Origin of the sequence: Citrobacter sp. MGH 55 (assembly GCF_016906145.1) — a bacterium.
Taxonomy (GTDB): Bacteria; Pseudomonadota; Gammaproteobacteria; order Enterobacterales; family Enterobacteriaceae; genus Citrobacter_A; species Citrobacter_A amalonaticus.
On sequence record NZ_CP070239.1, the window covers coordinates 4,361,590 to 4,419,260 of the forward strand.

Genomic DNA, 57,671 nt, shown 5'->3' on the forward strand with positions numbered 1-57,671 from the left:
AGTGGTCGCTCAGTACCAGTTCGATTTCGGCCTGCGTCCGTCCATCTCCTACAACAAATCTAAAGCGAAAGACGTAGAAGGTGTCGGTAGCGAAGATCTGGTGAACTACATTGAAGTGGGTGCCACCTACTACTTCAACAAAAACATGTCCACCTATGTTGACTACCAGATCAACCAGATTGATTCTGACAACAAACTGGGCGTGAACTCTGACGACACCGTTGCTCTGGGTATCGTATACCAGTTCTAATAGCAGACCCCTTTGCTAAATGCCTAAAAAACAGGACTTCGGTCCTGTTTTTTTATGCCTGTCAGCAAAATCTTGCGACTTCAAAAAACCTTCAGGCTTTTCATCACTAACGGTTGGCATTTTGTAAATCTACCGTTAACCTGATAACGGATTTCCCTTCTGTAACCACAATGGAACCTCGTCATGTTTGAGAACATTACTGCCGCCCCTGCCGACCCCATTCTGGGTCTGGCCGATCTGTTTCGTGCTGATGACCGTCCTTCGAAAATTAACCTTGGGATCGGTGTCTATAAAGATGAAACTGGCAAAACGCCAGTGCTGACCAGCGTTAAAAAAGCCGAGCAATACTTACTCGAAAATGAAACAACAAAAAACTACCTCGGCATTGACGGTATTCCGGAATTTGGCCGTTGCACGCAGGAGCTGCTGTTCGGCAAAGGTAGTCATCTTATCAATGACAAACGCGCACGCACGGCGCAAACGCCGGGCGGCACCGGCGCGCTACGCGTTGCTGCCGACTTCCTGGCAAAAAATACGGCAGTAAAACGCGTCTGGGTGAGCAACCCAAGCTGGCCGAACCATAAGAGCGTGTTTAACTCCGCCGGGCTGGAAGTACGCGAGTACGCTTATTACGACGCAGAAAACCATTCACTCGACTTCGATGCGCTGCGAAACAGCCTGAGCGAAGCACAGGCGGGCGATGTGGTGCTATTCCACGGTTGTTGCCATAACCCAACCGGTATCGATCCTACGCTTGAGCAGTGGCAAACCCTGGCACAGCTTTCCGTCGAGAAAGGCTGGTTGCCGCTATTTGACTTCGCGTATCAGGGCTTCGCCCGTGGTCTGGAAGAAGACGCGGAAGGACTGCGCGCGTTCGCCGCGCTGCACAAAGAGCTGATTGTCGCGAGCTCCTACTCCAAGAACTTTGGCCTGTACAACGAACGTGTGGGTGCCTGTACGTTGGTTGCGGCAGATGCGGAAACCGTTGACCGTGCCTTCAGCCAGATGAAATCCGCCATTCGTGCGAACTACTCTAACCCGCCAGCCCACGGCGCATCAGTGGTTGCCACAATCCTCAGCAACGATGCGCTGCGCGCAATCTGGGAACAGGAACTGACCGACATGCGCCAGCGCATCCAGCGTATGCGTCTGCTGTTTGTGAACACCCTGCAAGAGAAAGGGGCTGAACGCGATTTCAGCTTCATCATCAAACAAAACGGCATGTTCTCATTCAGCGGCCTGACCAAAGAGCAGGTTCTGCGTCTGCGTGAAGAGTTTGGCGTTTATGCGGTGGCTTCTGGTCGCGTCAACGTTGCCGGAATGACGCCGGATAACATGGCGCCGCTGTGCGAAGCCATTGTTGCCGTGCTGTAAGACGTGCGATAAAAGCAAAGCCCGCGATAAGCGGGCTTTTTAATGGGGATTACCAGACAGGCATTTCATCCTGCAGGAACGGGTTGTGCAACCGTTCATAGCCCAGCGTCGACAGCGGGCCATGACCCGGAATAAACGTCACGTCATCGCCTAATGGCAACAGCTTACGTTTGATCGAGTCAATCAACTGGCTGTGATCGCCGCGCGGGAAATCACTGCGCCCTACTCCACCTTTAAAAATCACGTCGCCTGAGATAAGAAGTTGCGACTGCTCGTCGAAGAAAACGACGTGTCCAGGCGTATGGCCCGGGCAATGCAACACCTGTAAAGTCACATTCCCTACGCTGACACGATCTCCTTCGTTAAGCCAACGGTCGGGCGTCAGTGGCTGACATTCGCCGAGGCCAAACATGCGACTTTGCGCAGGCAAACCCTGCAGCCAGAACTCATCTTCTTTTTCCGGACCGATAACCGGTACACCGTAATGTTGCGCCAGTTCCGCCGCGGCACCCACATGATCGAGGTGTCCGTGAGTGAGCAGGATCTGCGTCAACGTGATGCCGCTGGCATCCACTTCCTGTTTGATTTTTTCAGCATCGCCGCCGGGATCGACAAGCGCTGCCAGACGCGTTTGCTCACACCAGATCAAAGAACAGTTCTGGGAGAACGCGGTGACCGGAATAATACGATAGTTCATACTGCTCCTGTTTCGTTAATCACCAGTGCCGCGCCGGCCCGGTGTCAATATGCACAAAGTTACTGCGTGGGTAGTATCCTACACCACCTGCGCGCATAGATAACGCAGCTTTGCGAATATTACTTAACGAAATGCCTTCAATATGAAAATCCATGGCCTGGCCTTTGGTGTGATAGCTTTGTTTCGCTACCCCACGGCTGTGCGCACGCAATTCATTGTTGGTATCCAGTGAACGATAACCGGAAATCAGTTGAACGGGCTTACGTGTTCCCAACAGCCCTTGCAGGCGGAAAAGCTGATCGAAGAGTCTGGGGTCGATGGACTTCACCTTATTCGCGCGATAGTCACGGAAAAAATGGTTAAGTTTGGCTAATTCATCCTGAATATAAGCTCTGCCATCAAAAAATTCCGCTTTAATTGACTCTCCGGTGTTGAGGTTGCTCAGAGTCAAAATACGCGGACGCGGGGTAGAGAGTGTGGCAAACGCAGGCACAGGCAAGATGGCAGCTCCGAGGGCAGCGCCACCTAACGCCAGCAGTTTGCGGCGATTAGCGTCAAATTTGTCCATGGTTTAAGGTCTACAGGTCAATGTTATCGTCTATATGCTTTAGCGCACGATAGGCACCTTAACTGGCATCAAAGCCGCCGTCAAGTTGGCCCAACCCCAGCAATGACGGGGCTTCTGGGCCGATGCCCCTGTCACTGCCAATTATTACGACAACAGATTAACCAGAACTTCTTCATTTACCTGATTAATTGTTCTGCTTTTGCCACAATTTGTGCGCTGGATCGCGCTGTCAGATCATAATTGTAAATATCTGTACGATACTGGGTACGCCCGTCCGCGCCAACAAACGCCGTCAGGTAATACAGGTTGACCGGGATAGTCTGACGAATATTGACGTAGCGCGTGTCGCCCTGCTTCAGCGCATCGGAAATTCGCGTATCGTTCCAGCCCGCATCCTGTAACAGCATGTTTGCCAGTTCAGAAGCCTTGTTCACACGCACGCAACCGGAACTAAGCGCCCGGGAATCCTTCTGGAACAAATTATGGTTAGGCGTGTCGTGCAGATAAATTGCATCGGAACTTGGCATATTGAACTTGTAGCGGCCCAACGAGTTACGCGCTCCCGGCGCCTGCTGGAAACGGAACGGTAAATTTGACGGCGTGATGGTTGACCAGTCAACCTGCCACGGATCAATCGCTTCTCTGCTGTTCCAGCCCCGCATCACGGTATAGCCGTGACGTTCAAGGTAGCCAGGATCGTTCCACAGCTTGGGCAGAATGTCCTTACGCGCCAGCGTCGGCGGGACGTTCCATGGCGGATTGACCACCACGTTATTCAGAGCGCTGCTCATCATCGGCGTTTTACGATCGGGACGACCGACAATTACCCTGGACGCCAGCACCTGATTACCATTCTGATAATAAACTAGCGAATACGCCGGAATATTCACCATAATACCCGTCGACAGTTCAGATGGAAGCAAACGCAGACGCTGGATATTGAGCGCCAGTACCCCTGCACGCTGCGCGGGGGTCACGTTCAGCCAGTCGCGGGTAGCCGGGCCAATAGCGCCATCTGCGCCCAACCCTTGCCACGTCTGGAAGCGTTTTACCGCTTCAACCAGCTCTTTATCATACGCAGCACGGACAGCTGGTGCTGGCTTACTGCGCGGCGCAGTCTGTTTTGCCGTGTCAGCGCTCGGGGTTTCAACGGCAACGGCTGACGGGCTAACCACCGCTTCTGATGGGGTCTCATCACCCGGCAGTGCAATTTTCGGTCCGCCTTCCAGCATCCCGGTACGTTGCAGTATTTCCCGCAGCGCAGGCACGTCGTTGCTCCACTGACCCGGTCGTAGCGTTGCTTTGCCGGTCAGCTGCGGCCATGGACGTGAATCGCCCACCAGCGCTAATAACGACGCGTGCATTGACGCATACTGAGGGTGCTGGGGTGCCAGCCCGGCAATAAACGTCGGAAGTTGTCCATTATCCAGCGCAACCTGCCACTGATTGATGACCGACAGCGGTGGCGTCGCCAGTGCATACGGTTTACTGCTGTACAGCCAGCGGTTGCCTTTGACCGGAATATTGGCGATCAGATGGAGATACCCCATCATCGCATCAGACAACACCAGATCGCGCGCGATGCCGTTAACGGCAGGATCGGTCAGTAACGCCACCCAGGTGGTGAATTGAGGCTGGAAGCCCGCAATGGCAACCTCTGCCAGCTGTTGCTGGAACGCTTTGACGGCTTCGCGATTTTCCCACATGGGTTTCATATCTCGCGCCGCATAAAGCAGTTCAAGCTGATTCATATAGACAGGCGTATAGCCTGAAGGAAGTTGCGACTGAAGCTCAGCTCGCGCCTTTTCCGCCGCCCCCTCAGGGAGTGGCTGCAGACCCGCCATCACCGCCGTTGCGCCAGATTGCGCCTGCGGCTGAGCGAGACTCTGTTCACTGACAACGACAGGGCTGTCGCCAGGTATCACTTCAGGCTCATCAGCCTGAACACTGGACAGTGGAGCGAATACTACGGCCAGGCATAAACTTATTGCCGAGAACCGACGACCACCAATTTTATTAAGCAACATCCCTTGCCCTCTGGTTACATTACGACATGCTCACATCTACCGGAGCTTTCCTTCATTATAGAAAGGCTGATATGCGATTGCCTAACCTAATGTAAAGAAGTTTAAAGAAAATGCACCTGAAATCCATAGTTTAAGAAATGAAAAAGACGGCTTTTCAGCCGTCTTTAAGGTTTTAGCTGGCCTCTGACGGGGCATCAGCCTCGCCGGGGAGAGGATCCGGTAACTGCGGCGCAAATCCTCGCAGCCCGACCACATGAACGTGTTCCGTATTCTGGAAGACTTTACGCACCAGCTTATAGGTGGTGCCCTTCTCCGGACTGATGTTTTCCGGCGCCGCGATGATGAGCTGCATCTGCAGACGCTCACACAGCTCAAACAACGTCGCGATGGAGCGCGCATCCAGACGGGCGGCTTCATCGAGGAACAGCAGACGGCAAGGGGAGATATCTTTCCCGCGCAGACGGCGCGCTTCATCTTCCCAGCTTTGAACCACCATCACCAGGATCGACATTCCGGTCCCGATCGCTTCACCGGTCGATAGCGCACCGGACTCTGCACGCAGCCAGCCGTCAGAACCACGGTTAACTTCCACTTCCATTTCGAGATAGTTACGGTAATCCAGTAACTCCTCGCCAATGGTTTGCGGCGTACGCTGTCCCATGTCGATTTGCGGGTTCAGGCGTTGATAAAGCTTCGCCAGCGCTTCTGAGAAGGTCAAGCGGTTGCTGTTGAACAGATCCTGATGCTGCTCATGCTGTTCAGACAGCACTTCCAACAGCGTGGCATGGGTTTCACGCACATTCACGTTCAGACGCACGCTGTGAACCTGACCGAACGACACGCTCTGCAACCCCTGGTTGAGCTGACGAATACGGTTCTGCTCGCGCTGGATGGTCTTGCGAATAATGTTCGCCACGCTACGTGAGCTGATTGCCAGTTTCTGTTCACGGGAGGTCAGTTCTTCGGTCAGGCGGCCCAGCTCGATTTCCATCTGTTCGATGGCTTCCACTGGATCGTCGGTACGAATGATATCCTGACGGATACGCTCGCGCAGATGCTGATACACTGCGACAAAGAACTGGATCTTACGTTCCGGACGTTTCGGATCTTCCGACAGACGCAGGACATCACGCAGATGTTCGTTATCAGCGACCGCCAGACGCAGCGCACCCAGCGCCTTATCCGACATGGAGCGCAGATCATCACCGGAAAGATAGGCCAGCTCGCGACGATGCAAACGACGCTCGACGCCGCTGTCTTTCACCAGTCGCATCACGGCGCACCAGCCTGCTTTCGCGGTTACCACCTGCTCACGCATTTCGTGGTAATCGCGTTCCAGTTTGCGCAGTTTGCGGGTCAGGTTATCCATCTCCGCTTCACAGAAGGTAAGCGCTTTTTCGAGCTGGTTACGCCGCGCACGGTTGTTGCTGAGCTGCGAATGCAGTTCATCGCGACGAATGCGCGCACGCTCTTCCGCTCCGCTGTCGGCACGCACGCCAATATCCTGCAATTCACGCTGCAAATCGTTAAGCAGCTCTTTCTTGGTATCGTAAGAGCTTTTCAGCGAAGCCAGAACCTGATTGTACTGACTCAGTTGCGCCGCATGACCACGCAGGGCTTCACGGGCGCGGGTACGTTCAGCTTCCGCATGTTCCAGGCGCTCACGCAGTTTTTCGTTCAGATCGCTGTTGCCGCTGAGCATTTCCGCTGAGTCGGAATAGCCGAAGTGTGCACGACGCTGGACCACTTCGGTCAGCGCAAACGCCTGCTGACGCGCATCGCGCTGCGTCTGCTGGGAGTACGCGTAATCTTCTTTCAGTTGTTCAAACTGTTCCGGGTCGCTCTGCAACACCGACACCATCGGTTCCAGTTTCGCCAGTTGGTTGCCGTGCTGCTGTACAAAGCGCGCGGCTTCTTGCGCTTCATCCAGACGCTCGCGGATCTCTTCGACGCGATCCGCCAGACTGTCGTCAGCCAGCAAATTCAGACGCGGCAGCAGGCGGTTAAGCGCGGCAACGCCCTCTTTCGCCTGTTCGTACTGCAGACGCTGCTGCTGGTTTTCGTTTTCGTGGGCGGTCAACGCACGTTCCAGCTCAACGCGACGGCTGTTGAGCTGGCGAATTTCGGCTTCCGGATCGGATTCAAAAGCCACCGAAAGATGGCTGCCAATGAAGCGGCTGAACGCCTGATGCAGACGCTGCGTTTTCTGAACGTCAAAAGAGAGCGTGGCAAAACGCTCGGATAATCCTTCACGCTCGGCATGCAGCGTTTCGATACGGTTTTCTCGCGCCGCACGGCCAAACAGCGGTACGGACGGGAAGCGCGAGTAGCGCCACTGGCGATCGGCAATCTTCACCACCACCGCTTTTTCCAGTTCGTCGACGCTGAAGACGCTGTCATCAAATGACTGCGGATCCCCTTCGATCAGATACAAATCTTCCGGGCAATCCGTCAACCCTTCCAGTTGTTCAGCGATCAGCGACAGATCCGGCACCACAATGGCGTGACGCGACGGACCATACAACGCGGAGAAGTACGGCGCATCTTCAAGACTGACGTCGTCATAGATTTCTGACAGCAGCACGCCGCCAAAGCGTTCCGCCAGCGCGTTCAGACGCTGATCTTCCGAGCCACCAGGCTGGCTTAAGCGTTCGATCTCTTCATCGACGGCATTCTTGCGCGCGCCGACTTCGTCGCGTTCCACAATCGCTTCACGCTCTCGTTCGAGCAATTGCTGCAGATATTCGGTCACTTCCTGGCTGGACGTAAACTCTTCACCGCACTGTTCACTCAACTGACTCAGGCTGTTTTGCGCCGCCAGCCAGACGGGGGCACGCTGCATGAGATGCTGAATGCGCGACTGTAGCTGTTCCTGCTCTTGACGCAGCGCCATACGCTGTTCATGCGCGCTGGAAACGTTGTCAGACAGCGAGGCGATACGCGCTTCCAGCTCCTGATGCAGGGCTTCCAGTTCGTCAATGTCGAAATTTTTCCCCTGACGTTTGCAGAATTCCGCCAACAGACGTTCGGCTTCCTGCTGCTCGCGCAGACGCTGTTCCAGTTCGCTCAGTCGCATACGCAGCGACTGCGCCTGTTCCGCCAGGTGACGCTGGTCAACGCCTTCGCGCAGCAGTTCGCGCGCCACGTCCCAGGCTTCATTACGCGCCAGCGGGCCATTGATCGCCACCACCAGCTGATACGCCTGCTCGAACTGACTGTGCGCGGTTTGCGCCACGCTCATTTTCTGTTCTAGCGAGAGCATTTTTTCGGTGGCTTCCTGCTCTTTCGCCTGGAAGGTTTCCAGCCACTCGGCGGCGCTATCGGCCGTCAGATCCGGCAGATGGCACACCGCTCTGGCGCGTTCCAGCGCCGAGATCGCCTGGTTGTACTGGATGGCGCGGGTCTGTTGAACGTCCAGCGCCTGCTGGTAGTCCGCCAGTTGGCTTTTCAGCTCATCCACTTCCAGCTCGGCCGCTTCGGCGCGCGCTTCGTTCTCTTCCTGACGATCGGCGGCTTCTGCGACCACTTCATTTTGTTCTTCGAGACGGATCTGCAACTCGTCGAGATCCGCTTCATAACGTTCAATTTTTTCCTGCTGGCGTAGCGCGGTTTGCACCAGGTTCAGGTGATCGCTTGCCGCCTGATAATCGGCTTCGAGATCGCCTTCCGCACCGTTGTGCTCGCCCAACTCACGCGCCATGTCGACGTGTTTATACTGCTCGGCCGCCAGTTGTTTGCGCGACGTGTACAATTCGCGACGGAATTCCAGCGCTTTATCGAGGTGGATCCGGCGCTCATTGGCGTGACGCATATAGTCCGCCGCCACATAGTTGGTGGCTTCGCTAATCAGGTGTTTAAACAGATCGCGATCGGACTGGGTAACGCGAATGGCTTCCAGCGTCAGGCGGTTTTCCCGCAGCGCAGCTTCCATATCCTGGAACGCCTTACGCACCCCGCTGTTTTCCGGCAACAGGTAGTCGCGCAGAGACCGGGTGATCGCGCTGGAAATCCCACCGTACAGCGAGGCTTCAATCAGGCGATAGAATTTACTACGGTCAGACGCAGAGCGCAGACGACGGGCGATGAGGCCCAAATCAAACATCAGCGAATGGTAATCGGTGATCGAGTTGAACTGCTTAAACTGCACGCCTTCCATCGCGTCGAGCTTTTCTTTCAGCTCCGTTAACGGCAGGACGCGCGCCTGACGTTCGTTCAGCGTCTCCGTCACCAGTTGCGTAGGCTGCACAGACATCGGCAGTCCCTGAATGGCAAACGGTTTGATATCGACTTTACGGTCGCGTCCGGCAACCTGCTGCAAGCGCACACCCACCACCACGCGCTGATGGCGCGAGTTGATCGTATCGAGCATCGAATAACAGACACCCGCTTTCAGCTTACCGTGCAGACCTTTGTCGCGTGAGCCGCTGGTCGCGCCTGCTTCCGTGGTGTTACGGAAGTGCAGCAGGGTTAAATCCGGGATCAGCGCCGTGACGAACGCCGCCATGGTAGTGGATTTCCCCGCGCCGTTCCCCCCGGAAAGCGTGGTAACCAGTTCATCCAGGTCAAAGGTACGGGCAAAGAAACCGTTCCAGTTAATCAGCGTTAGTGAGCGAAATTTACCGCGTTCAATCATTATTCTTCTTCTCCACTGTCCGGCTGATTCTCTTCGGTCTCATCATTGAGCTGCAGGTGGTTTTCGACCGGCATCGCTTCGCCATCGCGGATCAGGCGACGCTGCGCTTCGCGCGGGTCGTCACCCGTTCGTACATCCGCGCCAAAGCGGAACACCGATTCCGTAATGCGGAATTTGCTGCTGTCATGCCCCATAAACCACACCATGCCTAAACGGCGCAGGCGGTTTAATGACGAACGCATTTTTTCCTGTAACTTCTGGCGGTCAACGTCGGAGCCGGTTGAGCGGTTATTCACCAGCTTCAACAGTTTGGCTTCGTCAGCCAGCGTCAGCAGCTCGTCGTACAACTCCTGCTGAGTGAAAATCCCCTCGTTCGCCAGCCGCTCCGGACTGAGGTAGAGGTAGCAGAGAATTTTACCGACCATCATGTCCAGTTCAGACAACACGGAACGCGGGATAATGGTCGTTGAACGCGGACGCAGGTAGAAGAAACCTTCCGGCGCGCGGATCAGCTCCACGTTATAGCGGCTGTAAAACTCTTCCAGATAGTCCTGAAAGTCCATCAAAAAGGCATGATTATCCAGTTCATCCAGACCAATGTGGCGGCCTGAACGTAATGCGCTATCCAGCGCCGGAAATAACGGATTCGCCAGCGCCTGCGCCAGCTTAACCGGCATCACTTGTTCAATATTTGTCAATGACATGCGCCTGTACCTTGGCTCCGTAATCATTAATCGGCTGCCATTTGGCTGGCAGTCCGGTGAAGTCTGCTTGCGCTACGCCAAGACGTACCGCCTGATCGATAACAATGCGCGCGACGTCAAAGTGACGCGCACGCGGGTATTGCGCAAGATACTCGCGCACTACCAGACCGAGATCTAACGGCGTCTCTTTCGATTTATAGATAGCCAGTTGGCCTTCGATAATCGCCGCCAGCTGTTCGCGGATCTCGTTAAACTCTTCGTACTCTAAATCCGGCGGAAGTTCCCCGGTGACCTCTTCATCACGCAGCGCCATCTCTTCGTCACGCATATCCAGCAGACGATCGGCGTTGGCATAGGTCAGCGCCCACGGCTCGTCAAAATAGGTCTGTACCGACTGACGTAAGCGCTGGGCAAAGACGCGGTTTTTATCCATATCGATGGCGGTACGGATAAATTTGTGAACGTGGCGGTCATAGCCAATCCACAGATCGATCGACTGCTGACCCCAGCTGATAATACGATCGAGCTTGCTTTGCAGGTCAAACACCAGGCGATCAACAAAATGCAGATCGTCATGAGCCAGCGTCGCATCCTGGATACGCAGCAAATTGGCCTGCAATTTATCGCCTGCCGCTTCCAGCGTATCCTGCAACTCGCGCAGAGTGCCGGAGGTTTCTGACAGTAGCAGTTCACAGCTCGAAATCGCCGCGCGCCAGTCTTTATTCAACAGTTGCGCGATATCATCTTTCACCTGCTGCTGCTGTTCATCCATGATGCGCTGAGTCAGATCGATACTGTCGAAAATCTCAGCGACCGAATACTTGAGTGGCGCATAGACGTTGCGATGCCAGTGGAACTCATCGCCGCCCTCATCGGCGGCATCCGCCGCGCGCTTGAGCTCACCCGCCACGATCGACAACTGCATTGACAGACGCAGCGTGGAAAATTCACGTTGACGAATATAGTAATCGGTAATGCCAATGCCGAGCGGCGTCAAACGATAAATCGCGTTCCCTTCTGCCTGCTCACTGGTAAAGCGGTTCAGCAGACGTTGACGCACCATATCGTTGATCGCATTGTTCGCGCGCACGCCAATGGTTTCGCTGGTTTGCTCAAACGCATCACTTACATGGCGGAACGCATCCACCAGTTCGCCTTCACTCATCTCACCGTCCAGGCGCTCGCCGTTCAGCGTGGCCACCGCCAGCAGAAACGAGAGTCGGTCTACCGGCAGCGAGATAGAGAAGTCATTTTTTCTGGCCCAGGCAACCAGTTCGGGGACTGTCTGGGAAAATTCACTCATAGGTTATCCTTGCATCTGCGGTTTACGCGCGGTGACGTGAATGTAACGACCCAGGCTGACATACGGCTCCAGGCGACAGTAACGCGTTTCTAATTCAAGCAATATCTCATAACAGTCACGCTGCTGATGTTTCTCACGCAGATAATCATGAAACACGCGCACCCCGGTTTTCCCGGTGATCTGCCAGCCCATCTGTTCCAGCCACTGGTAAACCTCTCCTGGCTCACGCGGATAGTCTGGTGAAAGGGTACGCTTCTTACGTTTGGGCATCCCTATCTGCACGTAGTCAAAGTTCCCCGCCACCATGTTATGCATCAACAGGCCGTTGGCATTGTAGAACATTAACGACAGTACGCCACCGGGACGCAATACCGACCAAAGGGTCTCTAACACGCTGACCGGATCGGCGACCCACTCCAGCACAGCATGAAACAATATCAGATCAACGGAGCTTTCCAAATGCGAAGCGACGTCCTGAGCAGCGCATTGTATAAAATGCATGTTGTGGCTCACACCTTTGGCTTCTGCCGCCCGTTGCGCACGGGCGATCATCTCACCGGAGACGTCACACAACGTCACGTGATGACCACGTTCTGCCATTTTAATGGCCGTTTGTCCTTCACCGCCGCCAGCGTCCAGCACACGAAGTGGTTGCGCGCCGAAGTCTGTCAGAATAAGGTCGAGATCCTGCCACAGGATCGCCTGCCTTAGCTGCCCTTTTGTGGTGCCGTAAATATTACGGGAAAACTTCTCAGCAATGTCATCAAAATTGCGATCCCGCATCGGGCTCTCCACAGGCTGGCTTAGCTGTTCTCTGATAAAACCGCTATTTTGTCACACCCGCGCGGAGAATGAACCTCTCTGGTGTAATATCACGATTATTCTTCTGCTGTATGGTCAAAAAAGGAACCAAAAAGGATGCTTTTTACGCTGAAGAAAGTGATTGGCGGCATGCTGTTGCCTCTCCCTTTTCTGCTCTTGATGATGGGTATCGGTCTGGCACTGCTGTGGTTTAGCCGTTTTCAGAAAACCGGCAAGGTATTTATCAGCCTCAGTTGGCTGGTACTGTTCCTGCTCAGCCTGCAACCCGTTGCAGACCATCTGCTGCGCCCGATAGAAAATAGCTACCCCACCTGGCAGGATACGCAGAAAGTTGAATACATCGTCGTGTTAGGCGGCGGCTATACCTGGAACCCGCAGTGGGCGCCCAGTTCTAACCTGATCAACAACAGTTTGCCGCGTCTAAATGAGGGAATACGTCTGTGGCGGGCTAACCCAGGTTCGAAATTGATTTTTACCGGCGCGAATGCCAAAACCAATCCGGTGAGTACGGCAGAAGTTGGCGCACGGGTGGCGCAATCGTTGGGGGTGCCGGAAGAGGATATCATCACACTCGACAAGCCTAAGGATACGGAGGAAGAAGCCGCTGCCGTGAAGCAGGCTATCGGCGACACGCCATTCCTGCTGGTCACTTCAGCCTCTCATCTGCCGCGAGCAATGATTTTCTTTCAGCAGGCCGGGTTAAATCCGCTGCCGGCTCCGGCGAATCAACTGGCTATCGATTCCCCGTTGAATCCGTGGGAGCGGGCAATCCCCTCTCCCGTCTGGTTGATGCATAGCGATCGCGCAAGCTACGAAACGCTGGGGAGAGTCTGGCAGCGGTTGAAAGGCTCGTCAGGCGAGCCAGGGCAGGAGTGATTTCGCAGCGAGATCAAAATGAGATCGGTTAAAGCGCCCGGTATTGACCAGTTGTGCCACTTCATCCCATAACACGTATAACCAACGCCGCCAGATGAACGATTCCGCCACTGGCGCGCGTTGCAGGTAGTGCCAGAGTAGTCCTTCCGCCAGCGTGTTATCTACCAGCCGGAACAGTTCGTACTCCCGTGGTGCCCAGAGCATAATACCAGGCCCCACCATCGCCAGAAGCTGGTCGCTCCGGGCGTCTTTTAACATGCTGCGCAGACTAAAATTGCCATGCACCAGCACACAGTTGTCGTTAAAGCCGTCAAACAGCGCGGGCAGACATTCGCGGGTGCGAAACAGAATGCGCTTATCCTGCATGGTTAGCCCGGTGTTGTTGAACTGATTGAGCGTACTCCAGAGCACCTCAACCCGCTGACGATACCAGGAAGGCCAGATATTCTCCTGCGTATTGTCCACCGCACCGACACACCCCCGGCTATCCTGGCGGTGCCAGGCCAGTAACCCTTCGACAATCTGATCTTTGAGCTGCTCCCAACGCTCCGGCGTCCGGGCCGGCGCTTCAACGGGGACGCCACGCAGACGTTCCAGCAGTAAGACATCCGGACCGGGATGTTCATCGTGAGTCATCACCCCATAAATGACCGGCATTCGCACGGTGCCGCTACGCGCTAACATGGTGGTTTTCCAGGCCAGTTGTTGCGCGACCCCCGGCGTGGTGAAACTTTGGGCCATCAGCGGCATTGGGTTGCCCTGGCTGTCATAGAGCGACCACAGTGCTGTGTCGACTTTTTCATTCACGCATTCAATGCGGCTCAGTTTTTCGCCCAGTAAATGACTTAATTCGGCGCGCAGCTGTTCCATTCAGATTGCCCTCATAAAAGCTACTGCTTTTATAATGAGCGCCACACCGACGGATGTCACCCGGATGAGATCAATTGTTGAAAAGAAAAAGCGTGGAAAATCGTAACGGTACGACACTCCTCTCACTAAAGAGCGGAGTGTCGTAAAGAAAATTAACGCATTTCAGCGCGAACGCGCTCGAGGTCTTCTGCGGTATCAACACCGGTGCCAGGTACCTCTTTTGCCACAGCCACGTGGATTTTTTCGCCGTACCACAGCACGCGGAGTTGCTCCAGCATCTCGATGTTTTCCAGCGGGCTGGGCTCCCAGCTCACATAGCGGCGGATAAATCCGGCGCGGTAGCCGTAAATGCCGAGGTGGCGCAGGAAATTATCGCCGACGGTCTCGCGACTTTTCGCAAAACGATCGCGATCCCAGGGGATCGTTGCACGCGAGAAATACAGCGCATAACCTTCGGCATCCAGTACCACCTTCACTGCATTCGGATTGAACGCCTCTTCCGCGCTATGAATCGGTGCCGCGAGCGTGGCCATTCCAACCTGACGCTGCGCCAGGTTTTCTGCCACCTGGCGAATAATGATGGCCGGGATCATCGGCTCATCACCCTGCACATTGACAATCACGGTGTCATCACTGAAACCACACTTCTCAACCACTTCAGCCAGACGTTCTGTCCCGGACTGGTGATCGACGCGGGTCATGCACACTTCTCCACCCGCCACTTCAACGGCGCGTGCGACCTCTTCATGATCGGTCGCGACAATAATACGCTCAGCGCCGGATTCACGGACGCGTTCCAACACATGCACAATCATCGGTTTACCGTTGATGTCCTGCAACGGTTTACCCGGCAGACGCGTGGAGGCGTAGCGGGCAGGAATAATGACGACAAAACTCATGATTTACGCTCATCAGCCGCTAATACACGGGCCTCGGTTTCCAGCAAAACGGGAATGCCATCACGCAGCGGAAAAGCGAGGTTATCCAGTTTGCAGATCAGTTCTTGTTTTTCCTGGTTGTACCAGAGTTTGCCGTTACAGACCGGGCAGGCAACGATTTCAAGCAGACGATGATCCATAGTTCCTCCAGATGGACCGGGTAATGAATTGGGAAATCTTATCATACTCGCTCATGCGACTGCGTCTATTTCCCACCCTTGCCGACATTGCGTAAATATCCCTGCCGGACAGCGGCCGAGCGTCACGCGAACGGCATTCTGCCAGCGGGCAAAATCGGTTATCGCCTGCTGTAGCCCATTTTGCAGCGTCACTCCTGGCTTTACGCCTTCTTGCAGATAGAGAGAAATCACTTCCAGTACGCCCGTTTTACGGTGCATTTTGGCGTCCATCCGCCCCACCAACTGACCCCGGTGCAGTAAAGGCAGGACAAAATAACCATACTGGCGCTTTGGGGCTGGCGTGTAGCACTCCAGCCGATAGCTGAAATCGAACAGTTGCTCCGCACGTTTGCGATCCCAAACCACCGGATCAAACGGCGACAGTACCGCGCTATGCGTCGCTGTCAGCTTGCCTGCCTGTGCCTGTTCAAGTAGCGGCAGCAAATCCGCATGCAACCACAGCCGACCAAGTTTTTCGACCTCTACCGGAATGATGTACTGCTGTTCAGCCCGCACGTCGCGCCAGTTTTGTAACTCAGGACGTTTCAGGCGGTAGTAATCTGCCAGCCACTGCTCACGAAAAATACCCAGGCTGCGCGCACTGTTGTCCAGCATGACGGATTCTGCTTGCGCCCGGGGTAGCAAAGCGCGTTCATCATCCCAGTGTGGCATCACGCGATGCGTGAGATCGTACACGCGCTGGAAATTGCGACGCTCAATCACCATCACTTTTCCTGCCGTAAACAACCCTTCCAGATGCAGCTTGTGCGGCTTCCAGTCCCACCAGCCGCTGTTGCCTTTACGCGGATGCTCAAAGTCAGCCGAGCGTACCGGTCCATTTTGATGAATATGCTGCAACAGTTGCTCAATTTCGCCGGCATGCTCTTCCATCCACGCCGCCTGGTACTTCCAGCCCATTTTTTCAGGTGCCAGCATCCGGTGGCGTATCAGCGTAAAATCACTACGCGGCAGGAAACAGGCCTCATGGGCCCAGTACTCCATCAGTTCCCCCTGCGCCAACGCATCATCCAGCCACTGTGGGGTGTAATTGCCCAGTCGACTGAACAACACAAGGTAGGGACTGCGGGCGACAATATTGATGGTATCGATTTGTAGCAGCGACATACGGGTAATCGTCGGCAGGATATCGCTTGCCAACGCGCGACGACGTGGTTTTTTTAACAATCCCTGGGCGGCGAGATGAAGGTTACGGGCATCCGTAAGTGAGAGGTACGGCAACGACATTCATGATTCCCTCATTTGTACGCTGCCGTCATGGTGGTGCGCTAACGTGTCAGCGAGATCAATTTTTCGAGTAATGTCTCAGGTTCAGTCCCCGATAAATGTGCATCGACAGGAAGATACCACCAGTTGTCTTCGGCAAAGGCGCGGCACTTCACGGCGTCCTTCTCCGTCATGACCAGCGTTTGCGACCCGTTTAGTAAGCCGTTGACATCCTGCGAAGTCAATGCCTGATGATCCGCCAGAGGAACACATTTTTGCGGCTGTACGCCACAGGATTCTAACGTGGCAAAAAAGCGTGGCGGATGACCAATACCGGCCATTGCCACGACATTTTGCAATTGCGCGACATCACGGCGCTCACCGGTACGCAGGTTCACAGCCTGTCCTGGCGCCAGATGCATCGGGATCTCACCCGCCTGTGGAATACCGCCATTGACAATAACCGCATCCACCGTTTTCAGGCGACCTGCCCGCTCCCGCATCGGACCTGCCGGTAGCCACCAGCCGTTGCCGAAGCGACGAACGCCATCAACCACCACAATCTCGACATCGCGCGCCAGACGGTAGTGCTGAAGACCATCATCAGTAACGATAATCTGCACATCGTGATGCGCCAGAATCGCTTTTACCGCGTCAGCCCGGTTGGGCGATACGGCAACTGGCGCGCCGGTGCGCTGATAAATCAGCACCGGCTCATCACCCGCTTCCGCCGTGGTGGTTTCGGCATTCAGCAGCAAGGGATAGGACGCGGCTTTGCCGCCATATCCACGAGAAACTACCCCAACGCGAAGACCGCGCTGCTGGAGTTGTTCCACCAACCAGATCACTACCGGCGTTTTGCCATTGCCACCTGCCGTCAAATTACCGACCACCACCACCGGCACCGGTGCGCGCCAGGCGCGTTTGATCCCGAGCGTGTAGCACAGACGGATCGCCCCGCTCACCAGGCCGTATAGCCAGGAAAGTGGAAGTAACAGTCGCCACAAGGGCGACTCACCGGACCAGATGCGTGCGATCATTGACCAAATTGCATTTTGTGCAGTTGCGCGTAAACGCCACGGTGTTCCAGCAGCTCGTTGTGCGTACCGCGCTCCACAATCAGCCCATCTTCCACGACCACAATTTCATCGGCCTGTTCGATGGTTGAAAGACGGTGCGCAATTACCAGCGAGGTGCGGTTTTTCTGCAGTTCGTCCAGCGCCGCCTGAATGGCGCGTTCAGATTCGGTATCCAGCGCTGACGTGGCTTCATCAAGTATCAGAATCGGGCTGTCGCGCAGTAAAGCACGCGCAATGGCGATACGTTGACGTTGACCACCGGAAAGCAGCACGCCGTTTTCACCGATCACCGTATCAAGGCCGTTATCCATCTTATTGATAAAGTCCATGGCATAAGCCATACGAGCCGCTTCTTCGATCTCCTCACGGCTATACTGCTCAGTTCGCGCGTAGGCGATGTTATTCGCCACCGTGTCGTTGAACAGATGTACGTTTTGCGACACCAGCGCGACCTGATTACGTAACGAGGCCAGGGTGTATTCCCGCAGATCGTGGCCATCCATCAGGATTTCACCTTCATTGATGTCATAGAAACGCGTGATCAGACTGGCAATGGTTGATTTGCCGGAACCTGAACGCCCCACCAGCGCAACGGTTTTGCCCGCCGGAATTTTCAGGTTGATGTTACGCAGCGCTGGTACTTCACGCCCCGGATAGGTAAAGGTGACATTGCGGAATTCCAGATCGCCGGTCGCACGCTCAATCACACGTTTACCTTCGTCTTTTTCCTGCTCGCTATCCAGGATGGCAAATAAAGTCTGGCATGCGGCCATCCCACGCTGGAACTGGGCGTTAACGTTAGTCAACGACTTCAACGGACGCATCAGGGCGATCATTGAGGAGAAGACCACGGTGATCGTCCCTGCCGTCAGGCTGTCCATCACGCTTGGGAAGCTAGCTGCGTACAGCACAAACGCCAGCGCCAGTGAAGCGATCAACTGGATGACAGGATCGGAAATGGAAGAAGCAGAAACCATCTTCATCCCCTGCAAACGCATCTTGTTACTGACTTTGTCGAAGCGCTTCGTTTCCACTCCCTGACCACCGAAGATCAGTACCTCTTTGTGGCCTTTCAGCATCTGCTCCGCGCTGGTTGTCACCTGCCCCATCGTATTCTGCATATTCTTACTGATAGCACGAAAACGTTTGGAGACTACGCGAATCGCGATCGACACAATAGGTGCCAGCACAACCAGGATTATCGACAACTGCCAGCTGTAATAGAACATCATGATGAACAGGCCGATAATCGATGCACCTTCACGCACAACGGTAATCAGCGCACCGGAAGACGAAGAGGCTACCTGTTCAGAATCATAAGTAATACGAGACAGCAGCGTCCCGGTAGACTGTTTGTCAAAGAAGGAAACCGGCATTCCCATCATATGACCGAACAGGCGACGACGCATGGTCATCACCACTTTGCCGGATACCCAGGAAATACAGTAGCTGGAGATATAGCTGGTGATACCACGTAAAATCATCAGCCCAATAACCACCAGCGGCATCCAAAGCAACACTGAGCGATCTGTTTTACCAAAACCATCGTCCAGTAATGGTTTGAGGAGCGATAACATGAAGGTATCGCTGGCCGCGTTGAGGATTAACGCAACACCCGCCACGATCAGACCCGATTTGAAAGGCGCAATGGTTGGCCACAGTCGGCGAAACGTCTGCCACGTAGAGAGATCTTTATCGTTATGCATTCAAGAAACCAGCATCTGTTGAAATAGCCGCATATTCTACCCGTTATCGTCTGACACGCCAAACCACTGATGATACCAACGAGGTAAAATTTGCTCCCGCAGGCTGATGGCCTGCCAGCCCTGTGTTGAAAAATCCAGCGAAATTTGCCCCTGATGCGGGGTATCACACCACCGGTAACCCTGTTGCAGATAGCGTTGCTTCACCTTCCATGACGGCAATCGCCAGGCGTTATAGCGTGAGGCGGAGAGCAGTGCCACGTTGCCACTAACGCGCTGAAGTAGCGCCAGTGAAGAAGAGGTACTGCTGCCATGGTGTGGTACCTGGATTGCCGTCGCCGAAAGATGCTGCCAGTAATGACTGAGCATTTTCAGTTCCGCGGGGGACTCTATATCGCCCGTCAGCAGAATACTGTGCGTACCATCATCAATCTTCACGACACAAGAGTGATTATTCCCCTGCGTCGGGTCTCCTTTCAACGGCCAGTGCACGCTAAAACGCAGTCCCTCCCATTGCCACGTCTCACCGCGGTAACACGGCAGATGCCCCTGCCAGCCTAACGGACTGCGCACCCAAAGCGCTGGCCAGGTTGTCTGCAAAGAGTGTAGTCCACCGCGATGGTCGAGATGCTCATGGCTGAGAATAATCCCCTCTGGCTGCAAGTGGTGCCAGCGCAGCCACGGAATGATTATCTGCTGGGCGCTGTCACCTCCCGGCCAGGCCAGCCCGGTATCGTAGAGTAACGCTTTACCATTACGAGCGATAACTATCGCTAACCCCTGCCCGACATCCAGCATGTGCACCTGCCAGGCGTCAGTGCGCACCGGACTCCAGAACGGCCAGCTCAGCAACGCCAGCGTCGCCAGACACAGGCCGGGGAAAACGCGCCAGGCGATAAATCGCCAACCGGGTAGCATCAGCCAGGGGACAAAGACCAGCCACTGCCAACGGGCATCAACGTTGATCCACCCCGCAGGCAAGTGATTGAGCGCCCAGAATAATGCAGCCAGTGAGCGATCGGCCAGATACCAGAGTCCGCCCTCAAGAAGCAGCGGACCAGTGAGATGGACCACCATTCCGGCGAGGATCAGCGGGACGCTGACAAACGTAACCAGCGGGACAGCAAACAGATTCGCAGCAAACGACGTCAGGCTGATACCGTGGAACAGTGCGATTTGTAGCGGCATGAGCAGCAAGGTAATCCCTAGTTGCAGGTGTGCCAGTTCAACCAGCAAGCGCCCGGCACGTGATGTGGGCCAGGCGGGGCAAGGAAACCATTGGTACCAGAATAACAGCGCCGCAACGGCAAAGGCCGAAAGCCACAGGCTTTGCGAGATCACGGCGACGGGATCAACAACCAGAATAGCCGCCAGACAGCAGCACCAGACTGACCATCCGCTCCATTGCCGCCCGCATAATTTCAGTGCTCCCCACACCAGCAGCGCCACCACCGTACGTAGCGCCGGAGGTTGTAACCCGGTCAGCCAGGCGTAAAACGCAGCGCAAATTAGCCCGCCAATCACAGGATGTTGCCAGCGAATTGCACCGACCGGCAGCAGAAACTGCACGCCGCGAATCAGAGCAGCTGCCAGTAAAGCCACAAAAGCGATATGCAGGCCGGAAATTGCCATCAGATGCGCCGTGCCGGTATCGCGCATGATCGCTTTGACTTCCTGTGGCACCAGCAGGCGCTCCCCCATCCCCAGACCTAGTATCACCTGCTGCCAGGGATAGTTTTCCAGAGAATCCGTTAACGAGGCGAGATAGCGCGCTCGCCAGCTGCATTTGCTATCGACAATCTTTGCCTGTAAAAATCGGCCAGTGAGCGGCTGATGCTGTGCCAGGGCATAACGCTGACTATCAAATCCGCCGTCATTCAACTCGCCGTGCATGGCACGGACCTTCAGCGTCATCGCCCAACGTTGTCCCGCGCACGGCGCGATTGGCAAATATTGGTTATAAAGCACAATACCGACGGCAGGGAAAAGCCGATGCCCATTAAGATGCGTGATCAGCCCGGCATGTGTCGTCATGTTATCCGTGGCCGTCAGCTCAACGATGGTCTCCTGCGTGGCGGCGGGCAACGTATTTCCCGCCCACAGCGACTGTTTCGCCGCCATGACGCCCCAGAGAAAAAACAGCAGGAGAAGCCCAGCGTACTGTGCCACTTTCCAGCGGAGCAGACCGAGCAGACAGGCCAGCACAAACAGGATGCTAACAAGCCATCCCCCCGGCAGCGCAGGTAGCAAAAATAAAGGGAAAATTCCCCCTAATGCACACAGACTGACCGTCGTTAATTTCATACACACCTCCGTGTTGGCGGCAGTGTGCAGGTCTGAGCCGGGATTGTCAGGAGGAGAATGAAGGATTTACGGCCATGATTCCGCGATTTTCATCGCCGCCCGGCAATGTGCAACATGAAATGCGAGCGGCATTCCAGGGTTGAAAAGCAGGCAAGAAAAAAGCACCGTAAAGGTGCTTTTCTGAGGTTATGTTGTGCGAAAAACTTAACCGTAAATATTGGCGCGATCGCGCAGTTCTTTACCCGGCTTAAAGTGCGGAACGTATTTCCCTTCCAGATCCACTTTGTCGCCAGTCTTCGGGTTACGCCCGGTACGTGGTGCACGGTAGTGCAAAGAAAAGCTGCCGAAACCGCGGATTTCAATACGCTCGCCCTGTGCAAGAGTCGAGGCCATATGCTCCAGCATCTCTTTGACCGCATCTTCAACCGCTTTCGCGGGAATATGAGATTGCTGAGTGGCAAGTCTTTCAATCAATTCTGACTTGGTCATGATTCCTCCGGTTCCAATAAGCTGCTGCTGTTGCATTGATTAAGGGCGGCCGTAGCCGCCCTTTGTCATTGATTACAGAACGAATTCTATAATCTGTCAAGTATTCTCATCTGACTTCGGGACGAAACCTCCCAAAGTATCAAAGAATTACTCGCCTTTAGCTGCTTTGAAAGCTTCAGCCATTGCGTTGTTGGAGAAGTTTGCATCTTCCTGTTTGTTAACAGTTGCGATGGCATCTTTCTCATCAGCTTCGTCTTTAGCACGAACAGACAGGCTGATTGCACGGTTCTTACGGTCAACGCCGGTGAATTTAGCTTCAACGTCGTCACCCACGCTCAGAACCAGGGTAGCGTCTTCAACGCGGTCACGGGATGCTTCAGAAGCGCGCAGGTAACCTTCAACGCCGTCAGCCAGTTCTACGGTTGCGCCTTTCGCGTCAACTGCAGTCACTTTACCGTTTACGATTGCGCCTTTCTTGTTCAGTGCAACCCAGTTGTTGAACGGATCTTCTGCCAGCTGTTTAACGCCCAGAGAGATACGCTCGCGCTCTGCGTCAACCTGCAGAACAACTGCTGCGATTTCGTCGCCTTTTTTGTATTCACGAACTGCTTCTTCGCCTGCAACGTTCCAGGAGATGTCAGACAGGTGAACCAGGCCGTCGATGCCGCCGTCCAGGCCGATGAAGATACCGAAGTCAGTGATAGACTTGATTTTACCTTCAACACGGTCGCCCTTGTTGTGGGTTTCCGCGAACTGCTGCCATGGGTTAGATTTGCACTGCTTCAGGCCCAGGGAGATACGACGACGTTCTTCGTCGATATCCAGAACCATAACTTCCACTACGTCGCCAACGTTAACAACTTTGGACGGATGGATGTTTTTGTTGGTCCAGTCCATTTCGGAAACGTGAACCAGGCCTTCAACGCCTTCTTCGATTTCAACGAAGCAGCCGTAGTCGGTCAGGTTGGTTACGCGACCGGTCAGTTTAGTACCTTCCGGATAACGCTTAGCGATAGCTACCCACGGATCTTCGCCCAGCTGTTTCAGGCCCAGAGATACACGGGTACGTTCGCGGTCGAACTTCAGCACTTTAACAGTGATTTCGTCGCCAACGTTTACGATTTCGCTCGGATGCTTAACGCGTTTCCATGCCATATCGGTGATGTGCAGCAGGCCGTCAACGCCACCCAGATCAACGAATGCACCGTAGTCAGTGAGGTTCTTAACGATACCTTTAACTTCCATGCCTTCCTGCAGGTTTTCCAGCAGCTGATCGCGCTCTGCGCTGTTTTCGGATTCGATCACGGCACGACGAGAAACAACAACGTTGTTGCGTTTCTGATCCAGCTTGATGACTTTGAATTCAAGCTCTTTGCCTTCCAGGTGCAGCGTATCGCGCACCGGACGAACGTCTACCAGTGAACCTGGCAGGAACGCACGAATACCGTTCAGCTCAACAGTGAAGCCGCCCTTAACTTTGCCGTTGATAACACCGGTAACAGTTTCAGCATCTTCGTAAGCTTTTTCCAGCGTGATCCATGCTTCGTGACGTTTCGCTTTTTCACGAGACAGCAGTGTTTCACCGAAGCCGTCTTCTACTGCATCCAGAGCAACATCAACTTCGTCGCCCACCTGGATTTCCAGTTCGCCAGCCGCGTTTTTGAACTGTTCTGCAGGAATTGCAGATTCAGATTTCAGGCCTGCATCAACCAGAACAACGTCTTTGTCGATAGCAACAACAACACCGCGAACGATGGAACCCGGACGGGTTTCGATTTCTTTTAAGGATTCTTCAAACAGTTGAGCAAAAGATTCAGTCATGTTTAATCTTCAGGTTTCATATTTAACGTCCACCTGGCTCCGTGCCGGATGGGGTTGTTTAACATACCCGCTGTCATTCCATTGCAACGGGGGTACTGCAAATTCGGTCGCTCTTAAGCGAGTGCCAGTTTTTGGCGCGCGTATTGTAGCGCTTTTTCAATCACTTGCTCAATGCTTAATCGTGTGGAATCTAAAACTAAAGCATCAGCAGCGGGAACCAACGGCGCTACAGCACGGTTTCGGTCACGATCGTCACGTTCTTTGATCTCGGCCAAAAGGCGTTCAAAGTTAACACTAAAGCCCTTCTCCTGCAACTGTAGCATACGGCGATGTGCACGTTCTTCTGAGGAGGCGTCAAGGAAAATTTTGACCGGCGCATCCGGGAAAACCACCGTCCCCATATCACGTCCATCAGCGATCAGTCCGGGTGCTTCACGGAAAGCGCGTTGACGACGCAGCAGTGCCTCACGTACGCGAGGGAATGCGGCGACCTGAGAGGCGGCATTGGCGACTTCCTGCGTGCGGATTTCACCGCTGACGTCTTCCCCTTCTAGGATCACTTCCAGATTTCCGTCAGTTGAAACAAAGCGGACATCGAGATGGGTTGCCAGCGGAACCAGCGCGTCTTCCGATGCAACATCAACATGATGATGTAATGCCGCCAGCGCCAGCACGCGATAGATTGCGCCAGAGTCCAACAGATGCCATTGCAATGCTTCCGCCATCGCTTTGCACAAGGTGCCTTTTCCTGCACCGCTTGGGCCATCAATGGTAATTACCGGGGCAATTGCCGTCATCTTTATCTCCTTAAACAGGCGTTCTGTTAACGTAAACGCCGCGCATTATACGCGCCAACGCCCACAATCGTTAACGTTGTGTGCAAAAACCGATTTAGTCTGTCACCAGGTGAAGAATAATTGCGCAATTATAGCGGGCCGGGGAGAAACCAGCCCGAAAGATGACAATGTTTTACTTTTTATCTTCAGCGATACGGTCACGCATATGCTGAGCACGATCAGCTGACGCCGGGTGGGAATCCATCAGGGATTTAGCGTGGCCGGCATCCATTGTGGCTAACTTATCGAATGCACTCACTAGCCCCTGCGTATTGATGCCACGTTTTTTCATCAGGTCATAGGAGAAGTCATCAGCCTCAGATTCCTGACTACGGGAGAACGCCGAGTTGATCACCCCTTCAGCCAAATCGCCTAACTGCGACTGAGAGAGTTGTGAAGCCACGCCACTGGTGGCAGAAATCGCATCACGCGCGGCCAAGGTAGCATAAGCCGTCTGCATTGCTTTGCGGGAATGCCCTAAAGAGACGTGACCTAACTCGTGACCTAATACCCCTTCGATTTCATTATCGGTCATCAGATCCATCAAACCGGAATAAACGCGGACACAGCCGTTCGCCATTGCCCACGCATTGACGTCAGAAGTAATGTAGACCTTATAATCGACCGGAGTACCATCAATATTATTTCCCAGAGCTTTGGCAATCTTACCCAGACGCCTGGTGTATTTACTGCTTTTTCCCGCAAGTTGATTCTGGCTATCCATCTGTTTGCAGGCGTTGCTGGACAACGTTTTGACATCGGCATCGGAAAGCGTGGCTGCTTTATAGGCCGACATGCCCGAACTGGCGAGCATGTCACCATTAACGCCATTTTTACATCCCGCCAGCAGCGCTGCGGATACTGCAATAGTAATCAGGAGTGATTTATTTTTCATGCTAATCTTCCGTTGATATTTATAATAAAACGCATATAAATCAAAACATTAAATCATCAACACGTTAGCATTAGCAGTAACAGGAAAAAAGTACAGATACAGACGATATCGCGCCAGCCAGTTGACCGGCGCGAAGAGAGAAATCAGGCAGGGGTACTGATACGCGCCAATTGTTCAAAATAGTCAGGGAAGGTTTTGGCGGTACATTTCGGGTCAAGGATCGTAACCGGCGTATCAGATAACGCCACCAGCGAGAAACACATCGCCATACGGTGATCGTTATAGGTGCTAATGTCGGCAAACTTCAGGTGTGCCGGCGGCGTGATGCGAATAAAATCATGCCCCTCTTCCACTTCCGCGCCGACTTTGCGCAGTTCGGTCGCCATCGCAAACAGACGGTCAGTTTCTTTCACACGCCAGTTATAAATGTTGCGAAGCGTTGTCGTACCTTTGGCAAACAACGCGGCTGTCGCGATAGTCATGGCGGCATCCGGAATATGGTTCATGTCCATATCGATGGCATTCAGTTCGCCACGGGTACAGGCGATAAAGTCGTCACCCCAGGTGACGGTCGCGCCCATTTTCTCCAGCACATCGGCAAAACGGATATCGCCCTGCATGCTGTTGCGGCCAATCCCGGTCACTTTCACCGTTCCACCTTTAATGGCGCCTGCCGCGAGGAAATAGGAGGCCGATGAAGCATCCCCTTCAACCAGATAATGACCTGGAGAGTGGTACTGCTGACCGCCTTTGACCACAAAGCGCTGATAGCTCTGGTTCTCTATTTCAACGCCAAAGGTTTTCATCAGGTTCAGCGTGATATCAATATACGGTTTCGACACCAGATCGCCTTTGATACTTATCACCGTATCCTGGGGTGCCAGAGGCGCGGTCATCAGCAGCGCAGTGAGAAACTGGCTGGAGACGCTGCCGTCAACCTCAACCTGTCCGCCGGTAAATCCGCCACGCAGTCGAAGCGGCGGATAGTTTTCCTGCTCCAGATACTCAATGTTCGCCCCGCCCTGACACAGCGCATCCACCAGATGACCAATCGGGCGCTCTTTCATACGCGGTTCACCGGTCAGCACAATATCGTTTGCGCCAAGGCACAGTGCGGCGGCCAGCGGTCGCATTGCCGTTCCGGCATTGCCCAGAAACAGCTCTAATGCGCCTTCGGCGTGCAGCGGGCCTGCGTTACCCGTGATTTCACAGCGGGTGCGATCCGCAGAAAGGGTGTAATCAATCCCCAACGCACTCAGGGCATTGAGCATATGGCGAACGTCATCGCTGTCTAACAGGTTGGTCAGCTCTGTGGTGCCATGAGCTAACGCCGCCAGTAACAGCGCGCGGTTTGATACGCTCTTCGAGCCTGGCAGATTAATCGTGCCATCGACCCGTGCGATGGGTTGTAACGTCAGGGATTCCATGAAACTCAACTCTCAAAAGACAGAAATAAAAACCCCACAGACAAGGCTGTGGGGATGAAAAGAGACACCAGATTAGCCGCGACGGCGCTCGAAATCAGTCATGAAATCGGCAAGGGCTTTTACCCCTTCCAGCGGCATCGCGTTATAGATGGAGGCACGCATTCCGCCGACAACGCGGTGGCCTTTCAGCGCGTGCAGGCCCGCAGCAAAAGACTCTTCCAGGAAGAGCTTATCCAGCGCGCTGTCAGCTAACTGGAACGGCACGTTCATACGTGAACGGTTCGCTTTCGCGACATCGTTACGATAGAAGTCACTGTTATCAATCACACCGTACAGCAGTTCTGCTTTTTGCTGATTGATTTTATCCATCGCCGCCACGCCGCCATTGGCTTTCAGCCATTTGAACACCAGGCCGGAAAGATACCAGGCGAAGGTCGGCGGCGTATTGAACATCGAGTCATTGTCGTTCAGAACGGAATAATCGAGGATCGACGGACACGCCACATTCGCTTTACCCAGTAAATCTTCGCGTACGATGACGATAGTCAAACCCGCCGGGCCAATGTTCTTCTGTGCGCCCGCATAAATGATGCCATAGCGGGAAACATCCAGCGGTCCGGAGAGAATGGTTGAGGAGAAATCAGCGGTCACCACCACATCGGAACCAAAATTGGGCGTTTCGTTAATTGCGATGCCATCGATGGTTTCGTTCGGGCAGTAATGCAGATACGCTGCATCAGCAGAAGGCTGCCACTCACTCATCGGCTTCACGCCGCGCAGGCCATCGACCGAAATTTTGGCGTCAATCACATTCGGTGTGCAGTATTTTTTCGCTTCTTTGACGGCGCTGGCTGCCCAGTAGCCTGCATCAACGTAGTCTGCCGTGGTTTTGTCGCCCAGAATGTTCAGCGGAATGGCAGAAAACTGGCCGCGACCACCGCCGTGACAAAACAGCACTTTGTAGTTGGAGGGGATATTCAACAGATCGCGAAAATCCTGCTCCGCTTCTTGCGCGACCTGGATGAATTCTTTGCCGCGGTGGCTCACTTCCATGACGGACGTACCAAGACCGTTCCAGTCACAAAGATCCTTTTGAGCCAGTTTAAGCACGTCTGCCGGTAACATTGCCGGACCTGAACTAAAATTGAAGACCTGAGCCATTTCCCCTCACCACGTTGCGTTGTTATTAACCCAATCTCTTTTCGTACATGAACAGAGATTGGGTATAAGTTATTCCTGTGGATATCGGTTTTATCATTCAGTGACACGCGCCGCAATGGCTAAAACAAACTCGAGTAAAAATGAGTGTTCGCTCACACAACAGAATCTTCGGGATTGACGATAAAAGACCGATATTTTTGCTGTCAGACGACCCGTTTTGCCCGACTGGCCTTCGACCATTCTGGATTTTTACACCGCGGGCACGCCTGACGATCGCCGGCTTTCATTGTGATCACTTCACTGCATCGCACACAGGAATACTCTCCCGCTTCAGGAACGACTTTATAACGTTGCGTACAATACTTCGGCAAAATGCTTAAGCCAGGCTTTACCTCACTGTCTTCAAAGAAATAAACGCTGATCTGACCATTCGTTTCAAGGATCGCCAGGCGCACCTGTCCCAGTTGCTCAACGCCATTCAGTCGCAGCTCCATGAAAAACTCGAACTCGGTCATATTTGACTGGTTCAGTTTTTCCCACGCCAGCTCGCCATCTTCAATAATCACGACGGGCTTACCTTCCAGTAAATCTTCCAGTTTTTCACTGCGCGCCATCAGCCACATCACCAGACGGTACAGCAGCGCGAGGGTAATGAAGACCACCAGTACTGGCAACATCGGGACATCATCATAAAAGGCCACGTCACCCGCCGCCGACCCCAGCGTTAAAATAATCAGCACTTCGAAGAGCGACATCTGTCGCACGCCGCGTCGTCCTGTGAGTTTGAGAAACAGATAGACCAGTACGAAGGTATACAGACTGCGTAAAGCCACTTCACCGAGGAATTCCATCGGCACTTTATCGAGTGCCATCCGTTGTAAATCAAACGCTTTCATTTTTATGCTCTTATGGTGGATCACTGCCTACAAGCATAGCCAAAACTTTTATTTGCGCCGCGTCAGTGGCGGCGATAGCGTCAGTCACGTAAAACCCGTATCATTGCGCGCTTTCCGTACGACAAAAGTGATTTTCATGACGCAAACATTTATTCCCGGCAAAGACGCCGCACTGGAAGACTCCATCGCTCGCTTCCAGCAAAAACTGCTCGACCTCGGTTTCCATATTGAAGAGGCCTCGTGGCTGAACCCGGTGCCAAACGTCTGGTCCGTACACATTCGCGATAAAGAGTGTGCGCTGTGCTTTACCAACGGCAAAGGGGCGACGAAAAAGGCCGCGCTGGCCTCGGCGTTGGGCGAATATTTTGAGCGTCTGTCAACCAACTATTTCTTTGCCGATTTCTGGCTGGGTGAAACCATCGCCAATGGCCCGTTCGTGCATTATCCGAACGAGAAATGGTTCCCGCTGATCGAAAATGATGACGTACCGGACGGTCTGCTGGATGCCCGCCTGCGTGCCTTCTACGATCCCGAGAACGAACTGACCGGCAGCATGCTGATCGACCTGCAGTCTGGCAACGAAGAGCGTGGTATCTGCGGCCTGCCGTTTACCCGCCAGTCGGATAACCAGACCGTCTATATTCCAATGAACATTATCGGCAACCTGTACGTCTCAAACGGGATGTCCGCCGGTAACACCCGTAACGAAGCGCGCGTGCAAGGGTTATCTGAAGTCTTTGAGCGTTACGTGAAGAATCGCATTATTGCCGAAAGCATCAGCCTGCCGGAAATTCCAGCCGACGTGCTGGCACGCTACCCGGCGGTGGTGGAATCTATTGCAACGCTGGAAGCGGAAGGTTTCCCCATCTTTGCTTACGACGGCTCTCTGGGCGGTCAGTATCCGGTGATCTGCGTTGTGCTGTTCAATCCGGCTAACGGCACCTGCTTCGCCTCTTTCGGCGCACACCCTGATTTTGGCGTCGCACTGGAACGTACCGTGACGGAACTACTGCAGGGCCGTGGTCTGAAAGATCTCGACGTCTTCACACCGCCGACCTTCGACGATGAAGAAGTGGCTGAGCATACCAACCTGGAAACGCACTTCATTGACTCCAGCGGTCTGATCTCCTGGGATCTGTTCAAGCAGGATGCCGACTACCCGTTCGTTGACTGGAGTTTCTCCGGTACCACAGAAGAAGAGTTTGCCACCCTGATGGCGATCTTCAACGCGGAAGATAAAGAGGTGTACATCGCCGATTACGAACATCTCGGTGTCTACGCCTGTCGGATCATCGTTCCGGGGATGTCTGATATTTATCCTGCTGAAGATCTGTGGTTAGCCAATAACGCCATGGGCGTCCATCTGCGCGAGACCCTGCTCTCACTGCCGAATAGTCGTTGGGATAAAGAAGACTATCTCAACCTGATTGAGCAACTCGATGAAGAAGGGTTTGATGATTTCACCCGCGTTCGTGAACTGTTAGGCCTGGCTACCGGTTCAGATAACGGCTGGTACACCCTGCGTATTGGGGAACTAAAAGCGATGCTGGCGCTGGCAGGTGGCGATCTGGAACAGGCACTGATCTGGACCGAATGGACGATGGAATTTAATACGTCGATCTTTAGCGCCGAGCGGGCGAATTATTACCGTTGCCTGCAAACGCTGTTACTGCTGTCACAGGAAGAAGAACGTGAACCGCTGCAATATCTGAACGCGTTTGTCCGTATGTATGGCGCAAATGCTGTCGAAGCCGCCAGTGCAGCATTGAGCGGTGAAGCCGCCTTTTATGGTCTGCAGCCGGTTGACAGCGATCTGCACGCATTCGCATCACACCAGTCACTGTTGAAGGCCTATGAGAAGTTGCAGCGTGCAAAATCTTCATTTTGGTCAAAATAAAGCCAATCAACCTACGCTGAGTAGGTTTAAATAATCGTCTGGGCTATATTACGGGGCGCGCTAAGCGCCCCTTTTTATTTATTTTTGAATATCCCAAAATAAATGTAATAACAAGGTTAAATGTTGGTAGTTGATATTACATAATTTAATAGATAGTTGTTACTTTATCTGCCAATTACTCCATATTAATTAACTGGCTAACAGACGTAGGAAGGAAAATTTTCAACTCATTTGCTAAAATTTAAAATTTATTTTTATCATAAAAATCAAATAATTACTCCGTAATTGCATAAAAACCATGCGTATTACGGGCCTATAAGCCAGGCGGGATATGATCTACATCAATTTCTCATCTATAATGCTTTGTTAGTATCTCGTCGCCGACTTAATAAAGAGAGAGTTAGTGTGAAAGCTGACAACCCTTTTGATCTTTTACTCCCTGCAGCAATGGCCAAAGTGGCCGAAGAGGCAGGTGTCTATAAAGCAACGAAACATCCGCTTAAGACTTTCTTCCTGGCAATTACTGCCGGTGTGTTCATTTCCATCGCCTTTGTTTTCTATATCACTGCAACGACCGGTACAGGTACGATGCCGTTTGGTATGGCGAAACTGATTGGCGGTATCTGCTTCTCTCTGGGGTTGATTCTTTGCGTCATCTGCGGTGCAGACCTCTTTACGTCAACCGTGTTGATTGTCGTTGCCAAAGCCAGTGGCCGAATCACCTGGGGTCAGTTGGCAAAAAACTGGCTCAACGTCTATTTTGGTAACCTGATTGGTTGCTTGCTCTTTGTGCTATTGATGTGGCTTTCCGGCGAATATATGGTCGCCAACGGCCAGTGGGGACTGAACGTCCTGCAAACCGCCGACCACAAAATGCACCATACTTTTGTTGAAGCCGTCAGCCTCGGTATCCTCGCAAACCTGATGGTATGCCTGGCTGTATGGATGAGCTACTCAGGCCGTAGCCTGATGGATAAAGCGTTTATCATGGTATTACCAGTTGCGATGTTTGTTGCCAGCGGTTTTGAGCACAGTATCGCAAACATGTTTATGATTCCGATGGGTATTGTAATCCGTGATCTCGCAACACCGGAGTTCTGGAGCGCAGTTGGCTCGACGCCGGAAAGTTTTTCTCACCTGACCGCGATGAACTTCATCACTGATAACCTGATTCCGGTTACGATCGGTAACATTATCGGCGGGGGTTTGTTGGTTGGGTTGACATACTGGGTCATTTATCTGCGTGACAACGATCATCATTAATTGATGTCGCGATACACGCAGTAAATAAAAAATCCACTTAAGAAGGTAGGTGTAACATGTCCGAGCTTAATGAAAAGTTAGCCACAGCCTGGGAAGGTTTTACCAAAGGTGACTGGCAGAATGAAGTAAACGTCCGTGACTTCATTCAGAAAAACTACACTCCGTACGAGGGTGACGAGTCCTTCCTGGCTGGCGCGACTGATGCGACCACTGCACTGTGGGACAGCGTAATGGAAGGCGTTAAACAGGAAAACCGCACTCACGCGCCTGTTGACTTTGACACCTCTGTTGCTTCCACCATCACTTCTCACGACGCTGGCTACATCAATAAAGCGCTCGAGAAAATTGTTGGTCTGCAAACTGAAGCTCCGCTGAAACGTGCGATCATCCCGTTCGGTGGTATCAAAATGGTTGAAGGTTCCTGCAAAGCGTACAACCGCGAACTGGACCCGATGCTGAAAAAAATCTTCACTGAATATCGTAAAACCCACAACCAGGGCGTTTTCGATGTTTACACCAAAGACATTCTGAACTGCCGTAAATCCGGTGTTCTGACTGGTCTGCCGGATGCCTATGGCCGTGGCCGTATCATCGGTGACTACCGTCGCGTTGCGCTGTACGGTATCGACTTCCTGATGAAAGACAAATACGCTCAGTTCGTTTCCCTGCAGTCTGACCTGGAAAACGGCGTAAACCTGGAAGCGACTATCCGTCTGCGTGAAGAAATTGCTGAACAGCACCGTGCGCTGGGTCAGATCAAAGAGATGGCTGCGAAATATGGCTGCGATATCTCTGGTCCGGCAACCAACGCTCAGGAAGCGATTCAGTGGACTTACTTCGGCTACCTGGCTGCGGTTAAATCTCAGAACGGCGCGGCAATGTCCTTCGGTCGTGTCTCCACCTTCCTGGATGCATACATTGAACGTGACCTGAAAGCAGGCAAAATCACTGAACAAGACGCTCAGGAAATGATTGACCACCTGGTCATGAAACTGCGTATGGTTCGTTTCCTGCGTACGCCTGAATATGATGAACTGTTCTCCGGCGACCCGATTTGGGCAACGGAATCCATCGGTGGTATGGGCGTTGATGGCCGTACTCTGGTTACCAAAAACAGCTTCCGCTTCCTGAACACCCTGTACACCATGGGTCCGTCTCCGGAGCCGAACATCACCGTTCTGTGGTCTGAAAAACTGCCTCTGAACTTCAAGAAATTCGCCGCTAAAGTGTCCATCGACACCTCTTCTCTGCAGTATGAGAACGATGACCTGATGCGTCCGGACTTCAACAACGACGATTACGCTATCGCTTGCTGCGTAAGCCCAATGGTTGTTGGTAAACAAATGCAGTTCTTCGGTGCGCGTGCAAACCTGGCGAAAACCATGCTGTACGCAATCAACGGCGGCGTTGATGAAAAACTGAAAATGCAGGTTGGCCCGAAATCTGAGCCAATCAAAGGCGACGTGCTGAACTATGACGAAGTCATGGAGCGCATGGACCACTTCATGGACTGGCTGGCTAAGCAGTATGTCACCGCGCTGAACGTTATCCACTACATGCACGACAAGTACAGCTACGAAGCCTCTCTGATGGCGCTGCACGATCGTGATGTTATTCGCACCATGGCATGTGGTATCGCAGGTCTGTCCGTTGCGGCTGACTCCCTGTCTGCTATCAAATATGCGAAAGTTAAACCGATTCGTGACGAAGACGGTCTGGCTATCGACTTCGAAATCGAAGGCGAATACCCGCAGTTTGGTAACAACGACGCGCGCGTTGATGACATGGCGGTTGACCTGGTTGAACGTTTCATGAAGAAAATTCAGAAACTCAAAACCTACCGTGATGCTATCCCGACGCAGTCTGTTCTGACCATCACCTCTAACGTTGTGTATGGTAAGAAAACCGGTAACACCCCAGATGGTCGTCGTGCTGGCGCGCCGTTCGGACCAGGTGCTAACCCGATGCACGGTCGTGACCAGAAAGGTGCTGTTGCCTCTCTGACTTCTGTTGCTAAACTGCCGTTTGCTTACGCGAAAGATGGTATCTCTTATACCTTCTCTATCGTTCCGAACGCACTGGGTAAAGACGACGAAGTTCGTAAGACTAACCTGGCCGGTCTGATGGATGGTTACTTCCACCATGAAGCGTCCATCGAAGGTGGTCAGCACCTGAACGTGAACGTGATGAACCGTGAAATGCTGCTGGACGCGATGGAACATCCGGAAAAATATCCGCAGCTGACCATCCGTGTATCTGGTTATGCAGTACGTTTTAACTCCCTGACGAAAGAACAGCAGCAGGACGTTATTACCCGTACCTTCACTCAGACCATGTAATGTGTTTTGACTGAAATCACGCGGTAAAAGGCGTACAATAAAGGCTCCACGTAAGTGGGGCCTTTTTAACAGGTCGTTTCCCGACTGCAGCCTGTTTTGTCAGCTATCTATACTCAATGGATAACCGCCAAAACAGACTCGACACAGCCAATGAGCTGTGCACCAACACGGCCCCGGATGGGCCACATCTGGAGAAACACCGCAATGTCAGTTATTGGTCGCATTCACTCCTTTGAATCCTGTGGTACCGTTGACGGCCCAGGCATCCGCTTTATTACTTTCTTCCAGGGCTGCCTGATGCGCTGTCTGTATTGCCACAACCGCGATACGTGGGACACGCATGGCGGTAAAGAAGTCACCGTTGAAGAACTGATGAAAGAGGTCGTGACCTATCGCCACTTTATGAACGCATCCGGCGGCGGCGTAACGGCGTCAGGCGGTGAAGCCATCCTGCAAGCGGAATTTGTCCGTGACTGGTTTCGTGCCTGTAAGCAAGAAGGTATCCATACCTGTCTGGATACCAATGGTTTTGTTCGCCGCTACGACCCGGTGATTGATGAACTGCTGGAAGTCACTGACCTGGTGATGCTCGACCTCAAGCAGATGAATGATGAGATCCACCAGAACCTGGTCGGCGTTTCCAACCACCGTACGCTGGAGTTCGCCCGCTATCTGGCAAACAAAAATATCAACGTGTGGATCCGTTACGTCGTGGTACCTGGCTGGTCCGACGATGACGACTCCGCGCACCGACTCGGTGAATTTACCCGCGATATGGGCAACGTTGAAAAAATCGAGCTCCTGCCCTATCACGAACTGGGTAAACATAAATGGGTGGCGATGGGCGAAGAGTACAAACTCGATGGTGTACATCCACCGAAGAAAGAAACGATGGAACGCGTTAAAGGCATTCTTGAGCAATACGGGCATAAAGTGATGTATTGATTGAGTCTTTTAAAAAGGCTATCCGACGGGTAGCCTTTTTACTTTCTGTCGGGGAATACAGAACATTAACCAAAACAGGATGCAATAACACACATTGCTTCCTGTTGACGCTGAATTAAACGTGAGCAACCGGGTTCGGAGTATGTCCGGCATTGCGCAGTAGCATCAGCAAATAAATAAACGACACGCTGGCAATCATGATAAACAGAAGATTATCGGAATAATTCTGCATCAGCATGGCGGTGAAGGAAGGCCCTAACAGGCTGCCAACGGTGTAGCTCAGCAACAACGCCTGGTTCATTGCCACCAGCTGGTGATGTTCCACTTTTTCACAGGCCCAGGCCATCGCCACCGGATAGAGCGTAAAACCGGCCGCCCCCAGGATAAAGAGCGCAGGTGCCATCGCTGCCTGGCTTAACATCGCGATGCTTCCGAGGATGACCACAAACACCTGCACGCGCAGTACCAGCAGTCGACCAAACTTATCCGCCAGTCTCCCGATTGGCCACTGCCCGAGGATCCCCGCGCTAACCAGCACCGCCATCCAGAAACCGATACTGGCATTACTCATGCCCTGATGATTGAGATAGAGCGGCATCAGGCCGTACAGCGAACCCAGGACAATCCCGGAAATGATGCAGCCGTTAACGCCCAGCCGCGCCTGACGCAGTTTCAGCATTGCGGTAATTGGCGTGTCGTTGTGTTCATCAGACTGTTGATTCAGGATGCGGGTAAAGAGCAGCGGTAAAATCCCTGCCAGAATCAGTCCCGTCGCCCACGGCAGCACGTTCATCAGTTCCGTCGAGACTTTGCTGACCAGCAGTTGTCCGAGGAAGGTCCCCACATAATAGACCATCATGTAGGCCGCCAGCAGGCGACCACGGTTACGTGATGTCCCGCTGCACATCAGCGCACTCTCCACAACCACCCAGATCATCGCGCAGCCAATGCCCGCGACAAAGCGCCATGCCAGCCAGCTCCAGAAGCCGACCATCACCCCGAGGCCCACACAACCGGCCGCAAAAATCAGCGAGGCGAGATAGTAACTACGGTTAAACCCGAGGCGTTTGATTAAAGCCCCTGTTAACAGCGTCCCGACCAGATTACCGGTGAAATAGGACGAACTGATCATACCCACCTGCCACGTCGGCAGGTTTTCCTGGGCGAGCCAAAGCGGGACGAGCGTGTTCAGCACCGCAATCGCCAGGGTCAGCAGAAGTAGACCAGCCAGCAAAAGCAAGACAGGTCGGGTATAGGTGGACATGAGTATAAACCGTGAGGAAGTTCAAATTTCACGCGCATCATGCCACCAACAAAAACATTGTCAATCGGCGGAAACCGTGGCGTGGCGGCCCTTTTCCGCCTTCGATTGAATTTATTGATTAAGATTATGTATTACTGATAACCAATCAACTACAGGTGACTGTTTTTATTGATTTAACGCAAAGGTATTCCGTTTCGATCAGTCGAAAAATCTCATAGTCCCGACAGGTTTTTTTTTCCGTTCTATGCTTTGAATGAACCATACGCACCTGAATGAATTCGGGCGCAGAGTTGACTCAAGCAAGGAGAAGAGAATGACCAGGCCTTATGTTCGTCTCGATAAAAATGACGCAGCGGTTCTTCTGGTGGATCACCAGGCCGGATTGCTGTCACTGGTCAGGGATATTGACCCTGATAAATTCAAAAACAACGTGCTCGCGCTGGGTGATTTAGCCAAATACTTCAAGCTGCCTACCATCCTCACCACCAGTTTCGAAACCGGACCAAACGGCCCGCTGGTCCCCGAATTAAAAGCCCAGTTCCCGGATGCCCCGTACATTGCGAGGCCAGGGAATATCAACGCCTGGGATAACGAAGACTTCGTTAAGGCCGTCAAAGCGACAGGGAAAAAGCAGTTGATCATTGCGGGTGTAGTGACCGAAGTTTGTGTAGCATTTCCGGCGCTGTCTGCCATTGAAGAAGGTTTTGATGTCTTCGTCGTCACCGACGCGTCGGGTACGTTTAATGAAATTACCCGTCATTCGGCGTGGGATAGAATGTCTCAGGCCGGTGCTCAGCTCATGACATGGTTTGGTGTGGCCTGTGAACTACACCGTGACTGGCGTAATGATATTGAGGGGTTGGCGACGCTGTTCTCCAACCACATTCCGGATTATCGCAACCTGATGACCAGCTACGATACGTTGACTAAACAGAAATAGTAAAACCGGGGCGAAAGCCCCGGTTATTCACTTAGCTGGCAACCGCCATACCGACGGTCATATGCAGACCGTAGAATACGCCGCGACCAATCAGTTCTCCCACCAGCAGCAGAATAAAGGCCACTGACAGCAGCGGGACCGCAGGCTGATACCCTTTCAACTGCGGAACAATCCAGCAGCACAAGGCCAGCGCCAGCACCCCAATCCGCCAGGCCATCAACGCCCCGTAGTCAGGTACCAACGCAGAAGCCTGCTGAATAGAGCTGTGAATGGTCGCCAGTTCTGCGCCCTGCATCACCGACATGATGGCACTGACCACCAGCGCCAGCAGTGAAACCGCAGGCAACAGACGCATCGCCCAGCCATCGACTCCCGCCACGCGCAGCAGCAGATAGCCCAGCAGTGGCCCCCCCATCAGCAGAGTCAGGAAGAAGCCCAGCGGCGTCCAGACGCTGTACCAGGTCGGTACGGTATCAATGCTGTTATAGACGCGCACCATCATCCAGACGAACAGTACACCCAGCACCATCGTCAGCAGCAGCCACAGGTTACGCAGAGCCGGAGAGAGCTTTTTCAACACCGCCAGCAGCCAGCCGATCCCGCCAACCGCAAAGAAAATCGAACCGCTGGCAATTTCATTACTCAGCGCCGATGAACCGACACGGTTAAGCGAGTTAAACGCCCGCATTGGCGAGCCAAGGTGCAGCATAGATGCGATAAAGCCAATCCCCATCAGCACCCACAGCGCAAACATGCAGGTAATCACGCGCTGTTGCGTTTCGGCCCGCAGGTCGCCTTTCATTAGCGCCAGCGCCAGGACAATGAAGCCACCGACCACACATTGTCCGAAGACCGTGAAGATCATCAGCGGCCATTCATGCCATCCACTTCCCATCTTACACCTCCTTCGGATTCGCCAGATAACCGGTGGTATCCCCGGTCGGGCGGCTGTTGGCATTCGGTTTGATCACAATACTCGGCTTCGTAAAGTGTGCGCCAGGCAGCGGAGCAACCGCCGCCAGATCGCCGTGTTTCTGACGCAGTTCGTCGACAGGACCGAAATCCAGCGCACGYAGCGGACAAGACTCGACACAGATYGGTTTCTTGCCTTCCGCCACCCGGTCATGACAGCCGTCGCATTTGGTCATGTGGCCTTTGGCGGCGTTGTACTGCGGCGCGCCGTACGGACAGGCCATATGGCAATAACGACAGCCGATGCAGACATCTTCATCCACCACCACAAAGCCGTCTTCCCGTTTGTGCATCGCCCCGCTCGGACAGACCTTGGTACAGGCCGGATCTTCACAGTGGTTACAGGCAATAGAGAGATAATAGGCAAACACGTTCTGGTGCCAGACGCCGTTGTCTTCCTGCCAGTCTCCGCCCGCATATTCATAAATGCGGCGGAAGCTGACATCCGGGGTTAAATCCTTGTAGTCCTTGCAGGCCAGTTCGCAGGTTTTACAACCGGTGCAACGGCTGGAATCAATAAAAAATCCATACTGGGTTGTCATCGGTTACTCCTTACACCTTCTCAACCTGAACAAGGTTCGTATGTGACGGGTTCCCCTTCGCCAGAGGAGACGGGCGCTGGGTGGTCAATACGTTGATACAGCCCCCCTGGTCAATGCGTTTGGCATCCGGGTCATACCAGGCCCCTTCCCCTAGCGCAACCACACCCGGCATCATCCGCGGCGTCACTTTCGCCTCAATATGTAGCTCTCCGCGACCATTGAAGATGCGCACCTTGTCGCCATTACGGATACCGCGTTTTTGCGCGTCCAGCGGGTTGATCCACATCTCCTGGCGGCACGACGCCTTCAGGACATCCACGTTGCCATAGGTGGAGTGAACGCGAGATTTATAGTGGAAGCCCGTGAGCTGCAATGGATAATCTTTGGTCAACGGATCGTTGTAGTTCTCAAAACCTGGCGTGTAGATCGGCAATGGATCGATGACATCGCCTTCCGGTAGTTCCCAGGTGGCGGCAATCTTAGCCAGTTCCTGCGAGTAGATCTCGATTTTACCTGACGGCGTGGTCAACGGATTGGCCTGCGGATCGTCACGGAACGCCTTATAGGCCACGTGATGTCCTTCCGGATCGCGCTGCTTGAACAGACCCTGCTTACGGAATTCCTCAAAGGTCGGCAGCGCCGGAATAGCTTTACGCGACTGTTCGTACAGATGACGCATCCATTCTTCCTGAGTGCGTCCTTCGGTAAACTGCTGCTCGACACCCAGACGCTTCGCCAGCTCGCTGGTCATTTCATAGATGGTTTTGCATTCAAAACGCGGCTTAATGGCCTGATCGGCGAAAATCACATAAGACATATTCCCGCAGGAAGCATCCAGCGCGAAGTCCATCTGTTCAGAAGCCGTGCAGTCCGGCAGCAGGATATCGGCATACTTCGCTGACGACGTCATGTGGCAGTCGATGACGACAATCATTTCGCACTTCTTGTCATCCTGCAGGATGTCGTGCGTGCGGTTGATCTCTGAGTGCTGGTTGATAAGACAGTTACCGGCGTAGTTCCAGATCATCTTAATCGGCACGTCGAGTTTATCTTTGCCGCGCACGCCATCACGCAGCGCAGTCATTTCCGGACCACGTTCAATCGCGTCGGTCCACATAAACATCGAGATACTGGTTTCTACCGGGTTTTCCAGCGTTGGCATCCGTACAAACGGCAGACCGTAAGAGCCTTCACGTGCACCGCTGTTGCCGCCGTTGATCCCGACGTTACCGGTTAAAATGGCCAGCATTGAAATGGCACGGGTGGCGATTTCACCGTTCGCATGGCGCTGCGGTCCCCATCCCTGGCTGATATAGGCTGGTTTTGCGCTGCCGATTTCACGCGCCAGTTTGATAATACGGTCTGCCGGAATGCCGGTAATTTGCGCCGCCCACTCCGGCGTTTTTGGCGTACCGTCAGTCCCCTGTCCGAGAATATAGGCCTTATAGTGGCCATTCTTCGGCGCGCTGGCTGGCAACGTTTTCTCGTCGTAGCCCACACAGTACTTATCGAGGAACGGCTGATCGACCATATTCTCAGTAATCAGCACATAAGCCAGCGCATTCACCAGCGCCGCATCGGTACCCGGACGAATCGGGATCCATTCATCTTCACGACCGGCCCCGGTATCGGTATAGCGCGGATCGATAATAATCATCCGGGCATTCGATTTCTGTCGCGCCTGTTCCAGATAGTAGGTCACCCCACCGCCGCTCATACGGGTTTCGCCAGGGTTGTTACCGAACAGCACTACCAGCTTACTGTTTTCGATGTCCGATGGGCTGTTACCATCCGCCCAACCGCCATAGGTGTAGTTCAGACCCGCCGCGATTTGTGCGGAAGAGTAGTCGCCGTAGTGGTTCAAATAACCGCCGCAGCAGTTCATCAGACGCGCCACCAGGGTATTTCCCGGCGGCCAGGAACGGGTCATCGTACCGCCCAGCGTACCGGTGCCGTAGTTCAGATAGATAGACTCGTTACCGTAGTCTTTAATCAGACGCTGCATGTTGCTGGCGATGATGTCGTAAGCCTCATCCCAGGTGATGCGCTCGAATTTGCCTTCTCCGCGTTTACCGACGCGTTTCATCGGGTATTTCAGACGATCCGGATTATAGACGCGACGACGCATGGAACGTCCACGCAGACAGGCACGCACCTGATGCAAACCGTCGTAGTTGTCATCACCGGTGTTGTCGGTTTCAACGTATTTGATTTCGCCATCCACAACATGCATGCGCAACGGGCAACGACTCCCGCAGTTTACGGTACAGGCGCTCCAGACGACTTTTTCGCTGGCTTGTGCCGGACTCAGGGCTTCGGCAGCATTAGCGATACGGGTAAATGGCAGGGTAAACGCGCTGCTGGCCATCGCCAGTCCGCCAATCGCCGTCGTTTTGACCAAACCGCGACGACTCACCTCCGCTGCCATCACGGCATCAGGGATCTTCGTTTTCATAAAGGCTCACTCTGCTTGCTTACAGTAAAAAACAGAAATTGATATTATTATTTGAGTAGTTAAGCAACGTTATATAGTTCTACATACAACGTATTTACAGGATAACAGTGCAAAATGCTGAATTTCATTCGAAAGTAATATTACCCCTAAGGGGGTAATGATTATTGTCCGGCGTCAAACAGGCATAAAAAAAGCGCCCAAAGGCGCTTTTTAGAAAGAGTGAAGCGAGGATTAACCGATATATTCCAGTCCGTTCATGTACGGACGCAACACTTCCGGCACTTCGATACGGCCATCAGCCTGCTGGTAGTTTTCCATCACCGCCACCAGTGTACGACCAACCGCCAGACCAGAACCGTTCAGAGTATGCACCAGACGGGTCTTTTTGTCGGACTTGCTGCGACAGCGAGCCTGCATACGGCGCGCCTGGAAATCCCAGACGTTAGAGCAGGATGAAATCTCGCGGTAGGTATTCTGCGCCGGTACCCACACTTCCAGATCGTAGGTTTTGCATGCGCCAAAGCCCATGTCGCCGGTGCAAAGAATGATTTTGCGATAGGGCAGACCCAGCAGTTGCAGCACTTTTTCCGCATGACCGGTCATCTCTTCCAGCGCTGCCATTGAATCTTCCGGGCGAACGATCTGTACCATTTCAACTTTGTCGAACTGGTGCATACGGATCAGGCCACGAGTATCACGACCGTAGGAACCCGCTTCAGAGCGGAAGCACGGTGTGTGCGCCGTCATTTTGATCGGCAGTTGGTCTTCGTCGATGATCTCATCACGCACCAGGTTGGTCAGCGGCACTTCTGCCGTCGGAATCAACGCGTAGTTGCTGCTGTCAGCCTCTTCTTCCAGCGGACGCGTGTGGAACAGATCGCCGGCAAATTTCGGCAACTGCCCCGTGCCGTACAGGGTGTCATGGTTGACCAGATACGGCACATAGTTTTCGCTGTAGCCATGCTGTTCGGTATGCAGATCGAGCATAAATTGCGAGAGCGCACGGTGCATACGGGCAATCTGCCCTTTCATCACCACGAAGCGGGAACCCGTCAGCTTAACGGCAGCAGCGAAATCCAGACCGGAATGCATTTCGCCCAGCGTGACGTGATCGCGAACCTCAAAGTCGAACTCGCGCGGGGTACCCCAGCGGCTGACTTCAACGTTATCGTTCTCGTCTTTACCGACCGGCACTTCGTCTGCAGGCAGGTTAGGAATGGCCAGCGCGATATCGCGGATCTCAGCCTGTAAAACATCCAGCTCCGCTTTTGCGGCATCCAGCTCTTCGCCCAGTTTGTTCACTTCCAGACGTAAAGGCTCGATATCTTCCCCGCGCGCTTTCGCCTGGCCGATGGATTTCGATCGAGAGTTACGCTCTGCCTGCAGGTTTTCAGTATTGACCTGCAAAACTTTACGACGCTCTTCAAGAGCGCGCAGCTTATCTACATCCAGCTTAAAGCCCCGGCGTGCCAGTTTTTCAGCGACTGCGTCTGGCTCATTACGCAGCAGATTGGGATCGAGCATGCTTATCCTGTGCTTATCGAATTGAAATGGGAAAATGTGACCACAGCCTGCGGTCACAGGGATACAGTGCCAACATTACCGCAACGCCTGCGCTAACGGTAGCGTTTTATAGGGCTATTTTGATCCTGTCCGGCGAGCCAGGCGAGCTTTTCGCCAATCTTGCCCTCAAGACCTCTGTTTGTGGGGTGATAATAGCGTGTTTGTGCCATCTCCGGCGGGAAATATTCCTCGCCCGCGGCATAAGCATTCGGTTCGTCATGTGCATAACGATATTCCTGGCCGTAACCCATCTCTTTCATCAACTTCGTCGGCGCATTGCGCAGATGAACAGGTACGTCATAGTCAGGACGTTCACGGGCATCGGAGAGCGCCGCTTTAAAGGCGGTATACACCGCATTGCTTTTCGGTGCACAGGCCAGATAAACAATCGCCTGGGCGATGGCGCGCTCGCCTTCAGCAGGCCCCACTCGCGTGAAGCAGTCCCAGGCGGAAATCGCCACCTGCATCGCACGCGGATCGGCATTGCCCACATCTTCGGAAGCAATCGCCAGGCAACGGCGCGCGACATACAGCGGATCTCCCCCGGCCGTAATGATACGTGCATACCAGTAAAGTGCCGCATCCGGCGCGCTGCCGCGAACTGATTTATGCAATGCGGAAATGAGATCGTAGAAGCGGTCGCCTTTGTTATCAAAACGCGCGCTGCGCTCACCGGCGATTTCGGTCAACAATGCGGGAAGCAGTACTCGCTTGCCGCTATCATCCACTTCGGCCATATCAGCCATCATTTCCAGGGTGTTCAATGCGCGGCGCGCATCACCATTGACCAGTTCCGCGATGGCTTTGCGGGTATCATCCGGCAGAACGATATCCTGGCCACCATAGCCCCGCGCCTTGTCTTCCATCGCCTGACGGAGAACCTGTTCGATATCTTCCGTGGTCAGCGATTTGAGCAAATAGACGCGCGCCCGCGACAACAGCGCGGAATTCAGTTCAAACGACGGGTTTTCGGTGGTTGCCCCGATAAAGGTGATCGTGCCGTCTTCAATATGCGGTAAGAACGCATCCTGTTGGCTTTTATTAAAGCGATGAACTTCGTCAACAAACAGAATAGTGCGACGCCCGGCATGACGATTCTGACGGGCGCGTTCGATGGCTTCGCGGATCTCTTTCACGCCGGAGGTGACCGCCGATATCCGCTCAACGTCGGCATCGGCGTAGCGGGCAATCACTTCAGCGAGTGTCGTTTTCCCGGTTCCCGGCGGTCCCCACAAGATCATGGAGTGCAGATGTCCGGCTTCAATCGCACGCGGCAACGGTTTACCCGCAGCCAGCAGGTGCTGCTGACCAATATACTGCGCTAAATTTTCTGGCCGCATCCGCGCGGCCAGTGGCTGAAAGGTATTATCAGAAAAATCGAGCGACAGGTTGCTCACGCAGGCCTCTACTTACGTTGGTCGTCTACCGTTACGCCTTGCGGTGGAGTAAAGGTGAACTTCGATGCGTCAACGGCGCCATTCTGCTGTGATTTCAGCTGATAGCTGCTGCGCTGGTCATCCTGCTCCACGGCGCTGAACTGATGAATAGTCCCGTCACGGCCCACATTGATGGTGAACTGTTTCAGGTTACCGTTGCTGGTTTTCGGCGTCAGGACGAAGTCGTCACCGTTCTGCTTGATATTGTACTGTTGCCAGTCGCTGGACTGGTTGCGGGCAATCAGCATAAACGGCGTGTTGCCGGTGGCGTCTTTCAGCCAGGTCGCGGTGGCCTGCTCAACAAACGGGTTGAAGAACCACAGCGTTTTCCCATCAGAAACCAGAATGCTTTCATCAGGCTGCGTCATGTGCCAGTTAAACAGGTTCGGACGCTTCACCCACAAATCACCCTGACCTTCCTGAACAGCAGCGCCGCTGCCATCAGTCACTTTCTGTGTGAAGCTGGCGTGGAAGCTGCTTACTTTATCCAGACGACTTTTCAGATCGCTGGCGGCATCCGCCCAAACGCTGCTTACCACGAATCCTGAGAGTAATGCACAGGTGATTGCGATTTTTTTCATTGTTATTCCTCAAAATACGTCACTCCCGACCGGGAGATCCCTCTGCTATCCATTCCAGGCCAAAAATCAGCGTGAGGAAAGAAGACAATACTGAATTACGTAACTTTGCACTTAGTCAAACGGTGGTGGCGCCAACACTTCACGATTGCCGTTATGGCCTTGTTCGCTGACGATCCCCTGCGCTTCCATCTGTTCGATAATGCGCGCCGCACGGTTGTAGCCAATACGGAACTGGCGCTGTACGCCGGAGATGGACGCTTTACGTTTCTCTGTCACAAAGTTGACTGCCTGATCGAATAACGGATCCAGCTCTTCGCCACCGTCAAAGCCACCGCCGCCGCCTTCGCTTTCGCTGTCGGAGGTGATGCCATCCACATACTGCGGACGCCCACGCGCCTTCCAGTCCTGCACCACCGCATGCACTTCCTGGTCACGGACAAATGCGCCGTGAACACGCACCGGCATGGTGGAGTTTGGCCCGGAGTAAAGCATATCCCCCATCCCCAGCAGCGATTCTGCACCGCCCTGATCGAGGATAGTACGCGAGTCAATCTTACTGGACACGGTGAAGGCAATACGTGTCGGTATGTTGGCTTTAATAAGACCGGTAATGACGTCAACCGATGGACGCTGTGTCGCCAGCACCAGATGGATCCCGGCCGCACGGGCTTTTTGCGCCAGTCGGGCAATCAGCTCTTCAACTTTCTTACCGACGGTCATCATCAGGTCGGCAAATTCGTCAACCAGCACAACGATATACGGCAGTTTTTCCAGTACCGGATGCTGCGCATCCATACTGTCGCCTGGTTTCCAGTACGGGTCCGGAATCGGACGTCCCATCCGCGCGGCTTCGGCTATCTTCTCGTTGTAACCCGCAAGATTACGCACGCCCAGCGCAGACATCAGCTTGTAACGGCGTTCCATCTCGTTAACGCTCCAGCGCAGGGCGTTGGCGGCGTCTTTCATATCCGTGACGACTTCCGTCAGCAGATGCGGAATGCCTTCGTAAACCGACAGCTCCAGCATTTTCGGGTCGATCATGATGAAACGAACGTCTTCCGGCTGCGCCTTATAAAGCATGCTGAGGATCATGGCGTTCACCCCAACCGATTTACCCGAACCGGTTGTCCCCGCCACCAGCAGGTGCGGCATTTTCGCCAGATCGGCTACCACCGGATCGCCGGCAATATCTTTACCCAACACGACGGTCAGCGGCGATGGGTTTTCACGGAACTTCGCGTTATCCAGCACTTCACGCAGGTAAACGGTCTGCCGTTTTTTGTTCGGCAATTCCAGGCCTACGTATGGTTTACCCGGAATCACTTCCACCACGCGCACCGCGACAGTCGACAACGAACGCGCCAGGTCACGAGAAAGGTTGGAAATACGCGCCGCTTTCACACCCGGCGCCAGATTCAGTTCAAAACGGGTGATCACAGGACCTGGCGAGTAATTCACCACATCGGCCTTGATGCGGAAATCAGCCAGGCGAGCTTCAACCAGGCGCGCCATTTGTTCCAGCGCGAAGGTATCAACCGGCTCCACTTCACTCGGTGGCTGCGTCAGCAGATCCAGCGAAGGCAGTGGCGTCGTCGGTTTTTGCAGCGGACGGCTGTCACCATTGCGCATCAGCAGCGGGTGAATCAGGCTTTCCTGCGGCTGAGGTGCAGCAGGTTGCTGCGTCACTACCGGCTGATGCGGTTGCTGATACTGTGGCTGCGGCGCTGCCGGCTGTTGTGGTTGTTGATAGTGCTGCTGCGGCGCTACCGGCTGTTGCGGCTGTTGATACTGCGGCTGCGGCGCTACCGGCTGTTGCGGCTGCTGATACTGCGGCTGTGGCGCTACCGGCTGTTGCGGCTGCTGATACTGCGGCGTTGTGGGTGGCTGAACAGGCGCAGACTCCGGCATTACGCCCGGTGTAAACAGCGGCTCATGCGGGCCGTTATCGACCAGCGTTTTCATGGGTGAAAACTCAAAATCATCCAGCGAGAATGGATTCGCTCCGGCAGGTTGCTCACCGGCGTAGCGCTGTTGCTGTGAAGAGGCAAACTGGCGCGCCAGTTCAGCTTCCGCAGCGGCATCTTCATCGTCGGCCTGCGTCGCCTCATGCTGATACTCGTCGCCATAACGACTTTGCTGTGACTGAGCAAACTGACGAGCCAGTTCGTCCTGTTGCATGGCGTCGATTTCATCATCGCTATACTGCGGATCGTGTTGACCGGCTTCACGCGCTCTCTCCTCAGCCATACGCTGAGAAGGCAATTTAATACCATACGATGCCAGCTCACGGCGTGTCGGTACACGTACGCGATTGGGACGAGGCAGTTGCGGGCCAATCCCTTCTTTCACCTGCGGACGCGGCGCTCCGCCGTTCGCGAGGCTGAAGACTGGCGCTGCAGCTGCCGCAGTCGCACCGGCTGATAAGGTCGCATCCTTCACGCTTGCAGCGATCGGCGCAATGGTCACAGCAGCGTCAACAGGCGGTATAGAAGGCGCAGTTGACGGTGCAGGAACCACCGGTTCCGGCGTGTTAACAGGTTCAGGAATCGGCTGATACCACGCGGCCAGTTGCTCACGTTCACGCGCACGCTTCTCTTCCACTTCTTCAAAGTAGTACAGCGGCGGGCGCGCAGGTTTTGTCTCTTCGACTACCGGCTCAGGCTCAGTAATCGGAGCTTGCGGAACCACAGGTTCCTGTGGCGATAAAGGCTCCGGCTGATACGCTGGCTGATGATAAACCGGCTGCTGGACAGGCTCGGGTTGATAAACCGGCTCGGGCTGCCAGGGTTGCTCTACCGTAGCTTGCGGTTGCTGCCACGGTTGTTGCGGTAGGCCTGGCTGCGGATAATCAGCTTCAGGGGCCACAGGCGCAGCGTATTGCGGTTCAGTCGGAACAGGCTGTTGCCATGTCTCATACTGCGCCTGCTGCGGCTGCGCGTACGGGTTGTGCGACGGATAGCCTTCCGGCGCAGGAGCAATCACCGGCTCGCCGGTTTGCGGGCCTGGTACGGGTTGCCATGCAACCGCAGGTTGTACAGGAACGGTTTCTGCTCCCGGTAGGGGCGGCGTTTGCATAATCGGATCGACCGGCGCAGCCCAGGCCTGAGCCGCAGCCGTTGCCGCCGCCGCAGCGGCGACGGGTTCGGTCACCGAATGACCGTTTAACAGCGGATCGTATTCATCATATTCCGGCTGCGTCGCACGATGCCCGGAGAACAGCACATCGCCAGGATCGGTCGCGACGCCGCGCGCACTGTAGGCTATCTCATCGTCATCATCCATGCGTCTGCCGGAGAAGAGCGCCGCATCCGTCTGACGGCCATGCGGATTGATAAATTTTTCAGCCAGACGTTTACGGCGCGCCAGCGCACCGCGAAGAATACGCGCCCGACGGGACTCACGTTTCCCGCCCTCGACTTCATCTTCATACTCTTCATCGTCTTCGTATTCGTCGTCTTCTACCCAGGTATCATCACGACGGGTACGGTTGCTGGCAAAGGTCAGAATATTGAGCAGCCAGCCGCCAAGTTTTTCGGCGATGCTAACCCAGGACCAGCCGGTAAAGAGCGTCAGCCCTGCCGCCCACACGCACAGAAGCGTAATGGTGCCACCACTGCTGTGCAGCAGCGGTTGCAGGGTGGTACTCAACAGACTGCCAATCACCCCGCCGGAGGCGAAGTACCAGATGTCATCGGCATTAATAGCGGCCAGACCACAGGAAGTAAGGATAAGCGCCAGCACGCCAATGATGCGCAGCGAGACGGCAAAATAGTCGATATAGTCATCGGTCGCCTGGTGACGCCAGGCAAACCAGCAGCCGCCCACAATGATGACAGGAATGGTGTACGCCATTATCCCAAAGATAAAGAACAGGGTATCCGCCAGCCATGCCCCCGGCGCCCCGCCCAAATTATGGATAGGCTCATGCCAGGCCGTTTGCGACCAACTGGGATCAGAAGGATTAAAGCTCAGTAAGGCCGCCATCAGCCAGACGGCAAAAAGGGCAATAAGAATCAGCAACGCCTCCAGAAGTCGGCGCCCGCTGCTTAACTTTGTCAATGTGACTTCTTTGTCTTCAGTGTATTCCTGGCTCAAAAAAGGCTCTCCAGGTTTCGGGCTTTTCCTGCCCGATGCTAAAACGGACAACAGCACCGGGTTACCCCGGCACTGTTGCTGTATGGATTAACAGGAGTGTAATCAAAATACGCCGATTTTGCACCTGTTCCGTATTAGCGCGTCTTAATAACCAGACGATTACTCTGTTTGACTTCTTCCATTACCACGTAAGTACGGGTGTCATTGACGCCAGGCAGACGCAGCAGGGTTTCCCCCAGCAGCTTACGGTAGGCTGACATGTCCGGCACACGTGTTTTCAACAGGTAGTCGAAATCGCCAGACACCAAATGACACTCTTGAATTTCTTCAAGTTTTTGTACTGCGGCGTTGAATTGTTCAAACACATCCGGAGCGCCACGATTCAGAGTAATCTCAACAAATACCAGAAGTGATGCATCCAGATAATGCGGGTTTAACAGCGCTGTATAGCCCTGAATGAAACCCTGTCTTTCCAGACGACGCACACGCTCAAGGCAGGGCGTCGGGGAAAGTCCCACTCGTTTAGAAAGCTCGACGTTAGAAATACGCCCATCCTTTTGCAGCTCATTAAGAATGTTACGATCAATACGGTCGAGATCTTTGCCAGGGCGCTTCTTGCTATCTACCATTATTATTGTCTCTCTGTATTCCTTCCCTACTCCTGCCTGACTCATCAAACATCATTGTCGAGAGTCGATGCCCATCACAATAGACCGAACCCAAGAGGATTAGCGGCGCGCAATGCCTGGGTCTATAGTGAGAAGACCGTTGCCTGACGGCAGCTATCGACATCACGAATGGCGTCTGTCCACACCATGCGTAGATTTCGCTAGCCCGGTAAACATGGTATTTATATGCATGATTATGCGGCACACACACAACACTGTTTTTTTCTTCCTCGAATGTTTTCGCAAAACAGCAGGTGATTGTCAAAGCAAAACATCGATTTTTAGTACAACATGCCAGTTATTCATTAGGCGTTAAGATGATTCATCATTTTATCACCTTATAACTGAGGGATTTTAAGTAGAATTCATTATGGCGTGACGGCAGATTTGTTCACTCATTGGCCTCGTCTATTCCACAAATTGTTAACAAAATCGCTATACCCTTTTTTTACGCCGTCAAATTCCCTACAATCCAGCCCATTGCCTGCCAACAACAATGAGGATCTCATGGGCACGACCAAACACAGTAAACTGCTTATCCTGGGTTCCGGCCCGGCGGGATATACCGCAGCGGTCTATGCTGCGCGCGCAAACCTGCAGCCGGTACTGATTACCGGTATGGAAAAAGGCGGTCAACTGACCACCACCACAGAAGTGGAAAACTGGCCGGGCGATCCGAATGATCTGACCGGACCACTGCTGATGGAACGTATGCACGAGCATGCGACTAAGTTTGAAACCGAGATCATCTTCGATCACATCAATAAAGTGGACCTGCAAAACCGTCCGTTCCGTCTGATCGGTGACAGTGCAGAGTACACCTGTGATGCGCTAATCATCGCTACCGGTGCGTCCGCTCGTTATCTCGGTCTGCCGTCAGAAGAGGCATTCAAAGGCCGTGGCGTTTCTGCCTGCGCTACCTGCGACGGTTTTTTCTATCGTAACCAGAAAGTCGCGGTTATCGGTGGCGGTAACACAGCCGTCGAAGAAGCGCTGTATCTGGCAAACATCGCCTCTGAAGTTCACCTGATTCACCGTCGTGACGGTTTCCGCGCGGAAAAAATTCTGATTAAGCGTCTGATGGACAAAGTGGAGAACGGCAACATCGTGCTGCACACCCACCGCACGCTGGAAGAAGTGACCGGCGATCAGATGGGCGTCACGGGTCTGCGCCTGCGTGATACGCAGAATGCGGACAACATTGAGTCGCTGGATGTCGCAGGGCTGTTTGTTGCCATCGGCCACAGCCCGAACACGGCGATTTTCGAAGGACAGCTTGAACTGGAAAACGGCTACATTAAAGTGCAGTCCGGGAGTCACGGTAACGCGACCCAGACCAGCATCCCGGGCGTCTTTGCTGCGGGCGACGTGATGGACCACATTTACCGTCAGGCTATCACCTCCGCAGGCACCGGTTGTATGGCTGCGCTGGATGCTGAACGCTACCTCGACGGTTTAGCCGACGCGTGCAAATAGTTTTTACAAATCAGCAACAAAAGTAAATAAGGCGACTATAGGTCGCCTTTATTTTTGCCCCGTTGTAACATTGCCCTGGCAAAAAATTCTGATAACTCACCTGCAAAGCGCGCAATGAATAAAACTCGTCAACAAGAGCTAACCCGCTGGTTAAAACAGCAAAGTGTCATTTCCCAACGCTGGCTTATGATTTCCCGTCTGCTGGGGTTTGTGAGTGGCGTACTGATTGTCGCTCAGGCCTGGATCATGGCTCGCATTCTGCAACATATGATCATGGAAAATATCCCGCGCGAGGCGTTGCTGTTGCCATTTGTCGTGCTGGTGCTGATCTTTATCCTCCGTGCCTGGGTCGTCTGGTTACGCGAACGCGTCGGATTCCATGCGGGCCAACACATCCGGTTTGAGATCCGCCGCCAGGTGCTCGACCGCCTGCAACAGGCCGGTCCGGCGTGGATCCAGGGAAAACCTGCAGGAAGCTGGGCCACGCTGGTGCTGGAACAGATTGACGATATGCACGACTACTACGCTCGTTATCTGCCGCAGATGGCGCTGGCGGTGTGTGTGCCCATCCTGATTGTCGCGGCTATTTTTCCGTCAAACTGGGCCGCCGCGTTGATCCTTCTCGGCACCGCGCCGCTGATCCCTCTGTTCATGGCGATGGTCGGTATGGGCGCTGCTGATGCTAACCGGCGTAATTTCCTCGCCCTGGCGCGTCTGAGCGGACATTTCCTCGATCGCTTACGCGGAATGGAGACCCTGCGCATTTTTGGCCGTGGTGAAGCTGAAACCGAAAGCATTCGCGTCGCCTCGCAAGATTTCCGCCAGCGCACGATGGAAGTCTTGCGCCTTGCCTTTTTATCCTCGGGCGTACTGGAGTTTTTTACCTCGCTTTCCATTGCGCTGGTCGCGGTTTACTTTGGTTTTTCCTACCTCGGCGAACTTAATTTCGGCCACTACGGTACGGGCGTCACGCTGGCAGCAGGCTTCCTCGCCCTTATTCTGGCTCCTGAGTTTTTCCAGCCGCTGCGCGATTTGGGGACGTTTTATCACGCTAAAGCACAGGCGGTTGGCGCGGCAGACAGCCTGAAGACTTTTATGGAAACGCCGCTCGCCCATCCTGAACAAGGTGATGTGGAACTATCCACGCAAGAACCTGTTTCCATTGACGCCGTCGATCTCATCATTACATCGCCAGAAGGTAAGACCCTGGCGGGACCACTGAACTTCTCCCTCGCTGCCGGGCAGCGTGTCGTGCTGGTCGGTCGCAGCGGTTCGGGTAAGAGTTCTCTGCTGAATGCGCTTTCTGGCTTCCTCTCTTATCAGGGATCGCTGCGCATTAACGGGGTGGAACTTCGCGATTTGTCGCCAGAGTCCTGGCGTAAGCATCTCTCCTGGGTGGGGCAAAACCCGCAGTTGCCCGCGGCGACGATACGGGAAAACGTTCTTCTGGCTCGCCCGAATGCCAGTGAGCAAGAGTTGCGTGCCGCGCTCGACAGCGCCTGGGTCAGTGAATTCCTGCCGCTGTTACCACAGGGCGTGGATACGCCCGTTGGCGATCAGGCCGGACGTCTGTCCGTTGGTCAGGCGCAACGCGTGGCAGTAGCCCGTGCGCTCCTTAATCCCTGTAAGTTGCTGCTGCTGGATGAGCCGGCTGCCAGCCTGGATGCCCATAGCGAACAGCGGGTCATGCTGGCGCTGAAAGCCGCCTCAAAACGCCAGACAACGCTGATGGTCACGCACCAGCTTGAAGATCTGGCTGACTGGGACACGATTTGGGTGATGCAGGACGGACAGATTATCGAACAGGGCTCCTGGGCCGAACTGAGTACCGCCAATGGCGCATTTGCGTCGCTATTGGCCCATCGTCAGGAGGAAATCTAATGCGCGCGCTACTGCCTTATCTGACGCTCTATAAACGTCACAAATGGATGTTAACGCTGGGCATCGTGCTGGCGATCATCACCCTGCTCGCCAGCATTGGCCTGCTGACGCTGTCCGGCTGGTTCCTCTCTGCGTCAGCCGTCGCGGGCTTTGCCGGTATCTACAGTTTTAACTATATGCTGCCTGCCGCAGGCGTGCGCGGTGCGGCTATTACCCGGACTGCCGGACGCTATTTTGAGCGGCTGGTCAGCCATGATGCCACCTTCCGCGTGCTGCAACATTTACGTATTCACACCTTCAGCAAGCTGCTGCCGCTCTCCCCTGCCGGGCTGGCTCGTTATCGTCAGGGTGAACTGTTGAACCGCATTGTGGCGGATGTGGATACGCTGGATCACCTCTACCTGCGCGTCATCTCCCCCCTGGTGGGAGCCTTCGTGGTGATTATGGTTGTGACGATCGGTCTGAGCGTGCTGGATGTCACCCTCGCCTGCACCCTCGGCGGCGTGATGCTGCTGACGCTGTTTATTATGCCGCCGGTGTTTTATCGCGCCGGGAAAAGCACCGGACAAAACCTGACGCACCTGCGCGGACAGTATCGCCAGCAGTTGACCTCATGGTTACAGGGTCAGGCTGAACTGACTATTTTCGGCGCCAGCGACCGCTACCGCGCGCAGATGGAGGCCACCGAGTTACAGTGGCACGAAGCGCAGCGCCGCCAGTCTGAACTGACGGCACTGTCACAGGCGCTGATGTTGCTCATCGGTGCCATTGCCATTTTGCTGATGTTGTGGATGGCGGCAGGCGGCGTAGGGGATAACGCTCAGCCTGGCGCGCTGATTGCCCTGTTTGTCTTTTGCGCGCTGGCAGCATTTGAAGCGCTGGCTCCGGTTACCGGCGCATTCCAGCATCTGGGACAGGTCATCGCCTCCGCCATGCGGATCACCGAACTGACCGAACAGAAGCCGGAAGTCACTTTCCCGACTGACGTATCCGACGTCCCGGATCAGGTCACTCTGACACTGCGTGACGTTTCATTCAGCTACCCCGAACAGGCGCAAAAGGCGCTGGATTCGCTCTCCCTGCAGGTGAATCCAGGCGAGCATATCGCCATTCTTGGGCGCACCGGGTGCGGTAAATCGACATTACTCCAACTGCTCACGCGCGCGTGGGATCCGCAGCAGGGCGAGATCCTGCTCAACGGTTGTTCGATTGCAACTCTGAATGAAGCGACGCTGCGCAAGACCATCAGCGTTGTGCCGCAGCGCGTGCACTTATTCAGCGCCACCCTGCGCGACAACCTGCTGCTTGCAGCGCCTGACGCCAGTGACGACCAACTGGCAGACACGCTGCGCCGCGTCGGGCTGGAGAAACTCCTCGACGATGCTGGCCTCAACAGTTGGCTGGGCGAAGGCGGTCGTCAGCTATCCGGTGGCGAACTGCGTCGTCTGGCGATCGCCCGTGCGCTTTTGCACGATGCGCCGCTGATGCTGCTTGATGAACCGACGGAAGGCCTGGATGCGACGACCGAAAGCCAAATGCTTGAATTGCTGGCAGAGGTGATGCGCGATAAAACGTTACTGATGGTGACGCATCGCCTGCGCGGGCTCGCGCGTTTTGATCAAATAATAGTGATGGACAACGGCCAAATTATTGAGCAAGGTAATCACGCAGATCTGTTAGCGCAGCAGGGTCGTTATTACCAGTTTAAGCAAGGTCTGTAAGCTATTATTGAACGATCCGACTCGCGTACTGGAGTTCTGCTGTCATGCGCCTGGTTCAGCTTTCCCGACACTCTATCGCCTTCCCTTCGCCGGAGGGCGCTTTACGCGAGCCAAACGGCCTGCTGGCGCTTGGAGGCGATCTCAGCCCTGCGCGCCTGCTGATGGCCTATCAACGCGGTATTTTTCCGTGGTTTTCGCCTGGCGACCCTATTCTTTGGTGGTCACCGGATCCCCGCGCCATTCTGTGGCCTGACGCGTTTCATGTCAGCCGCAGCATGAAGCGCTTTCATAAGCGTTCTCCGTATCGCGTCACACTGAATTATGCGTTTGGCCAGGTCATCGAAGGGTGCGCCAACGATCGCGATGAAGGGACATGGATCACCCAGGGCGTGGTGGAGGCCTATCATCGACTGCACGAACTGGGACATGCGCATTCCATTGAGGTCTGGCGTGAAAATACGCTGGTTGGCGGGATGTATGGCGTTTCCCAGGGGGCGCTGTTTTGCGGCGAATCGATGTTCAGCCGACAAGAGAATGCGTCAAAAACCGCACTGCTGGTTTTTTGCGCAGAATTTGTTCGGCAAGGCGGTAAATTAATGGATTGTCAGGTGCTCAATAGTCATACCGAATCGCTAGGGGCGGTTGAAATTCCGCGTCGGGTGTATCTGGAACACCTCGATGCATTACGCCAGCAACGTTTACCTCGCGATTTTTGGGTCCCTCGCACGTTATTTTTGCCCCAGGGGTGAATGTTTTCGGCACATTTTTTATCAGGGTGTTATAATTGCGGTCGCAGAGTTGGTTTAGCCCATTACCCCGCTGCCGTTAAGGATCCGTTCGCGTCAGGTAACGCCATCGTTTATCTCATCGCTCCCTTATACGTTGCGCTTCACGTGCGGCTTTGTCGTGTGTTTTTGAAGCGAATTGGAGTAATGCGCCAAATTTTGTTTGCTGCGTTTTAAACGTGCAAATCTTTACTTATTAAAAGAACTTCGGCATTATCTTGCCGGTTCAAATTACGGTAGTGATACCCCAGAGGATTAGATGGCCAAAGAAGACAATATTGAAATGCAGGGTACCGTTCTCGAAACGTTACCTAATACCATGTTCCGCGTAGAGTTAGAAAACGGTCACGTGGTTACTGCACACATCTCCGGTAAAATGCGTAAAAACTACATCCGCATCCTGACGGGCGACAAAGTGACTGTTGAGCTGACCCCGTACGACCTGAGCAAAGGCCGCATTGTCTTCCGTAGTCGCTGATTGTTTTCACGCCCGAATGGCGTCCAGATGATAAAAGGTCGGTTAAGCCGGCCTTTTTTGTTGCATGAAAATCCCTTACTCCTCCGCCATTCGCGCATACTCATCCGTCAGAAAATCCACCAGCGCTCTGACTGATGGCAGCAATCCCCTGCGTGAAGGGAAAACCGCGTGAATGACCTCTCTTCGTGGTTCCCAACCTTCCAGTAACGCAACCAGTTCCCCCGCCGCAAGCTGTTCTTTCGCCATTAAGATGGGAAGTTGCACGGCACCGACGCCGGCGATGGCCGCCTCGCGCAATGCCAGCATGTCGGTCGTGATAAATCGCGGGGTAAAGTGCACTTCTGCTCTGGCCCCTTGTGGACCATACAGTTCCCAGCGATGAATATGTTTGCCTGCCGAGAGACTCAGTCCGGGCCAACGGCTTAATTCCGATGGCGCCGTAGGGGTCCCCATGCGTGCGATCAGCGCCGGGCTGGCAAACAACCGATGGGCGCGGTCGGCAAGCACCCGCATCACCAGATCGCTGTCCTCAATCGGGCGCGGACGCACTCTGATCGCAATATCAACGCCTTCCCCTACCACATCAACGCGACGGTTCGTGGCTTCGAGTTGCAACGTTATGTCGGGATAGCGCGCCATAAATTTCGCCAGCATTGGCCCCACGTGGACATGAAGCAGCGTCACCGGACACGTTAGCTTCACCACGCCCCGAGGCTCAACCTGCAATGCGGCAATCGCATCCTGCGCTGCCTGTGCTTCTACCAGCATGGCTTTACAGTGTTCATAGAACGTATGTCCCATTTCCGTGACGTTAAACTGCCGTGTCGTCCGCTGGATGAGTCGCACCCCCAGTTGCTCTTCCAGTTGCGCAATGCGCCGGCTGAGCTTTGATTTCGGTTCATCGAGTGCACGACCTGCAGCAGCAAACCCGCCCTGCTCCACGACATGAACAAACCACGCAAAATCATTGAGATCTGGCTTTACCATTTATTGTTCCATTTTCAGAACGATGAGGTCCATTTTAGCCACTACTCACCTCGCTGTCATGAATATAAGCTTATTCATAACGTAACAAGCCATTGAGGAGAGAATGATGAAACAGGTTACAGGCGTCTATACCGCACCTCGTCCGCACTGGGTTGGCGATGGATTTCCGGTTCGTTCACTGTTTTCGTACCAGTCCCACGCAGAACAGTTGAGCCCATTTTTGCTGCTTGACTATGCTGGTCCCCATACCTTCGCGCCGGGAACGGAAAAGCGCGGCGTGGGTGAACATCCCCACCGTGGTTTTGAA

At 54.0% G+C, this 57,671-nt stretch carries 45 protein-coding genes and 1 pseudogene (1 of these 46 running past the window's edge); 15 read left to right on the plus strand and 31 right to left on the minus strand.

The window, feature by feature from the left end:
* Together JTI98_RS18065 and aspC are read left to right on the plus strand one after the other, a co-directional pair.
* Positions 1–250: porin (locus JTI98_RS18065; protein ID WP_216081625.1), on the plus strand; the 250-nt coding region annotated here is incomplete at its 5' end.
* Positions 251–433: 183 nt separating this feature from the next.
* On the plus strand, positions 434–1,624 hold the full coding sequence (gene aspC, locus JTI98_RS18070) for an aspartate transaminase (protein ID WP_044327011.1): 1,191 nt from the start codon (positions 434–436) through the stop codon (positions 1,622–1,624).
* A 49-nt stretch (positions 1,625–1,673) separates the two neighbouring features.
* Here the strand turns inward: aspC and JTI98_RS18075 are convergent, their stop codons facing one another.
* The 7 genes from JTI98_RS18075 to cmoM all read right to left on the minus strand — a co-directional run bounded on the left by JTI98_RS18075 (position 1,674) and on the right by cmoM (position 12,339).
* On the minus strand, positions 1,674–2,321 hold the full coding sequence (locus JTI98_RS18075) for an MBL fold metallo-hydrolase (RefSeq protein WP_044256324.1): 648 nt from the start codon (positions 2,319–2,321) through the stop codon (positions 1,674–1,676).
* A gap of 19 nt (positions 2,322–2,340) precedes the next feature.
* Complete coding sequence (locus JTI98_RS18080) at positions 2,341–2,889, minus strand: YcbK family protein (RefSeq protein ID WP_043001180.1); 549 nt, start codon at positions 2,887–2,889, stop codon at positions 2,341–2,343.
* Between the two features lie 176 nt (positions 2,890–3,065).
* Positions 3,066–4,916, minus strand: a complete 1,851-nt coding sequence (gene ldtD / locus JTI98_RS18085) for a L,D-transpeptidase (protein WP_044256326.1) — start codon at positions 4,914–4,916, stop codon at positions 3,066–3,068.
* 172 nt (positions 4,917–5,088) lie between these two features.
* Positions 5,089–9,549: a chromosome partition protein MukB gene (gene mukB, locus JTI98_RS18090; RefSeq protein ID WP_043001182.1), complete on the minus strand. Its 4,461-nt coding sequence runs from the start codon at positions 9,547–9,549 to the stop codon at positions 5,089–5,091.
* Complete coding sequence (gene mukE, locus JTI98_RS18095) at positions 9,549–10,253, minus strand: chromosome partition protein MukE (protein ID WP_043001183.1); 705 nt, start codon at positions 10,251–10,253, stop codon at positions 9,549–9,551. Before mukE ends, mukB begins: the two co-directional genes overlap by 1 nt.
* Positions 10,234–11,556 carry a chromosome partition protein MukF gene (gene mukF, locus JTI98_RS18100; RefSeq protein WP_042320184.1) on the minus strand — a complete coding sequence of 441 codons (1,323 nt, stop codon included), beginning with the start codon at positions 11,554–11,556 and terminating at the stop codon, positions 10,234–10,236. Before mukF ends, mukE begins: the two co-directional genes overlap by 20 nt.
* 3 nt (positions 11,557–11,559) lie before the next feature.
* Entirely contained in the window at positions 11,560–12,339 is a 780-nt protein-coding gene (gene cmoM, locus JTI98_RS18105) for a tRNA uridine 5-oxyacetic acid(34) methyltransferase CmoM (RefSeq protein WP_054177197.1), read from the minus strand.
* 135 nt (positions 12,340–12,474) lie between these two features.
* Between cmoM and elyC the strand changes: the two genes are divergently transcribed.
* Positions 12,475–13,254: an envelope biogenesis factor ElyC gene (gene elyC / locus JTI98_RS18110; protein WP_058587867.1), complete on the plus strand. Its 780-nt coding sequence runs from the start codon at positions 12,475–12,477 to the stop codon at positions 13,252–13,254.
* On the opposite strand, the gene JTI98_RS18115 is transcribed toward elyC, so the two are convergent.
* From JTI98_RS18115 to JTI98_RS18180, 14 genes are all read right to left on the minus strand, one after another.
* Positions 13,231–14,124 (minus strand): YcbJ family phosphotransferase, encoded by an 894-nt coding sequence (locus JTI98_RS18115; protein ID WP_043001187.1) that lies wholly within the window; start codon positions 14,122–14,124, stop codon positions 13,231–13,233. The two genes, elyC and JTI98_RS18115, sit on opposite strands and share 24 nt — an antisense overlap.
* Positions 14,125–14,276: 152 nt before the next feature.
* Positions 14,277–15,023: a 3-deoxy-manno-octulosonate cytidylyltransferase gene (gene kdsB / locus JTI98_RS18120; RefSeq protein ID WP_216081626.1), complete on the minus strand. Its 747-nt coding sequence runs from the start codon at positions 15,021–15,023 to the stop codon at positions 14,277–14,279.
* A complete protein-coding gene (gene ycaR / locus JTI98_RS18125; protein ID WP_042320194.1) occupies positions 15,020–15,202 on the minus strand; it encodes a protein YcaR in 183 nt (60 codons plus the stop codon). The genes kdsB and ycaR overlap by 4 nt, the downstream gene beginning before the upstream one ends.
* Positions 15,203–15,253: 51 nt before the next feature.
* Positions 15,254–16,486 carry a winged helix-turn-helix domain-containing protein gene (locus tag JTI98_RS18130; protein WP_216081627.1) on the minus strand — a complete coding sequence of 411 codons (1,233 nt, stop codon included), beginning with the start codon at positions 16,484–16,486 and terminating at the stop codon, positions 15,254–15,256.
* A 41-nt stretch (positions 16,487–16,527) separates the two neighbouring features.
* Positions 16,528–17,505 carry a tetraacyldisaccharide 4'-kinase gene (gene lpxK, locus JTI98_RS18135; protein ID WP_061070319.1) on the minus strand — a complete coding sequence of 326 codons (978 nt, stop codon included), beginning with the start codon at positions 17,503–17,505 and terminating at the stop codon, positions 16,528–16,530.
* Positions 17,502–19,250 carry a lipid A ABC transporter ATP-binding protein/permease MsbA gene (gene msbA, locus JTI98_RS18140; protein ID WP_043001191.1) on the minus strand — a complete coding sequence of 583 codons (1,749 nt, stop codon included), beginning with the start codon at positions 19,248–19,250 and terminating at the stop codon, positions 17,502–17,504. Before msbA ends, lpxK begins: the two co-directional genes overlap by 4 nt.
* Positions 19,251–19,286: 36 nt before the next feature.
* A complete protein-coding gene (locus JTI98_RS18145) occupies positions 19,287–21,551 on the minus strand; it encodes a ComEC family protein (protein WP_216081628.1) in 2,265 nt (754 codons plus the stop codon).
* 204 nt (positions 21,552–21,755) lie between these two features.
* Complete coding sequence (gene ihfB / locus JTI98_RS18150; protein WP_002463068.1) at positions 21,756–22,040, minus strand: integration host factor subunit beta; 285 nt, start codon at positions 22,038–22,040, stop codon at positions 21,756–21,758.
* 147 nt (positions 22,041–22,187) lie between these two features.
* Complete coding sequence (gene rpsA, locus JTI98_RS18155) at positions 22,188–23,861, minus strand: 30S ribosomal protein S1 (RefSeq protein ID WP_042320207.1); 1,674 nt, start codon at positions 23,859–23,861, stop codon at positions 22,188–22,190.
* A 113-nt stretch (positions 23,862–23,974) separates the two neighbouring features.
* Complete coding sequence (cmk, locus tag JTI98_RS18160; RefSeq protein ID WP_042320210.1) at positions 23,975–24,658, minus strand: (d)CMP kinase; 684 nt, start codon at positions 24,656–24,658, stop codon at positions 23,975–23,977.
* Positions 24,659–24,830: 172 nt separating this feature from the next.
* Complete coding sequence (locus tag JTI98_RS18165) at positions 24,831–25,592, minus strand: M48 family metallopeptidase (protein ID WP_058587863.1); 762 nt, start codon at positions 25,590–25,592, stop codon at positions 24,831–24,833.
* Between the two features lie 143 nt (positions 25,593–25,735).
* Complete coding sequence (aroA, locus tag JTI98_RS18170; RefSeq protein WP_216081629.1) at positions 25,736–27,019, minus strand: 3-phosphoshikimate 1-carboxyvinyltransferase; 1,284 nt, start codon at positions 27,017–27,019, stop codon at positions 25,736–25,738.
* Between the two features lie 72 nt (positions 27,020–27,091).
* Positions 27,092–28,180: a 3-phosphoserine/phosphohydroxythreonine transaminase gene (gene serC / locus JTI98_RS18175; RefSeq protein WP_054177201.1), complete on the minus strand. Its 1,089-nt coding sequence runs from the start codon at positions 28,178–28,180 to the stop codon at positions 27,092–27,094.
* Positions 28,181–28,383: 203 nt separating this feature from the next.
* Positions 28,384–29,076, minus strand: a complete 693-nt coding sequence (locus JTI98_RS18180) for a DUF421 domain-containing protein (protein WP_043001196.1) — start codon at positions 29,074–29,076, stop codon at positions 28,384–28,386.
* A 136-nt stretch (positions 29,077–29,212) separates the two neighbouring features.
* Between JTI98_RS18180 and ycaO the strand changes: the two genes are divergently transcribed.
* The 4 genes from ycaO to pflA all read left to right on the plus strand — a co-directional run bounded on the left by ycaO (position 29,213) and on the right by pflA (position 35,520).
* Positions 29,213–30,973: a 30S ribosomal protein S12 methylthiotransferase accessory factor YcaO gene (gene ycaO / locus JTI98_RS18185; protein ID WP_216081630.1), complete on the plus strand. Its 1,761-nt coding sequence runs from the start codon at positions 29,213–29,215 to the stop codon at positions 30,971–30,973.
* 405 nt (positions 30,974–31,378) lie between these two features.
* The gene (gene focA, locus JTI98_RS18190) at positions 31,379–32,236 is read left to right on the plus strand and encodes a formate transporter FocA (protein WP_043001197.1); all 858 of its coding nucleotides are present in this window, start codon (positions 31,379–31,381) and stop codon (positions 32,234–32,236) included.
* Between the two features lie 56 nt (positions 32,237–32,292).
* Positions 32,293–34,575: a formate C-acetyltransferase gene (gene pflB, locus JTI98_RS18195; RefSeq protein ID WP_043001198.1), complete on the plus strand. Its 2,283-nt coding sequence runs from the start codon at positions 32,293–32,295 to the stop codon at positions 34,573–34,575.
* 204 nt (positions 34,576–34,779) lie between these two features.
* Entirely contained in the window at positions 34,780–35,520 is a 741-nt protein-coding gene (gene pflA / locus JTI98_RS18200) for a pyruvate formate lyase 1-activating protein (protein WP_043001199.1), read from the plus strand.
* 115 nt (positions 35,521–35,635) lie between these two features.
* On the opposite strand, the gene JTI98_RS18205 is transcribed toward pflA, so the two are convergent.
* Complete coding sequence (locus tag JTI98_RS18205; protein WP_043001200.1) at positions 35,636–36,784, minus strand: MFS transporter; 1,149 nt, start codon at positions 36,782–36,784, stop codon at positions 35,636–35,638.
* A 313-nt stretch (positions 36,785–37,097) separates the two neighbouring features.
* On the opposite strand from JTI98_RS18205, the gene ycaC reads away from it, so the two are divergent.
* Positions 37,098–37,724 carry an isochorismate family cysteine hydrolase YcaC gene (gene ycaC / locus JTI98_RS18210; RefSeq protein ID WP_043001201.1) on the plus strand — a complete coding sequence of 209 codons (627 nt, stop codon included), beginning with the start codon at positions 37,098–37,100 and terminating at the stop codon, positions 37,722–37,724.
* A 31-nt stretch (positions 37,725–37,755) separates the two neighbouring features.
* Here the strand turns inward: ycaC and JTI98_RS18215 are convergent, their stop codons facing one another.
* The 8 genes from JTI98_RS18215 to lrp all read right to left on the minus strand — a co-directional run bounded on the left by JTI98_RS18215 (position 37,756) and on the right by lrp (position 49,997).
* Positions 37,756–38,619 (minus strand): dimethyl sulfoxide reductase anchor subunit family protein, encoded by an 864-nt coding sequence (locus JTI98_RS18215; RefSeq protein ID WP_043001202.1) that lies wholly within the window; start codon positions 38,617–38,619, stop codon positions 37,756–37,758.
* 1 nt (position 38,620) lies between these two features.
* Complete coding sequence (dmsB, locus tag JTI98_RS18220; protein WP_043000749.1) at positions 38,621–39,238, minus strand: dimethylsulfoxide reductase iron-sulfur subunit DmsB; 618 nt, start codon at positions 39,236–39,238, stop codon at positions 38,621–38,623.
* Positions 39,239–39,248: 10 nt separating this feature from the next.
* Positions 39,249–41,693, minus strand: a complete 2,445-nt coding sequence (gene dmsA, locus JTI98_RS18225) for a dimethylsulfoxide reductase subunit A (RefSeq protein ID WP_044256344.1) — start codon at positions 41,691–41,693, stop codon at positions 39,249–39,251.
* A 231-nt stretch (positions 41,694–41,924) separates the two neighbouring features.
* Complete coding sequence (gene serS / locus JTI98_RS18230; protein WP_043001203.1) at positions 41,925–43,217, minus strand: serine--tRNA ligase; 1,293 nt, start codon at positions 43,215–43,217, stop codon at positions 41,925–41,927.
* A gap of 92 nt (positions 43,218–43,309) precedes the next feature.
* Positions 43,310–44,653 (minus strand): replication-associated recombination protein RarA, encoded by a 1,344-nt coding sequence (rarA, locus tag JTI98_RS18235; protein WP_043001204.1) that lies wholly within the window; start codon positions 44,651–44,653, stop codon positions 43,310–43,312.
* An 8-nt stretch (positions 44,654–44,661) separates the two neighbouring features.
* Positions 44,662–45,273: an outer membrane lipoprotein chaperone LolA gene (gene lolA / locus JTI98_RS18240; protein ID WP_044256345.1), complete on the minus strand. Its 612-nt coding sequence runs from the start codon at positions 45,271–45,273 to the stop codon at positions 44,662–44,664.
* A gap of 111 nt (positions 45,274–45,384) precedes the next feature.
* Positions 45,385–49,368: a DNA translocase FtsK gene (gene ftsK, locus JTI98_RS18245; protein ID WP_216081631.1), complete on the minus strand. Its 3,984-nt coding sequence runs from the start codon at positions 49,366–49,368 to the stop codon at positions 45,385–45,387.
* A 134-nt stretch (positions 49,369–49,502) separates the two neighbouring features.
* Complete coding sequence (lrp, locus tag JTI98_RS18250) at positions 49,503–49,997, minus strand: leucine-responsive transcriptional regulator Lrp (RefSeq protein WP_000228469.1); 495 nt, start codon at positions 49,995–49,997, stop codon at positions 49,503–49,505.
* Positions 49,998–50,543: 546 nt separating this feature from the next.
* On the opposite strand from lrp, the gene trxB reads away from it, so the two are divergent.
* The 6 genes and pseudogenes from trxB to infA all read left to right on the plus strand — a co-directional run bounded on the left by trxB (position 50,544) and on the right by infA (position 56,377).
* The gene (trxB, locus tag JTI98_RS18255) at positions 50,544–51,512 is read left to right on the plus strand and encodes a thioredoxin-disulfide reductase (RefSeq protein WP_043001206.1); all 969 of its coding nucleotides are present in this window, start codon (positions 50,544–50,546) and stop codon (positions 51,510–51,512) included.
* A gap of 114 nt (positions 51,513–51,626) precedes the next feature.
* Positions 51,627–53,393 carry a cysteine/glutathione ABC transporter permease/ATP-binding protein CydD gene (gene cydD / locus JTI98_RS18260; protein WP_216081632.1) on the plus strand — a complete coding sequence of 589 codons (1,767 nt, stop codon included), beginning with the start codon at positions 51,627–51,629 and terminating at the stop codon, positions 53,391–53,393.
* Positions 53,393–55,114 (plus strand): cysteine/glutathione ABC transporter ATP-binding protein/permease CydC, encoded by a 1,722-nt coding sequence (gene cydC, locus JTI98_RS18265; protein ID WP_216081633.1) that lies wholly within the window; start codon positions 53,393–53,395, stop codon positions 55,112–55,114. Before cydD ends, cydC begins: the two co-directional genes overlap by 1 nt.
* Before the next feature lie 44 nt (positions 55,115–55,158).
* Entirely contained in the window at positions 55,159–55,863 is a 705-nt protein-coding gene (gene aat, locus JTI98_RS18270) for a leucyl/phenylalanyl-tRNA--protein transferase (RefSeq protein WP_044256350.1), read from the plus strand.
* Positions 55,864–56,054: 191 nt separating this feature from the next.
* A pseudogene (locus JTI98_RS21480) lies at positions 56,055–56,231 on the plus strand (hypothetical protein); the annotation flags it as partial.
* Positions 56,159–56,377: a translation initiation factor IF-1 gene (gene infA / locus JTI98_RS18275; protein ID WP_001040187.1), complete on the plus strand. Its 219-nt coding sequence runs from the start codon at positions 56,159–56,161 to the stop codon at positions 56,375–56,377. The pseudogene JTI98_RS21480 and the gene infA, both read left to right, overlap by 73 nt.
* A gap of 75 nt (positions 56,378–56,452) precedes the next feature.
* Here the strand turns inward: infA and JTI98_RS18280 are convergent, their stop codons facing one another.
* Positions 56,453–57,364, minus strand: coding sequence for a LysR family transcriptional regulator (locus tag JTI98_RS18280; protein ID WP_216081634.1), 912 nt, complete (start codon positions 57,362–57,364; stop codon positions 56,453–56,455).
* Positions 57,365–57,470: 106 nt separating this feature from the next.
* Between JTI98_RS18280 and JTI98_RS18285 the strand changes: the two genes are divergently transcribed.
* On the plus strand, positions 57,471–57,671 hold the beginning of the coding sequence (locus JTI98_RS18285; protein WP_216082265.1) for a pirin family protein. Its footprint extends 660 nt past the window's final position; 201 of the gene's 861 nt are visible here — the first part of the coding sequence; its start codon is at positions 57,471–57,473; its stop codon lies beyond the right edge, outside the window.

Excerpts from the sequence above, each read along its gene's own strand:
- JTI98_RS18115 (WP_043001187.1), bottom strand. The coding sequence starts at position 14,124 with ATGGAACAGCTGCGCGCCGAATTAAGTCATTTACTGGGCGAAAAACTG.
- cmk (WP_042320210.1), bottom strand. The coding sequence starts at position 24,658 with ATGACGGCAATTGCCCCGGTAATTACCATTGATGGCCCAAGCGGTGCA.
- JTI98_RS18180 (WP_043001196.1), bottom strand. The coding sequence starts at position 29,076 with ATGAAAGCGTTTGATTTACAACGGATGGCACTCGATAAAGTGCCGATG.
- infA (WP_001040187.1), top strand. The coding sequence starts at position 56,159 with ATGGCCAAAGAAGACAATATTGAAATGCAGGGTACCGTTCTCGAAACG.
- mukF (WP_042320184.1), bottom strand. The coding sequence starts at position 11,556 with ATGAGTGAATTTTCCCAGACAGTCCCCGAACTGGTTGCCTGGGCCAGA.
- cmoM (WP_054177197.1), bottom strand. The coding sequence starts at position 12,339 with ATGCGGGATCGCAATTTTGATGACATTGCTGAGAAGTTTTCCCGTAAT.
- pflB (WP_043001198.1), top strand. The coding sequence starts at position 32,293 with ATGTCCGAGCTTAATGAAAAGTTAGCCACAGCCTGGGAAGGTTTTACC.
- serC (WP_054177201.1), bottom strand. The coding sequence starts at position 28,180 with ATGGCTCAGGTCTTCAATTTTAGTTCAGGTCCGGCAATGTTACCGGCA.
- mukE (WP_043001183.1), bottom strand. The coding sequence starts at position 10,253 with ATGTCATTGACAAATATTGAACAAGTGATGCCGGTTAAGCTGGCGCAG.
- ihfB (WP_002463068.1), bottom strand. The coding sequence starts at position 22,040 with ATGACCAAGTCAGAATTGATTGAAAGACTTGCCACTCAGCAATCTCAT.
- ycaO (WP_216081630.1), top strand. The coding sequence starts at position 29,213 with ATGACGCAAACATTTATTCCCGGCAAAGACGCCGCACTGGAAGACTCC.
- pflA (WP_043001199.1), top strand. The coding sequence starts at position 34,780 with ATGTCAGTTATTGGTCGCATTCACTCCTTTGAATCCTGTGGTACCGTT.
- dmsA (WP_044256344.1), bottom strand. The coding sequence starts at position 41,693 with ATGAAAACGAAGATCCCTGATGCCGTGATGGCAGCGGAGGTGAGTCGT.
- JTI98_RS18280 (WP_216081634.1), bottom strand. The coding sequence starts at position 57,364 with ATGGTAAAGCCAGATCTCAATGATTTTGCGTGGTTTGTTCATGTCGTG.
- JTI98_RS18165 (WP_058587863.1), bottom strand. The coding sequence starts at position 25,592 with ATGAAAAATAAATCACTCCTGATTACTATTGCAGTATCCGCAGCGCTG.
- aroA (WP_216081629.1), bottom strand. The coding sequence starts at position 27,019 with ATGGAATCCCTGACGTTACAACCCATCGCACGGGTCGATGGCACGATT.
- kdsB (WP_216081626.1), bottom strand. The coding sequence starts at position 15,023 with ATGAGTTTTGTCGTCATTATTCCTGCCCGCTACGCCTCCACGCGTCTG.
- ldtD (WP_044256326.1), bottom strand. The coding sequence starts at position 4,916 with ATGTTGCTTAATAAAATTGGTGGTCGTCGGTTCTCGGCAATAAGTTTA.
- aat (WP_044256350.1), top strand. The coding sequence starts at position 55,159 with ATGCGCCTGGTTCAGCTTTCCCGACACTCTATCGCCTTCCCTTCGCCG.
- cydD (WP_216081632.1), top strand. The coding sequence starts at position 51,627 with ATGAATAAAACTCGTCAACAAGAGCTAACCCGCTGGTTAAAACAGCAA.
- mukB (WP_043001182.1), bottom strand. The coding sequence starts at position 9,549 with ATGATTGAACGCGGTAAATTTCGCTCACTAACGCTGATTAACTGGAAC.
- JTI98_RS18130 (WP_216081627.1), bottom strand. The coding sequence starts at position 16,486 with ATGTCGTTGCCGTACCTCTCACTTACGGATGCCCGTAACCTTCATCTC.
- serS (WP_043001203.1), bottom strand. The coding sequence starts at position 43,217 with ATGCTCGATCCCAATCTGCTGCGTAATGAGCCAGACGCAGTCGCTGAA.
- rpsA (WP_042320207.1), bottom strand. The coding sequence starts at position 23,861 with ATGACTGAATCTTTTGCTCAACTGTTTGAAGAATCCTTAAAAGAAATC.
- elyC (WP_058587867.1), top strand. The coding sequence starts at position 12,475 with ATGCTTTTTACGCTGAAGAAAGTGATTGGCGGCATGCTGTTGCCTCTC.
- lpxK (WP_061070319.1), bottom strand. The coding sequence starts at position 17,505 with ATGATCGCACGCATCTGGTCCGGTGAGTCGCCCTTGTGGCGACTGTTA.
- lolA (WP_044256345.1), bottom strand. The coding sequence starts at position 45,273 with ATGAAAAAAATCGCAATCACCTGTGCATTACTCTCAGGATTCGTGGTA.
- JTI98_RS18145 (WP_216081628.1), bottom strand. The coding sequence starts at position 21,551 with ATGAAATTAACGACGGTCAGTCTGTGTGCATTAGGGGGAATTTTCCCT.
- lrp (WP_000228469.1), bottom strand. The coding sequence starts at position 49,997 with ATGGTAGATAGCAAGAAGCGCCCTGGCAAAGATCTCGACCGTATTGAT.
- aspC (WP_044327011.1), top strand. The coding sequence starts at position 434 with ATGTTTGAGAACATTACTGCCGCCCCTGCCGACCCCATTCTGGGTCTG.
- JTI98_RS18080 (WP_043001180.1), bottom strand. The coding sequence starts at position 2,889 with ATGGACAAATTTGACGCTAATCGCCGCAAACTGCTGGCGTTAGGTGGC.
- ycaC (WP_043001201.1), top strand. The coding sequence starts at position 37,098 with ATGACCAGGCCTTATGTTCGTCTCGATAAAAATGACGCAGCGGTTCTT.
- cydC (WP_216081633.1), top strand. The coding sequence starts at position 53,393 with ATGCGCGCGCTACTGCCTTATCTGACGCTCTATAAACGTCACAAATGG.
- JTI98_RS18075 (WP_044256324.1), bottom strand. The coding sequence starts at position 2,321 with ATGAACTATCGTATTATTCCGGTCACCGCGTTCTCCCAGAACTGTTCT.
- msbA (WP_043001191.1), bottom strand. The coding sequence starts at position 19,250 with ATGCATAACGATAAAGATCTCTCTACGTGGCAGACGTTTCGCCGACTG.
- ycaR (WP_042320194.1), bottom strand. The coding sequence starts at position 15,202 with ATGGATCATCGTCTGCTTGAAATCGTTGCCTGCCCGGTCTGTAACGGC.
- JTI98_RS18205 (WP_043001200.1), bottom strand. The coding sequence starts at position 36,784 with ATGTCCACCTATACCCGACCTGTCTTGCTTTTGCTGGCTGGTCTACTT.
- trxB (WP_043001206.1), top strand. The coding sequence starts at position 50,544 with ATGGGCACGACCAAACACAGTAAACTGCTTATCCTGGGTTCCGGCCCG.
- JTI98_RS18215 (WP_043001202.1), bottom strand. The coding sequence starts at position 38,619 with ATGGGAAGTGGATGGCATGAATGGCCGCTGATGATCTTCACGGTCTTC.